Annotated in this window: 41 protein-coding genes (1 of these 41 running past the window's edge); 14 read left to right on the top strand and 27 right to left on the bottom strand. The window is 50.1% G+C overall.

The features are described 5' to 3' along the window. Positions 1 to 223: the 3' portion of a response regulator gene (locus ACFMKP_RS20630; protein ID WP_382294655.1), read on the top strand. The gene continues 1,436 nt to the left of window position 1, outside the view; the window shows 223 of its 1,659 coding nt (coding positions 1,437-1,659); its start codon lies off the left edge, out of view; it ends in the stop codon at positions 221 to 223. A 280-nt stretch (positions 224 to 503) separates the two neighbouring features. On the opposite strand, the gene ACFMKP_RS20625 is transcribed toward ACFMKP_RS20630, so the two are convergent. Then, on the bottom strand, positions 504 to 1,901 hold the full coding sequence (locus ACFMKP_RS20625; protein WP_382294653.1) for an NCS2 family permease: 1,398 nt from the start codon (positions 1,899 to 1,901) through the stop codon (positions 504 to 506). Positions 1,902 to 2,685: 784 nt separating this feature from the next. Between ACFMKP_RS20625 and rlmN the strand changes: the two genes are divergently transcribed. The 9 genes from rlmN (at position 2,686) to ACFMKP_RS20580 (ending at position 13,568) form a co-directional block, all read left to right on the top strand. Then, positions 2,686 to 3,777, top strand: a complete 1,092-nt coding sequence (gene rlmN / locus ACFMKP_RS20620) for a 23S rRNA (adenine(2503)-C(2))-methyltransferase RlmN (protein WP_382294651.1) — start codon at positions 2,686 to 2,688, stop codon at positions 3,775 to 3,777. Between the two features lie 145 nt (positions 3,778 to 3,922). Continuing rightward, positions 3,923 to 4,987 carry an SAM-dependent methyltransferase gene (locus tag ACFMKP_RS20615; RefSeq protein WP_382294649.1) on the top strand — a complete coding sequence of 355 codons (1,065 nt, stop codon included), beginning with the start codon at positions 3,923 to 3,925 and terminating at the stop codon, positions 4,985 to 4,987. Between the two features lie 279 nt (positions 4,988 to 5,266). Then, positions 5,267 to 6,256, top strand: a complete 990-nt coding sequence (locus ACFMKP_RS20610) for a hypothetical protein (protein WP_382294647.1) — start codon at positions 5,267 to 5,269, stop codon at positions 6,254 to 6,256. Between the two features lie 500 nt (positions 6,257 to 6,756). Continuing rightward, on the top strand, positions 6,757 to 8,373 hold the full coding sequence (locus ACFMKP_RS20605; protein ID WP_382294645.1) for an FAD-dependent thymidylate synthase: 1,617 nt from the start codon (positions 6,757 to 6,759) through the stop codon (positions 8,371 to 8,373). A 9-nt stretch (positions 8,374 to 8,382) separates the two neighbouring features. After that, positions 8,383 to 9,207 carry a TIGR02587 family membrane protein gene (locus ACFMKP_RS20600; RefSeq protein ID WP_382294643.1) on the top strand — a complete coding sequence of 275 codons (825 nt, stop codon included), beginning with the start codon at positions 8,383 to 8,385 and terminating at the stop codon, positions 9,205 to 9,207. Beyond that, a complete protein-coding gene (locus tag ACFMKP_RS20595) occupies positions 9,204 to 9,569 on the top strand; it encodes a hypothetical protein (protein WP_382294641.1) in 366 nt (121 codons plus the stop codon). Before ACFMKP_RS20600 ends, ACFMKP_RS20595 begins: the two co-directional genes overlap by 4 nt. Before the next feature lie 306 nt (positions 9,570 to 9,875). Then, positions 9,876 to 11,864, top strand: a complete 1,989-nt coding sequence (locus tag ACFMKP_RS20590; RefSeq protein ID WP_382294639.1) for a cellulase family glycosylhydrolase — start codon at positions 9,876 to 9,878, stop codon at positions 11,862 to 11,864. 386 nt (positions 11,865 to 12,250) lie between these two features. After that, on the top strand, positions 12,251 to 12,658 hold the full coding sequence (locus ACFMKP_RS20585) for a GNAT family N-acetyltransferase (RefSeq protein WP_382294637.1): 408 nt from the start codon (positions 12,251 to 12,253) through the stop codon (positions 12,656 to 12,658). 10 nt (positions 12,659 to 12,668) lie between these two features. Next, a complete protein-coding gene (locus ACFMKP_RS20580; RefSeq protein WP_382294635.1) occupies positions 12,669 to 13,568 on the top strand; it encodes an ATP-grasp domain-containing protein in 900 nt (299 codons plus the stop codon). Between the two features lie 40 nt (positions 13,569 to 13,608). Here ACFMKP_RS20580 and ACFMKP_RS20575 read toward each other — a convergent pair whose 3' ends face one another. From ACFMKP_RS20575 to hpf, 4 genes are all read right to left on the bottom strand, one after another. Further along, on the bottom strand, positions 13,609 to 15,537 hold the full coding sequence (locus tag ACFMKP_RS20575) for an ELWxxDGT repeat protein (protein ID WP_382294634.1): 1,929 nt from the start codon (positions 15,535 to 15,537) through the stop codon (positions 13,609 to 13,611). 189 nt (positions 15,538 to 15,726) lie between these two features. Further along, positions 15,727 to 17,679 carry an ELWxxDGT repeat protein gene (locus tag ACFMKP_RS20570; RefSeq protein WP_382294632.1) on the bottom strand — a complete coding sequence of 651 codons (1,953 nt, stop codon included), beginning with the start codon at positions 17,677 to 17,679 and terminating at the stop codon, positions 15,727 to 15,729. Positions 17,680 to 17,804: 125 nt separating this feature from the next. After that, positions 17,805 to 18,311: a phosphohistidine phosphatase SixA gene (gene sixA / locus ACFMKP_RS20565; protein ID WP_382294630.1), complete on the bottom strand. Its 507-nt coding sequence runs from the start codon at positions 18,309 to 18,311 to the stop codon at positions 17,805 to 17,807. Between the two features lie 96 nt (positions 18,312 to 18,407). Beyond that, entirely contained in the window at positions 18,408 to 18,968 is a 561-nt protein-coding gene (gene hpf, locus ACFMKP_RS20560) for a ribosome hibernation-promoting factor, HPF/YfiA family (protein ID WP_054533315.1), read from the bottom strand. Positions 18,969 to 19,853: 885 nt separating this feature from the next. On the opposite strand from hpf, the gene ACFMKP_RS20555 reads away from it, so the two are divergent. From ACFMKP_RS20555 to ACFMKP_RS20540, 4 genes are all read left to right on the top strand, one after another. Continuing rightward, positions 19,854 to 20,576 (top strand): NUDIX domain-containing protein, encoded by a 723-nt coding sequence (locus ACFMKP_RS20555; protein WP_054533314.1) that lies wholly within the window; start codon positions 19,854 to 19,856, stop codon positions 20,574 to 20,576. A 90-nt stretch (positions 20,577 to 20,666) separates the two neighbouring features. After that, the gene (locus ACFMKP_RS20550) at positions 20,667 to 22,535 is read left to right on the top strand and encodes an NAD+ synthase (RefSeq protein ID WP_382294628.1); all 1,869 of its coding nucleotides are present in this window, start codon (positions 20,667 to 20,669) and stop codon (positions 22,533 to 22,535) included. Between the two features lie 87 nt (positions 22,536 to 22,622). Next, positions 22,623 to 23,324, top strand: coding sequence for a cysteine hydrolase family protein (locus ACFMKP_RS20545; RefSeq protein ID WP_382294626.1), 702 nt, complete (start codon positions 22,623 to 22,625; stop codon positions 23,322 to 23,324). A gap of 273 nt (positions 23,325 to 23,597) precedes the next feature. Next, complete coding sequence (locus ACFMKP_RS20540) at positions 23,598 to 24,644, top strand: Fic family protein (RefSeq protein ID WP_382294624.1); 1,047 nt, start codon at positions 23,598 to 23,600, stop codon at positions 24,642 to 24,644. Here ACFMKP_RS20540 and ACFMKP_RS20535 read toward each other — a convergent pair. From ACFMKP_RS20535 to ACFMKP_RS20430, 22 genes are all read right to left on the bottom strand, one after another. Next, on the bottom strand, positions 24,641 to 27,892 hold the full coding sequence (locus ACFMKP_RS20535; protein WP_382294622.1) for a type I restriction endonuclease subunit R: 3,252 nt from the start codon (positions 27,890 to 27,892) through the stop codon (positions 24,641 to 24,643). The two genes, ACFMKP_RS20540 and ACFMKP_RS20535, sit on opposite strands and share 4 nt — an antisense overlap. Positions 27,893 to 27,915: 23 nt before the next feature. Beyond that, the gene (locus tag ACFMKP_RS20530) at positions 27,916 to 29,094 is read right to left on the bottom strand and encodes a restriction endonuclease subunit S (RefSeq protein WP_382294620.1); all 1,179 of its coding nucleotides are present in this window, start codon (positions 29,092 to 29,094) and stop codon (positions 27,916 to 27,918) included. A gap of 3 nt (positions 29,095 to 29,097) precedes the next feature. Next, the gene (locus ACFMKP_RS20525; RefSeq protein ID WP_382294618.1) at positions 29,098 to 31,167 is read right to left on the bottom strand and encodes an N-6 DNA methylase; all 2,070 of its coding nucleotides are present in this window, start codon (positions 31,165 to 31,167) and stop codon (positions 29,098 to 29,100) included. Between the two features lie 212 nt (positions 31,168 to 31,379). Then, positions 31,380 to 32,054 carry an endonuclease III domain-containing protein gene (nth, locus tag ACFMKP_RS20520; RefSeq protein ID WP_382294616.1) on the bottom strand — a complete coding sequence of 225 codons (675 nt, stop codon included), beginning with the start codon at positions 32,052 to 32,054 and terminating at the stop codon, positions 31,380 to 31,382. Positions 32,055 to 32,166: 112 nt separating this feature from the next. Beyond that, positions 32,167 to 32,790 carry a hypothetical protein gene (locus ACFMKP_RS20515; protein WP_382294614.1) on the bottom strand — a complete coding sequence of 208 codons (624 nt, stop codon included), beginning with the start codon at positions 32,788 to 32,790 and terminating at the stop codon, positions 32,167 to 32,169. 113 nt (positions 32,791 to 32,903) lie between these two features. After that, positions 32,904 to 33,929, bottom strand: a complete 1,026-nt coding sequence (locus ACFMKP_RS20510; protein WP_110518797.1) for a heme A synthase — start codon at positions 33,927 to 33,929, stop codon at positions 32,904 to 32,906. Between the two features lie 91 nt (positions 33,930 to 34,020). Beyond that, positions 34,021 to 35,436, bottom strand: a complete 1,416-nt coding sequence (locus ACFMKP_RS20505) for a hypothetical protein (RefSeq protein ID WP_382294612.1) — start codon at positions 35,434 to 35,436, stop codon at positions 34,021 to 34,023. Between the two features lie 393 nt (positions 35,437 to 35,829). Continuing rightward, entirely contained in the window at positions 35,830 to 36,609 is a 780-nt protein-coding gene (locus ACFMKP_RS20500; protein WP_382294610.1) for a methyltransferase domain-containing protein, read from the bottom strand. A gap of 32 nt (positions 36,610 to 36,641) precedes the next feature. Further along, a complete protein-coding gene (locus ACFMKP_RS20495) occupies positions 36,642 to 37,844 on the bottom strand; it encodes a glycosyltransferase family 4 protein (protein ID WP_382294608.1) in 1,203 nt (400 codons plus the stop codon). Positions 37,845 to 38,074: 230 nt separating this feature from the next. Further along, positions 38,075 to 40,390 (bottom strand): hypothetical protein, encoded by a 2,316-nt coding sequence (locus ACFMKP_RS20490; protein WP_382294606.1) that lies wholly within the window; start codon positions 40,388 to 40,390, stop codon positions 38,075 to 38,077. A gap of 9 nt (positions 40,391 to 40,399) precedes the next feature. Further along, positions 40,400 to 41,155 carry a family 16 glycoside hydrolase gene (locus ACFMKP_RS20485; RefSeq protein WP_382294604.1) on the bottom strand — a complete coding sequence of 252 codons (756 nt, stop codon included), beginning with the start codon at positions 41,153 to 41,155 and terminating at the stop codon, positions 40,400 to 40,402. 141 nt (positions 41,156 to 41,296) lie between these two features. Next, entirely contained in the window at positions 41,297 to 42,538 is a 1,242-nt protein-coding gene (locus ACFMKP_RS20480; RefSeq protein ID WP_382294602.1) for a glycosyltransferase, read from the bottom strand. A gap of 5 nt (positions 42,539 to 42,543) precedes the next feature. Beyond that, complete coding sequence (locus tag ACFMKP_RS20475) at positions 42,544 to 43,482, bottom strand: SDR family oxidoreductase (protein WP_382294600.1); 939 nt, start codon at positions 43,480 to 43,482, stop codon at positions 42,544 to 42,546. 15 nt (positions 43,483 to 43,497) lie between these two features. Beyond that, complete coding sequence (locus ACFMKP_RS20470) at positions 43,498 to 45,159, bottom strand: glycosyltransferase family 39 protein (RefSeq protein WP_382294598.1); 1,662 nt, start codon at positions 45,157 to 45,159, stop codon at positions 43,498 to 43,500. Positions 45,160 to 45,161: 2 nt separating this feature from the next. Beyond that, positions 45,162 to 47,363 (bottom strand): hypothetical protein, encoded by a 2,202-nt coding sequence (locus ACFMKP_RS20465; protein WP_382294596.1) that lies wholly within the window; start codon positions 47,361 to 47,363, stop codon positions 45,162 to 45,164. Positions 47,364 to 47,365: 2 nt separating this feature from the next. Further along, positions 47,366 to 49,075, bottom strand: coding sequence for a lipopolysaccharide biosynthesis protein (locus tag ACFMKP_RS20460; RefSeq protein ID WP_382294594.1), 1,710 nt, complete (start codon positions 49,073 to 49,075; stop codon positions 47,366 to 47,368). After that, positions 49,076 to 49,744: a class I SAM-dependent methyltransferase gene (locus tag ACFMKP_RS20455; protein WP_382294592.1), complete on the bottom strand. Its 669-nt coding sequence runs from the start codon at positions 49,742 to 49,744 to the stop codon at positions 49,076 to 49,078. Continuing rightward, positions 49,734 to 50,957, bottom strand: coding sequence for a glycosyltransferase family 4 protein (locus ACFMKP_RS20450; RefSeq protein ID WP_382294590.1), 1,224 nt, complete (start codon positions 50,955 to 50,957; stop codon positions 49,734 to 49,736). The genes ACFMKP_RS20455 and ACFMKP_RS20450 overlap by 11 nt, the downstream gene beginning before the upstream one ends. 480 nt (positions 50,958 to 51,437) lie before the next feature. Beyond that, entirely contained in the window at positions 51,438 to 52,874 is a 1,437-nt protein-coding gene (locus ACFMKP_RS20445; RefSeq protein ID WP_382294588.1) for a DUF2079 domain-containing protein, read from the bottom strand. Between the two features lie 317 nt (positions 52,875 to 53,191). Further along, positions 53,192 to 54,295 carry a glycosyltransferase family 4 protein gene (locus ACFMKP_RS20440; protein ID WP_382294586.1) on the bottom strand — a complete coding sequence of 368 codons (1,104 nt, stop codon included), beginning with the start codon at positions 54,293 to 54,295 and terminating at the stop codon, positions 53,192 to 53,194. Further along, positions 54,295 to 55,134, bottom strand: coding sequence for a methyltransferase domain-containing protein (locus ACFMKP_RS20435; RefSeq protein ID WP_382294584.1), 840 nt, complete (start codon positions 55,132 to 55,134; stop codon positions 54,295 to 54,297). Before ACFMKP_RS20435 ends, ACFMKP_RS20440 begins: the two co-directional genes overlap by 1 nt. Next, positions 55,128 to 57,164, bottom strand: a complete 2,037-nt coding sequence (locus ACFMKP_RS20430) for a hypothetical protein (RefSeq protein WP_382294582.1) — start codon at positions 57,162 to 57,164, stop codon at positions 55,128 to 55,130. The genes ACFMKP_RS20435 and ACFMKP_RS20430 overlap by 7 nt, the downstream gene beginning before the upstream one ends. Positions 57,165 to 57,671 lie beyond the last annotated feature (507 nt).

The following is a 57,671-nucleotide window of genomic DNA, read 5'->3' as shown; positions in this document are numbered from 1 at the left end:
CCAACGCGGCTTTATTCGCCAAAACGATCGCGAGGGCAATCCCAAGCAATTTCCCTTTGTCAGCATCTCGATTGGCGTAGTTTCAAGCCTTAATCACCAGATTACCCACTTTGCCGAGTTTGGCGATTTGGCCGCCGATGTGAAAAAGCGAGCCAAAGCGCATAAAGGTAGCGTTTATTTGATTGAAACTGGCGATAAAGCGACTGTGAAAGTAGCGAGCTAGATTTGAAGTTCCCCTCACCCCAACCCCTCTCCCGTCCAACGGGCGAGGGGCTTTAACGCCGTGGTTCGTGCAAAAATCCTTGCAAAAACGGGTGCACCCCCTCGCCCGCGTTTTCCTGGGAGAGGGGGCTAGCTTTCAAGGGTAGGTTCTTAAGATCCCCTCACCCCAACCCCTCTCCCAGGAAAACGGGCGAGGGGCTTTAACGACGTGGTTCTTGCAAAAACGGGTGCTCCCCCTCGCCCGCGTTTTCGTGGGAGAGGGGGTTGGGGGTGAGGGAAACCTAAATCTTCGCTTCGATCAAGGGCAACAGGAAGTAGACCAAGAACGATATGGCAACAACCCACAACAAGGGATGGATTTGCTTGGCTTTGCCCAAGGCCAATTTCAGCACCACATAGCTGATAAAGCCAGCGCCGATGCCGTTGGTGATGCTATAGCTGAATGGCATAATCGTCATGGTCAGCAAGGCGGGAAAGCCCTCTTCAAGCTCGCCAAAATCAATCTCGCGAATGCCGCCGCACATCAAAAAGCCCACGATAATTAGGGCTGGCGCGGTTGCTTCGCTTGGCACAATGCCAGCAAATGGCGCAATCAGAATACTTAGCAGGAACAAAATCCCTGTAACCACGGCGGTTAGACCTGTGCGCCCGCCTTCGCCAACGCCTGCCGCGCTTTCGATGTAGGTGGTGACCGATGAAGTGCCGAATACGCCGCCAGCAACCGCTGCAACCGAATCGACCATCAACACCCGATTCGAGTTGGGTAAATCGCCATCAGCTTTGACAAAGCCTGCTTGCTCGCCAACACCAATGATTGTGCCCATCGTGTCGAAGAAATCCGAGAGCATCAGCGAGAAAATTACCAAGACCGCTGAGAGAACACTGACCAACTTGAACACATCGAAATTGATGCCTTGGCCAATCGTCTCGAAACTTGGGCTAGCCAACTCGCTTGGGAAAGCTCCTTGTACCCCAGCTTGGGCGCTAATATCTGCGCCAAAGGCATAATGGCTGACAACACCGATGATCGTTGTGGCCAAAATGCCAATCAGCAAGGCGGCTTTAACTTTGCGCGCCATCAAAATTAGGGTCAAAAACAAACCCAAGACGGTCAGCAAAATTGAAAAGGTGGTGAAATTGCCCAACGCCATGGGCGTGCCATTGCCACGTTGAACAATGCCAGCGTTATTTAACCCAATGAAGAGAATAAACAAGCCAATGCCAACGCTAATCGCTCGTTTTTGCGAAAGCGGAATCGCATGCATCACCGCTTGGCGAAAGCCGGTTAGCACCAATGCTGTAATTAACAAGCCTTCGAGCACAACCACGCCCATAGCTGCTTGCCATGGCAGGCCCATTGTCAGAATTAATTGAAACGCCACGACTGCATTCAAGCCAAGCCCGGGGGCGAGGGCAAAAGGATAATTGGTAAATAAGCCCATCGCAATACACATTAATGCCGAAACCAAACAGGTGGCGGTGAGAGTTGCGTTGAACGGCGGGCCTGCTTCTGCCAAGGGGCCGCTCGATAAAATCGATGGATTGACAAAAATAATGTAGGCCATCACGAAAAAGGTGGTTACGCCCGCTAGAATTTCGGTGCGAAGGTTGGTTCCACGTTCGGCAAAGCGAAAAAAGCCTGCCAAGCCAGCGTCAGGCCGCGAAGTGCTGCGTGCCACAGGTCAACTCCTTTGAATCAAGCCAACAATGCACGCCCGGCAAATGCTGGCCATGCCCAAGAAAGCTCCATCCAGCAGGCTGCCGTAGACTTCAAGATGGGGAAATAGAATTAAATTAGGCGTAGCGCTATTATACGATATGGCGGGGGAAAGGATGAAGGATGAATTATGAGGGATGAAAGAACATAGAGCAAAGAACATAGAGCATAGGGATTGGGGTCAGGGGATCAGGCTATGGGCGATAGGCTTTTGGCTATGGGAAATTAATAATCAAAATAATCTGTGCCAATCTGTGGCAAAAAAATAATCTTCATGCAATTCGTGGAGCAATTTAACACAGAGGCGCAGAGAACCGAAGGATGAAGGATGAGGGATGAGGGATGAAATGCCAAAGTCAAAACTCAAAACCACAAACATGCCGTTTTAACGCAGAGGAATTATGGGCGATATGTAATGGTTCATTGCGTTAACCTTCGATTGCCCCCTCACCCCCGCTCCCGCCTGCGAGGCGACGGGGAACCGCCGACTCCGTGCTCCCCTCGCCCGCATTCAGTGGGAGAGGGGTTGGGGGTGAGGGCATGCCACTGGTTCCAAAAGCCAAAAGCCAAGAGCCTATAGCCACATTCTGGAATTCGTGGCTAAAAAACTTAACTTCGCGATCTTCGCGCCCTTCGCGGTTTCTGTCCTTCGTGTCCTTCGTGGATCAAGCCGATCCCCGATCCTCAACAACCGATCCTCACGATAAAGAAAGATGGTATCATGGGGCGTAACAAACGAGGAACCCATGAATATTTACGATCTTGATTTGCAGGGCTTGACCGCGCAATTGACTGAATTAGGCCAACCAGCCTTTCGAGCGCGCCAAATTTATGCCCATTTATATAAAAAATTAGCCAACGATTTTGCCGCCATGACCGATTTATCGGCGGCGTTGCGCGAACAATTGGCGGCCAAATTTCAAATTGGCGGTCTTGAATTGGTGCGCGAGCAAACTACCGACGATGGTTTGACTCGCAAGGTGCTTTGGCGCTGCCCAGGTAATGCGGTAATCGAAACCGTGCTTATGATCTACCCGCCTGATCGGGCGACAATTTGTGTTTCGACCCAAGCAGGTTGTGCCATGGGCTGCGTTTTTTGCGCCACTGGCAAGCTGGGCTTGTTGCGTAATATTTCCAGCGGCGAGATTATGGAGCAGGTTCTGCATTTCGAGCGCTACTTGCGCACTGAAGGCGCTGCGATTGCCAAGCGCCATGGTGGGCCAGTGCCCGACCATATCACCAACTTGGTGTTTATGGGCATGGGCGAACCATTTGCCAATTACGACCGCTGGTGGGCGGCAGTTGAACGGCTCAACGATAAACAGGGCTTCAATCTTGGCGCGCGCAATATGACGGTTTCGACGGTGGGCTTGGTCAAAGGCATTCGCCAATTGGCCGATGAAGCCTTGCAAGTTAATTTGGCGGTTTCATTGCACGCGCCCAACGACCAATTGCGCAGCGAACTCATGCCGGTCAACGATCGCTTTGATATTAGCGATTTGATGGCTGCGATTCGCTATTACACCGAGAAAACGCATCGCCGAGTATCGTTTGAATATGTGCTGCTCGACGATAAAAACGATACACCTGAGCTTGCGGCCCAACTTGCTAGTTTGGTCAAGGGCATGCTGTGCCATGTCAATTTGATTCCGTGGAATCCGATACCTGGTACGCCCTTGACTCGTTCGCATCGCGAGCGGGTAACTGCCTTCCAGCGCATTGTGCAAGCGGCAGGCATCTCGTGTACGGTGCGGGTTGAACGTGGAGTTGAAATTGCCGCCGCCTGCGGCCAACTGGCAGCAATTCCCTCGCCAACCAGCCCGATAAACCTGTATTAATAAGGATGAAGGATGAATTATGAGGTATGAAGTTTTAAAATCATAAATCCTAGCTACAGATCGTTAAAATAGATTATTGATGCGGGATAGGCTGAAATTTCATCCTTCATCCCTTATCCTTCATCCTTTCGAAGGGGACTTTTTTGTGCTTGATACTTATCGTGTTTTGATTAGTGCTGCGCCGGAAATGCTTGAGGCAGCCATAGAAGAAATTCGTTTTGGCAAATTTGGAATTGCTGTTCAGCGGCTTGCGCCTGAGGTCGCCTTGGTTGAGCTAGAGCAGCCCTTAGCTGAATGGCAAGCAACCTTGGCTAAACGGCCAGCCGTTTTTATCCGCCATATTGCGCCAGTTCATCGTGAAGTTGTGCTCGAAGGCACGCCCGATGATTTGGAGCGCTTGACCCAAGTGGCGTTGAATCTCGCGCCCCATTTGCCAGCCCGCAAACCGTTTGCAGTGCAAACCCGCTTGCTTGATGAGCATGTGAAATTAACTCGTTTTGAAATCAACCAAGCCTTGGCCGAAGCAGTTTCGCAAGTAAGCGGCTTGCCCTTGGATGTGCGCAATCCGCAGGGTGTGCTTTCGGTTGCCCTGAGCATGGATCGGGCCTATCTCGGCGTTTCGAGCGTTGAATTCAATCGCTCGGCATGGGCTGGTGGTGCACATCGCTTTGCCCGCGAACAAGGCCAATTAAGCCGCGCTGAATTTAAGTTGCTCGAAGCCCAAGCCTTGTTCAATATCGATTGGCCTGATCATGGCCAAGCCTTGGATTTGGGCGCTGCACCAGGCGGTTGGACGCGGATTTTGCGTCGCGCTGGCTTGCCAGTTGTTGCGATTGACCCAGCTGATTTGCATTCCAGCTTGCGCTACGATCAAGGTGTGCGCCATTTGCAAACCTTGGCCCAACGCTTTTTGCCAACTCAAGAGCGCTTTACCGTGATTGTCAATGATATGCGGATTGATGCCCGCGATTCGGCGTGGCTGATGGTTGATGCTGCCAATGCTTTGACCAACGATGGCTTGGCGGTGGTTACGCTCAAATTGCCCCACGAGCATAGCGCCCAAATTGCCTATCACTCGCTGAGTATTTTGCGCACCGCTTATTGGGTGATTGGCGCACGCCAACTATTCCATAATCGCTCAGAAGTGACCGCTGTGCTGCGCAAAAAACACGAAAAACGCCCCAAAGTCGATCAGCCGCCACGCGATTGATCCACAAAGGGCACGAAGCTACACGAAGCCTGAAACCGCGAAGAACGCGAAGATCACGAAGTTAAGTTTTTTTGCCACGAATTGCACGAAGCATGGGAAACAGAACCATAATAACAATCCAGCAGACAAATATTTGGGGTGCAGGGGCTGAAAACCCCTGCGTCTCCCTCCAGCGGAGGGACGGAAGGGAGGAGAAAACGCCTTGATTCAAGCCAATAAACGCTGAACAGAGGTTTACGAATGCCCGATAATTCTCTATACAGCGCGAGCAACATTCAAATGCCAGCAGATCGGGGCAAAATTGTCTTTCGCCGTGAAAATGTGGGAATGTACTATGGCGGTAATGATGGCAAGGCAATTCAAGGTTTATTAATTGAATACGTCGATTTCCTCCTAACCAAGCAGCATGCGCAGCGGATTCATATAACTAGCTTGCCAGAAGCCTGCTTTATGGTGCAAGATTTTGGGTCGAGCATAGAATCGGTTGCTGGTTGTGGCTTGCCGCCAGCCGAGTTGCTGCATCTATTTGGCGCTGCTCAACAATGCAGCATCGATCTGCATGCTGCTGGGCAACATTATCAATTAAGCTACAACGGCGAGCCTACCATTCCTGCATTACAGCTGCTTGGTTCCAGCCAAGCCAACTATCGAAGCATCTTTTTTGTGCCCAACCACGCTATCTTCATACAGCGAACTAGCTCAATCCATCAACTGCTGGGTTCGTTGCGTGGCTTGGCAACGCTGTTTCCTGGTTGTCGAATTGAAGTGATTGATACGCTTCATGCCACCAGCAACCATCTGTTTTACCCCAATGGGCTGCGCGATTATCTCGATGAATTAATTTACAACAACTTAAATCCCCAGCCATATCTTGAGTTTGAGGCTGCCAATGAGCATGTTCAACTCAAAATTGGCCTGCAATTTAGCTATTTTAGCCAAATTGAGCAATGTTTGCTGCGCTATCGCCATGTGCCGTTTGAGCCAAGCTATCGCCAAGCCATCTTAAAAGGTTTGGCCGCAGGCTTAACTAGCTATGGCCATGCGCATAAAAAATTTACTGCTAATCAAGCAATCGAGCCTGCCCAAATTCGTAATTTTGGCTGTTTGATCGTTTTGGATCAGCTGGCAACATCATTGCAAGATGCAGGTCGTCGACCGAGCAATCCTTCGTTCATAGCTGCCGCCATTCAGCAACTTGTGCAGCAACAACTGCCTGAGCAACTGGCTCGCTTATCAACTGCCGAAATTGATCAGCTCGTTATGTGGTAGGTCTCTGATCCACGAAGAGCACGAAGTTACACGAAGCATGAAACCGCGAAGCTCGCGAAGAGCGTGAAGAAGAGAAGGCTCTAGGCTATAGGCGAGCGGAACAATTGGTGGGTTGTGCAACAGGGGTTGGGACTGTAGGCAACTGATGCCCTCACCCCAACCCCTCTCCCATCCGCTGGGCGAGGGGCTTTAACGCTGTGGTTCTGCCACAATTCGTTGGTAAAAAGGTGCTCCCCCTCGCCCGCGTTCAGTGGGAGAGGGGGCTGGGGGGTGAGGGGATCAAGCAGTGGTTAACCTCATGTACCAGTACATCTATGTTCTCTCGATTTCATCCTTCATCCCTCATCCTTCATACTTTCGTGGCTCTGCGCCTCTGCGTTAATAACTATCCTTTCAATGTTAGTTTATCCATAATCCCTAGTAATCTCACCAAAACACCACCTTGCAATATCAGGATAAAATAGCCAAGTTTGAAACAAATAATCTACTGGAGAACTCCAATGCATGACCCTTGGGGCGATACATTTACGCCTGAAGAACAGGCGATTCTAGCACCGTTTGTCACCAACCTCGATCAGCCAATTTTTGGCTTGCGCAACCTCCCAGAAGTTGTCAAAGGTGCCTTGTTCTCGCGCTATAGCCGCAGCGATAAGAGCCTACGCCGCATGCTGCTCGACGAATTTATTCAAGCGCCAGAGGCTGGTTTTCAGGCAATTGTTGGCCATGCCGCCAGCAATGGCAACGATCAATTGGTGGCAACCAAACAGGCCGAAGCGTTCTACGAACGGGTGTTACTCGGCTATGGCGACGATTCGGTTGCCGAATTGGGTGGGGCGCACGTGGCCTGCGAAGGCGTAAGCAACATCGTCGCCAAGGCGCTCGAAGATAGCCGCTTGGGCCTCGATCCGCTGGAGAAATCGACGCGCTATGTACCATTCGATCGCCAAGTAGCAGGGAAATATCGCTATCATCGTGTGGCCGAAATTATGCAATCGCCCCACGCCGCGCTGTATGAACAAACGCTTGATCGTTTATTCGACAGCTATCGCACTTTGATCGAACCAGTGCAAGCGTGGGTCCAAAGCGCCACCCCGCGCGATGCCAAAACCAGCGAACGGGCCTACGCCAGCGCGACGCGGGCCAAAGCGCTGGATTTATTGCGCGGGTTGCTGCCAATGGCGACGCTCACCAATGTTGGCTTGTTTGGCAACGGTCGCGCTTATGAATATTTGCTGACCAAATTAGCTAGCTCCGAACATAGCGAAGTTCGTGGCGTGGGGGTTAATCTGCAACATGAGCTTGATCAACTGATTCCTTCATTCGTTAAACGGGCCAAAACCGCGCGTGGTGCGGCCTATAGCCAATATCTCGCCACAATGCGCCAATCAGGCGCAGCGTTTAGCCCCGAAATTCCAGCTAGCCCCAATCAACAGAGCGTTAGTTTAGTTGAATTTGATCCTGATGCTGAGGCCAAAGTTGTGGCGGCGATTCTCTATCCACACAGCGATCAGCCTTTGGAAAACCTCCAAAGCTGGGCACGAAATTTGCCAACTGATCAGCGGATTGCGATTCTGCGGGCCTACGTTGGCGAACGTGGCTCGCGTTTCCATCGCCCAGGCCGAGCCTTCGAAGAAACCTACTATACCTTTGATTTTCTGGCTGATATTGGCGCGTATCGCGATTTGCAGCGCCACCGGATTCTGACCCAAGAGCGTCAGCGCTATAGCGTGGTTCATGGCTATGCAGTTGCGCCCGAGCTTGAGGCCGCTGGAGTTGCTGAGGCCTATTGCACGGCGCTCGATCAAGCGGCAGCAGCGGTGCAAACGATCGAGGCCGATTTGCCTGAAGCAGCGCAATATCTGGTGCCGTTTGCCTATCGCATTCGTTGGCGGTTTCGTTTGAATTTGCGCGAAGCCTATCATTTGATTGAGCTACGCGCCGCGCCGCAAGGCCACCCAAGCTATCGCGCGATTGCCCAACAGATGTACTTGGCCTTGCAAAAAGTCCATCCAAGCCTGATCGAAGGCATGCAATTTGTCGATTTGGGTGAGCATGCCTTGGAGCGTTTGGCAGCCGAACAACGCCTCGACCAAAAATTGGCCGAGCAGCAACGATAGGAATCAAGTATGTGGCGGCGTGAGTTTGATGATTTGCTCAATGGAATAGCTGGCGCGTTTTTGTTTGGCATTCCGTTGCTCTACACGATGGAAGTGTGGGATATTGGCAGCGATCTCACGCCGTTGCATATGGTGTTGTACCTTGGCCTAACCTATATCGCTTTGGTTGCGCTCAATCGGGCAACTGGCTTTCGGCGCAATTGCGATGAAACGTGGAGCCGCTCGCTCGCGGATAGCATCGAAGCTTTGGCGCTCGGTGCGTTAGTGGCATGTTTTAGCCTCGTCGTGTTACGGCGCGTCAGTTTTGATCTGGCGTATGATGTGATTTTGGGCAAAGTTGTTTTGGAAACCATGCCATGTGCAATTGGCGTTGGCATGGCCAATGGCTTGTTGCGCCGCGAAGCTAACGACGAAGAACCGAAGCAGCAAAGTTTTTGGCATGCGACCTTGGTTGATGCAGGCGGGACGATGCTTGGGGCAACTGTGGTTGGGCTTTCGATTGCCCCAACTGATGAAGTTGGCGTGATTGCTGCTTCGTTGCCGCCATGGTGGCTGTGGCTAATTATGGCGGCATCGTTGATCATTTCGTATGTGATTGTGTTTCAAGCTGAGTTTGGTGACCATAAGCAGCGTAAAAGCGATCGTGGCTTGTTTCAATCGCCACTCAGCGAAACGATTGCTTCATACATTATCTCGTTGGTGTTTGCTTTGGTCACGCTGCGGGTATTCAACCAAATTGATGAAAGTACATCATTGGCGCAAATTATCGATTACACGATTGTTTTGGGCTTGCCTGCCACGGTTGGCGGCGCGGCAGGGAGATTAGCGGTATGAAAAAACGCGAAGCACGTACAACCGCCGAATGGGTTTCGCTCGGTATTGCAGTCTTGCTGCTCAGTTGTTTGGTTGGCTTGATTGGCTGGCTGTGGGCCACCGAAGGCGACGAACCAGCCCAATTTAGCCTTGCAATGGGCGAGGTTCGCCAAGTTGGCCAACAATTTTACCTCGAAGTAACCGTGCGCAATGATGGCGATCAAGCAGCGGCTGCGGTCGAGGTTGTTGGCAAGGTGGATGATCAAGAGAGCAATGTGACGCTTGATCTCTTGCCCGGCCACGCTGAGCAAAGCGCAACCCTGATTTTTAGCAGCGACCCCAAGCAAGCAGAGCTGGCGGTTGTGGGCTATAGCGAGCCGTAATTTTTGATCCACGAAGGACAAGAAGAGCACGAAGAACGGAAACCGCGAAGAACGCAAAGATCGCGAAGGTTAAGTTTTTTAGCCACCGATTGTACAGATTGTTTTGATTATTAATTTCCCATAGCCAAAAGCCAAAAGCCCATAGCCTGATCCCCAATCCCCAACCCCCAACCCCTACTATGTTCTATGTTCTTTGCTCTCTGCTCTTTGGTAACTTTTCAGCTTTTTATCAGCAGCAAACCAAGGCAAGCATGGTACACTACGCAACGTTGAGAAGAATTCTGATTGTACAAGGGATAAACTGCAATGCACAAACGCTTGCTCCCTCTGGTGCTGGCGCTGGTGCTCGTCGTCACACCGTTTTTGCTGGCCAACCCCGCTACTCCCGCCGCTGCTGCCGAGATTCCATGGGGTGATAAAACAACGCCATTTGGCATGGTGGTCTCATTGGGCAACCGCGTGCGCGCCGATGAAATGCCCACCATGATTCGGTTGATGCGCGAAGCTGGTGTTCAGTGGAACCGCGAAGAAATTTGGTGGGATCAGGTTCAGTTTGAGCCAGATGGCCCCTTCCGCTGGGATGGCGATAGCTCAAAATTCTACAATTATGATCGGGCAATTCAGTTGCAGGCCGAAGCTGGCATCAACGTTTTGGGCTTGCTCGATTATAATCCTGCTTGGTTCAAAGGCCGCAATCCGCACCCAGAAGAATGGTTGAGCGATTGGGGCGATTATGTGTATGCAACGGTCGCCCGCTATGGCCGTGAGCGTGGCCAAATCAAATATTGGGAAGTCTGGAACGAGCCAAATTTGGTGCCATCGGGCTATGAAAGCGGCCTCTACAACGTCGATGATTTTGTGCGCGTATTACAAACTGCCAGCGCTGCGATTCGGGCAGCCGACCCTGAGGCTAAAATTGTCTTGGGTGGTGTCGCCGATATTTGGAGCGAAATTCCCGAATTTGCCTACGATACGCCCGATTATCTGCAACGCTTGTATAATCTTGGTGCTTGGCCGATGTTTGATATTTTAGGCCTGCACCCCTATCGCCCAGATGCGCCCGAAGTGCCAGTTTTGCGCCGCGATCGCACCCAGACTTATCGCGAACAGGCCGCCGAAATCGATGCCCTGCTGGCCCAATTTGGCAGCAAGCCGATTTGGTATACCGAGGTTGGCTGGTCGACAGAAAGCGATGGAATTGTTGATGAAGCTGAACAAGCGGCATGGCTGCAACGCTTCTATCTGCTGGCGATGACCCACCCAGGGGTTGAGAAAATCTTTTGGTACGATTTCCGCAACGATACTGGCGACAATGTGAATTACACTCGCCCAATCAATGACCCAACGGAAAATCAATTTCACTTTGGCATGTTGCGCCGGACCTATCCACTCAATTTTGATGATCAACGGATTCGCAAGCCAAGCTATAGCGCCTATTATCATCTGACCCATAACTTGGGTGGCTTGAGTTGGCAAGCAAATTATGCATTGCCCTACGATGCTGGGCTTGGTTGGCAACATTGGAGCAACGGCGATCGTTCGGTTGATATTTTGTGGTGGGTCCACGAAGCTCAATCGCCACCATACCTCGAAATTAATTGTGATTGCAAGCATGTGCAGGTGCGGGCCTACGATGGAACGCTGTTGCGCGTTGTCAACACCGACACTGGCACCGTCAAAATTCAGCCCGATCAACGTGGCATGCCAATTTGGGTTGAATATGGCGGCTACAGCGGCGAAGGTCGTAGTTTCGCCGAAACCCCGCATACGATTCTTGGTGGCTTTTTGAGCTATTGGGAGCAAAATGGCGGTTTGGCGCGCTTTGGCTTGCCATTAACCGACGAATTGACCGAGCCAGGCCCAGGCCGCATGCCAACAATTGTGCAATATTTTGAGCGCAACCGCTTTGAATTACATCCCAACAACCAACCTGAATTTCGGGTGCAACTCAGTTTGCTTGGGGTGCGTTCGCTCGAACGCGGTGGTGTTGATTGGCGTAGCCTGCCGCCAGCCCAAAATCCGCCTGCTGAATGTAGCTATTTCGTCGAAACTGGCCATAGCTTGTGCTATCCCTTCAAGGAATATTGGGAGCAAAATGGCGGCATTGCCTTATATGGTTTTCCGGTCAGCGAAGCATATTGGGAATACGACGAAGCCCAAGGCAAAGGCTTTTTGGTGCAATATTTCGAGCGCAACCGCTTCGAGCATCATCCTGAGCTGGCTGGCAGTGCCTACGAAATTCAGCTAGGCTTGCTTGGTCGCCAACTCTACCAAGGCTGGGCGCAGTATCCGTAAAGAACAAAGAACATAGAACATAGTAAGGATTGGGGGGCGGGGATCGGGGATCAGGCTATTGGTTATGGACAATTAGAGGCATGCCCTCACCCCCAGCCCCTCTCCCACTGAACGCGGGCGAGGGGAGCACTGATTCAGCGGTTCCCCCTCTCCTCGCTGGCTTGAAAATTTCGCTTTTTATATGTTTTCTGTTCATAGAGCACTGATTCAGCGGTTCCCCCTCTCCTCGCTGGCGGGAGAGGGGGCTAGGGGGTGAGGGGATTAGACTCAATGGAACCGATTGCCTTTCTTGCCCTACAAATTCCAATCCCCGTTCCCGAGATCGATCTCTGAACTTCACTTCTCCTCTATGCTCTATGCTCTATGTTCTTCAGCGAGGGAGTGCAATGTCAATTCACTACAAGCGCGATTTAGAAGCCATCGATTGGGCTAGATTAAAAGCTGAGCTTGCAGCCGATAAGTTTGATAATGGGCGCACGCCAGAGCAATATCAACGATCGTTTGCCGCCAGCTATAGCGTCTGTTTTGCGCTCGATGGCGAACGGATTATTGGCAAGGCGCGTGCATTATCCGATGGCGTATGCAACGCCTATATCGTCGATGTCTGGACGCAGAGCGATTACCGCCGCCAAGGGATTGCGAGCAGTTTGGTGAAGCAGATTTTGGCCGATTTGCAAGGCCAACACGTTTGTTTATTTACCGACGATCAGCAAACGTTCTATCGCCAATTGGGCTTTGAGGAAGAAACGACCGGTATGTCGCAGGTAATTGGCCAATGGCTTCAGAAGGCGTAAAGGAGTTGCGATGCTAGTTGTACTGAGTGAAGCAACTCTCAATCAACAGCAAACAACCAATGAGCGTGAACTTAACCTGATTACAGAAACCGCCCGCATGCTTGGCTTGCGGGTTTATGCGTTGCCACCCGAACCTGAGCAATGGGCAGATTTTGAGGCTGTGCTTGCTTATGTGCCAGTGTTTGAGCAGCCACAAACCGGAATTTGGGTTGGTTATATTCCTAAGCCTGAGCATTACGCTGCGCTCTATCACGCGGCAGCAACCCGCAATATTTGGCTTATCAACACCCCAGAACAATATCAAACTGCTATGGAATTCGATCGTTTCTATCCCTTGCTTGGCGAGCTAACGCCATTAAGTTGTGTCATTACTGAGCTTGGCCAATTAGCCGCAGCAGAAGATCGCTTGGGCTGGCCGATCTTCGTCAAAGGCGCAATCAAATCGAATAAGGAGCAGGGTTGGCAAGCGTGTGTGGCAACGACTAGCGCCGAACTCGAGCATCTAAGCGTTCAACTCTTGAACCAACCAGCCCAAGCGCGCGGTCGAGTTATTTTGCGCCGCTTCGTTCAGTTGCGCACGCTTGAGAGCCACTATCAGGCCTTTCCCTTAGGCCGCGAATATCGGGTCTTTGTCTATCAAAATCAAGTTTTGGCCTATGGCTTCTATTGGGATGCACCAAGTGAGGAATTTGCACTGAATGTTGCCGAGCTTGCTAGCGTCAAAAATCTCGCCCGCGAAGCTGCTCGGCGGGTTGGTACACCGTTTATTGCTGTCGATATTGGCCAACTCATCAATGGCGAATGGATTGTGATTGAAGTTGGCGATGGACAGTTTTCAGGCTTGAGTCAAGTGCAAGCCCTTGAACTATGGAGCCAGCTTAAAGCCAAACTTGAGGTAGTGGCCGAATAAGCACGGTGGCGCAACCTTTCCAGTTGCGCCACCGCCTTGATTAGCGCCGAATGTCTTTGACCAAGCGCAAACCTTGGGCATCGCTCAGCCAAAGCTCGCCACCATGTTGGCTATCCAGCAAGGTAAAGAAGCTGCGTTTGGCATTGCTAGCTCGTTTTGTTGCGTCGAATGTATTGCCACTCATGCTCATCAATGAGCCTTGGTAGCTCATAGCTTGATAATCGGCAGCACTGCGATAGACCCGCGTTCCATGGTTGAACAAGTGCCAGCCAATCAATCCATTGCCTGTATCCTCTAAAATTAGGTCGAGCGGCGTGAATTGGGTTAAGTCGTTAGCCGAGTTGAAACGCCACCAACCAGTTTGTTCTGTCTCGTTATACAAGTGCAGAAACAGTTGGTTATTGGCGCTCAGCAAGCGATAGGGAGTCATGCCATTAAGCGTTTGTTGGCTGGTTTGTTGTGGTTGGCCATTGGTGTGCCACAGGCTCGTGCCAATCCCTTGAGTATAGACTTGATAATACACCTCGTTATTCACTTGGGTTAGTTGTGAAGCAGGCAATGGGTTGCGAATGCTGCCCGTAATCCATGGGTGGGTTGCCAAAACATGCTGCTCGCCAGTGCTGATATTGACATTCCACATGCCAAATGTGCCTTCATTACTTGCAGCGACAATCACATGGTTTGCATCTAATGGCTCTAATTCAAAGACACTATGCACATCGCCAGTAAAATTGCTGATTTGGCGCGTGCCAGCCTCGCTGCCATCAGTCCACCATACTTGCACTCCAGCCTGTTCGTTGCGGGCTAAGAAGGCCATGCCATCAGCAATCGGCGTATATTCTGTCCAGAAAAAACCATAACTCGTTTCAACATTGGCGTGGGCTGGGCCTGGGTTGATGTCGCGCAACAGGTAGGTGCCAGCAGCGGTGCCATCGCTAAACCATGGCTCAACTCCGCTTATGCCATCGTTGGCAAAAAAGAGGATTCCATCGCCCAAGGCTATTAGGTTGGTCATATAGGTATTGCTACCTGCAAGCTGTTTTACCAAACGGGTTCCTGCCTCGCTGCCATCGCTAAACCACAATTCATTAGCTTGTGGGGTCAAACGAATGAAAAATAGGCCATGTTTTGCTTTGGCCAATTGATACGGCCAGCCATCGCCTGCGCCAGGCTCAATATCTTTAACCAAGCGCGTGCCGTTTTCGCTGCCATCACTTGCCCATAACTCGCGGCCATGAATCCCATCGTCAGCAGTAAAGAAGAGCGTGTCATTGACCAGCATTAATTCATAGGGCCACGAACTTTCACCACCACGTGATTGTTGTGATTCTTTGCCAACCAAACCCAGTAAGACTTTAAATTGATCGGGCTGATTAGGATGCCACTCGAAGCGCGCGCGCTCGAAATGTTGGGTCTGCACCGTATCGCCATTGGCATTGGTTTCCAGCTGCACATCAGTCAGCGGATAGCCAAACAATTGCAACGAACGACCAAACGCATCAAGCTGTGGGTCGTTCAAGCCATGATTTTGCCAATAGGCCATAAAGCCCACGCCATTGGCTTGATTACACACATTGTGGCCAGTTGTTTCAAACCACAAACAGCCTTGTTGCGGCCCAGTTTCACGCGGCAACATCGCACTATCAATGTTGCGATAGCGCAGCAAATCATCGCCCAGCCGCCCCAGCAACACATCATAAGGTGCGGCAAACTCAGGGTGCAATTCAAAGCGTGCCCGTTCAAAGTATTGCGTTCGGAAAGACTCCCTACTATCTTGATTGTATTCATCTTCGGCTTTGCTGAGTGGATAGCCAAAGACTGGCAATCCGCCATTTTGCTGCCAATATTCCAAAAAACGGCCTTCGATACAAAAGCCGGTTTGCTCAAAACATTGCTGCTCAGCCGCTTGACTGGCGTGAGGCATTGTCAAACTGGCAACGATCAAGCCCAAAAGAATCCAATATTTCATCGCTATTCCTCCAATACATCAATATGCTGAGTATAGCAATCGGGCTTGTTTTGGGCGATGAACGGCGTGTGGTATGCGACTGCGAATCAACTTACAAACTAATGGCAAGCTGAAATTTGGCTGAATTGGCAAGCAAAAACTCCACCTGTTGCTCCAAGTGGAGTTGCTTGCTAAGCGCAGATCAGATTGTTATGGGCGAATATCTTTGACCATGCGCAGCGTGTTGCCATCGCTATACCACAGCTCTACGCCATGAGCCAAGCTTGGCAACGCCAAGAAGATGCCTTGATTGGTGCTAAAGCGGCTTACTTGGGCAAACGCTGGGCTATTTGCCAACCGATGAAAGCCTGAGCCAAGGTAGGCCAGCGTTTGGTTGCTGGAGGTGTTGGCATACACGCGGTAGGGTGATGTTTCGCCGCTAATCCCGAATATGCGCTGACCATTAATCCGCAGTTGTTGAACATTAAGCCCACTGCGTTGTTGCAGTTTCGCGCCATCCCACGCCCACAAGCCAGCCTCGCTGCGATCTGCATTCAGCAATTGGAGATGCAATTGGCTTTGGCCCTGGTCGTTGCTGATGTTTTTAAGCTGATAGCCAGCTAAATTGATTTGGCTTGCGCCTGTTTGGCTATCAACTTGCCAGAGGGTTGAATTAAGCTCATCAACCACGTGGTAATAAACTTTGTTGCCAATATTGACCAGATTATGCGCCGAAACGATTAAGCGCGTGCCAAGGTAAAAGCGGGCATGGCTGGTGAGTTGGCTTTGCTTGCCGGTTGTAATGTCGATCTGGACAATTTGGATAGCCTCAGGTTTCTGAACTGCGGCAATGATCTGCTGATCATTCAAGCGTTCGAGTTCGGCCACAAATTCATTATTTGCTGCAAAGTTGCTAATTTGGCGTGTGTTTTGGATGCTGCCATCGCTGAGCCACAGTTGGTTGCCAGCGCTGCCAGTGTTAGCTATAAACACCAGCCCATTGGACATGGAGGTAAATTCTGCAGCGAAATAATAATTACAACATGTTTGAACTCGAATTTCCGAGCCAGCTGGGCCTGGGTTAATATCGCGAATCAGATATGTGCCAACGCTGCTACCATTGCTGAACCATGGCTCAATGCCAGTTTCAAGGCTATTGCCCAAAACAATGACCCCGCCAGCAACTGCTGCAATATCAACGATTGCTGGTTGTTCGACGGCTGGGCGCATAAACGAATAGACCAGTTTGGTGCCAATTTCAGTGCCATCGCTCACCCATAATTGGTCGTTAGCATCAGTTGTAATCACAAAAAACACTTGGCCAAGCGCGGCGGTTAATCGATAGGGGTTGCTTGAGCCAGTTGGCCGAATATCTTTGACCAGGCGCGTGCCCGCATCGCTGCCATCGCTGACCCACAACTCTTGGCCATGCACGCCATCATCGGCAGTGAAAAACACTCGGCTATCGATCATCGTGAGGTTGCTGGGGTTTGAGCCTTCGCCATAGCGCAATTGCTGCGATTCTTTGCCCACCAAGCCAAGCAACACTTTGAATTGATCAGGCTGATTGGGATGCCATTCGAAGCGGGCACGCTCGAAATGTTGGGTCAGCACCGTATCGCCATTGGCGTTGGTTTCCATTTGCACATCAGTTAATGGGTAGCCAAACAATTGCAATGAACGGCCAAAGCTATCAAGTTTGGGGTCGTTGAGGCCATTGCTTTGCCAGTAGCGCATAAAGCCCAAGCCATTGGCCTGATTACAAACATTGTGCCCAGTGGTTTCAAACCACAAACAATCGGCTTTGGAACCGGTCTCACGCGGTAACATTGCGCTATCGAGATTGCGATAACGCAGCAAATCATCGCCCAAGCGTCCGAGCAACACATCGTAAGGAGCGGCAAACTCAGGGTGCAACTCAAAGCGGGCTCGTTCGAACTGTTGGGTCAAAAAAGTTTGCTGACTATCCTGATTGTAGCGATCTTCTGCTTTGCTTAATGGATAGCCAAAGACTGGCAAGCCGCCATTTTGCTGCCAATATTGTAGAAAGCGACCTTCGATACAAAAGCCAGTTTGCTCAAAACATTGCTGTTCGGCGGCATAACTCGCCTGGGGTAACGCTAAACCAACAAGAACAACGAACAAGAGAATCCAACGTTTCATCAGTAATTCCTCCTACATAACTATAGGCGTGAGTATACGCAACTTGGTTGCTGATAACGATGAAACGTTGCTCTCAACAGGCTTGTAGTTGGCTTACAAGCTGTAATTTTGCTGAAAATGAGCTGTTAATGCTTCTGTTTTATGGGCTTGGCTTGGCGGGCATCGGCCAGCGCAATCAGCACTTTTGGCGCTAGCAGCCAACTAATTTGGCCATGCTCGCCCTGCATCTCAACTCGGCAAACCGTGCCTTTTTTGAAAATCAGGTTGGTACCATAGCCTGCAAGCTGCGACACATACTCGCTAAGATTTGGCTGATGGCCAACGATCATGAGGCTTGAACAATCGGCGTTAAGGCATTCGGCAATAAAATCGCTCTTGGCTGCATCGGGTTGCAATTGCGCTTTATGCACTGGTGGGTCAGTGCTAAGCGCTTCGGCAATAATGCTAGCGGTTTCGGCGGCTCGCGGCAAGGGGCTACTCAAAATCAGATCTGGTTTGATTTCCAGTAAGCGTAGCGCTTGGGCACATTGGCGAATCCGCTTACGCCCACGCTCGGTTAAACGCCGATCCTGATCAAGGCCACTTTCGGCCCAATCTTCGGCAATTCCATGGCGCACAAAATAGAGAATCATTGGCACACTCCACAAAAATCAAGGCTCTTGCATTATGCCTGATTAAAGCAAAACAGGGATCACACATGCATGTGATCCCTGCTGCAAGAAGGCGATTTAGCGGGGCATAATCAAGCCATAATTGCCATCGTTACGGCGATAGACAACTTGGATTTTTTCGGTTTCAGCATCGCGGAACACGAAGAACGAGTGGCCCAGCAACTCCATTTGTTCAATGGCTTCATCGCTAAACATTGGACGCAAGGTTACATCCTTGGCTCGAATAATTTGGCGTTCTTCTGCTTGTTCTGCATCGTCGGGCAATTCTGGCAGCGGAGCAGCAATCATTTCGCCAGCTGAGCGGCGCAATTTGCCACGGCGATAATGTTTTTCCTTGAAGCGGCGAATTTGGCGCTGCAAATTATCGTGCACAGCTTCGACTGCTGGATACAGCTCGCGATCATTTTCTTCGGCCCGTAAGATAATTCCGTGGTCGGCCAACAACGTTACTTGGACGGTATATGTTTCGCCGCTACCTCGCAGTGTTTCAAAACGGCATTCCACTTTCCAATCGTTAATTCCGTCAAGGTAGCGTTCTAATTTGCCTAATTTTTCTTGAATAAATGCTTTTTGCGCATCGTGTAGCTTAATATTACGGCTCTTAATGTTCCATTCCACGGTACGCCTCCTTAAAAAAACCTAAAGTGCACCAGCTTCTTACCCAAGCAAGGTAAGAAGCTGGCAAAGGGCTGCTCCTAGTGGAACGTTCTTCAATTGGATGCTGCTGTTACGCATAATCCTCAACCCGCATCAAAGCCCCATTGCAAACCAAAGGGCGAGGAGATTTAACCAGTTCTCAATGCTGAATTGCATTGAACGTTCACGATCCAAGTGTTGCGAATGTGCGGTGCTTGTAACCAGCACCCAATCTGTTCACCAACTTCATTCTCGGCAACCATGCCCAAGCCTATGTGTTTGAGCAATTGATTGTTGAATGCAGCTCACTTGGAGCAGTTGCCAGTATTGTACTATGGCCATGAAGTGAACGCAATAGAACCAACATCCGATTGTAAAAGCCGGGGATTGGTAGTTGGGGGCTGGGGATCAGGGGGCAGGGATCGGTAAAAAGAGCATAGAGCATAGAACATAGAACATAAGGTTATGCTTCAGGCTATTGGCTATCGAAATGTTACAGCGCTCAGAGTAAATATTTGCTTGCTTTACCTGATTCATTGTTAACCATAAAAATTTATATGCTCTATGCTCTATGGGCACTAGTACATGAGGTTAACAATGGCATAGTCCCCTCACCCCAACCCCGCTCCCGTGGCGCGGGCGAGGGGCTGTAAACGCGTGGTTCTCCCGTAATTGCTTGGCGAAAAATGGTCGGCTCCCCCTCTCCCGCGTTCAGTGGGAGAGGGGGTTGGGGGGTGAGGGGACATGATTGCCAATCCAATGAATCATTACATCTATGCTTTATGTTCTATGTTCTCATACTCCCTATTGACAACTGCTCCATTCATGTTTATACTTTGTGTCATAATAACACTATTAGGAGCAGCTATGACCGAAACTGCTGAAAACTACGATGCGACAAAATACGAGCGGCCTTCTGTAACGGTCGACGTGGTGATATTTGGCTTACGCAGTGGGCGCTTGCATGTGCTGATGGTGCAGCGCAAACATTGGCCCTACGCCGACCATTGGGCGATTCCAGGTGGCTTTGTCAACATGGATGAATCGTTGGAAATGGCTGCTCGGCGCGAGTTGGAAGAAGAAACTGGGGTGCACGATGTGTATATGGAGCAGCTGTATACCTTCGGCGAGCCTGGGCGCGATCCGCGCACCCGCGTGATTAGCGTGGCCTATTTTGCCTTAATTCGCACCGAAGAACAAGCGCTGCAAGTTTCCGACGAATCGAATGCAGTGCGCTGGTTTCCAGTCGATGAATTGCCCAAGGATTTAGCGTTCGACCACGAAAAGATTTTGCGCTTTGCAATCGATCGTTTGCGCTCGAAGCTTGAATATACCACCTTGGCCTTTCAATTGCTACCCAAGGAATTTAGCTTGCCCAAGCTCAAACGAATTTATGAAGAGATTTTGGGCGAGAAGCTCGATAAAGCCAATTTCTATCGCAAGCTGCGTGATTCGGATTTGCTCGAAGACACGGGCAAATTGCTCAATAGTCGCGGGCGGCCAGCTCGGCTCTATCGTTTCCGCGATTCACGCATCGAAGGCGATTTTGTTTTTCGTTATCGCGAAGCCAAAAAGAAGGACGAACAATAGGTCAAAGGGCAAAAGTCAAAAGTCAAAATGCTCTAAGCCTGCATTATTTTGCCTTCTGATTTTTGCCCTCTGACTTGACTAGGGGTGTTTATGTATACTTTAGCTTTAGCTCAATTTCGCCCACGCAAGGGGCATTATGCTGCGAATTTGGCGCGGCTTGGCGAATTATTTGCCCAATTTGGCAGCAACGAGCGCCGACCAGATGTGCTGATGTTGCCGGAAACTGCCTTAACTGGCTATTTCCTTGAAGGCGGCGTGCGCGAACAAGCTCTTACCGCAGGCCAGCTCTTTCACGATTTGCAACAAACGTATTTGGCTGCTTGTGGCGCTGATGCTCCCGCGCTGGATATTGTGGTTGGCTTTTATGAACGCTGGCGTGAGCGCTTCTACAATAGCGCTTTATACGCCACGCTTGGCAGCGATAGCAATTTGGCGGGCATTGGCCATGTGCATCGCAAGATGTTTTTGCCAACCTATGGCGTGTTTGATGAAGCACGATTTGTTGAGGCTGGCCGCGAAATTGCCGCTTTCGATACCCGCTTCGGGCGGGTCGCAATCTTGATTTGCGAGGATGCATGGCACTCGCTGAGCGGCACGGTAGCCGCGCTCGATGGAGCACAAATGCTGTATGTCGTCAGTGCATCGCCTGCCCGTGGCTCCAACGAAGATCGCCCAAGCAACCTCGCTCGCTGGGATGATCGGATTCGTGAGATTGCTGGTGAGCATGGCGTGTATCTCGCAGTTTGCCAAATTGTCGGCTTCGAAGGCGGCAAAGGCTTTGCTGGCGGCTCGGTCGTGGTTGGGCCGCGCTCCGATGAACGCGCGCGCGCTCCCTTATGGTCGGAAGCGGTGCTGTTGGTTGATATTGATCTGAGTGATTTGACCTTGGCCCGCGCTGATTTGCCGTTGTTGGCTGATTTAGAAGAACGCTTGCCCTTTATTTTGCGCGATGTCAACGCTGCCAGCGAAGGCAAAAAACGCCAAAGCACCTGGGATACTGCGCTTTCCAGCGATTCGCAAGGGCTGAGCGATGCCAGCTCGCACAAACATACCATCGATAGCGAAGGCGAAAAGCGCGCCAAAGCAACGGTGGGCAAGCAAAGCTTTCCAATTATTGCTGCGCCACGCTTCGACCCAAATAGCGACGAGCCATTGTGCATCAATCCCGAACTCACGCTTAATTGGCTGATTGAGTTTCTGCGCGATGAAGTTGGCTTTCGACGTGGCTTTAAACAAGTTGTCATTGGGCTTTCAGGCGGTGTGGATTCGGCCTTGACTACCTATCTGTGTGCCAAGGCGTTTGGCCCAGAGAATGTGCTGGCCGTACGCATGCCCTATCGCACCTCATCGTCGGATAGCTTAGATCACGCTCAGTTGGTGATTGATGATTTGGGCATTCAGCAGCGCACAATCGAAATTACCAACGCTGTTGATGGCTATTTGGCCTTTGAGCCAGATGCAGATGGTCGGCGACGCGGCAATGTGATGGCTCGCACGCGTATGATCGTGCTGTTTGATCAATCGCAGAAACTTGGTTGTATTCCGATTGGCACTGGCAACAAAACCGAGCGTTTGTTTGGCTATTACACCTGGCATGCAGACGATGCGCCGCCGGTCAATCCGCTTGGTGATTTATTCAAAACCCAAGTTTGGGAATTGGCTTCGGCCATCGGTGTGCCCGATGTGATTGTCCACAAGCCAGCCTCAGCTGATTTGGTGGTTGGCCAAACCGACGAAGATGATTTTGGCATCTCATATCGTAAGGCTGATCGGGTGTTGGCCTATTTGCTAAGCGGCTATCGGCCTGAGCAATTGGTTGCGCGTGGTTTTAATGCCGATGAAGTGGCAATTGTGCAACGGCGGGTCAATACAACTCACTGGAAACGCCATTTGCCCAGCACCGCCATGCTCTCCAGCACCGCCATCGGCGAGTATTATTTGCGGCCAGTCGATTATTAGAAATTACGAAAGATGAATTATGAAGGATGAAGCTTTAATTATTTCATCCTTCATCCCTCATACTTCATCCTTTCAAAGGGAGTTTCCATGCTTGCGAACAACAGCCAAGGATTTTTGGAATATTTGGATAACTGGTACGCCAACTTGCCCGAATTGCCACTCGACGATTTACTGGTCGCTGGCGCTGATCGGGTGGCGGTGACCTGTGTTGATATTATTGTGGGTTTTTGCACTGATGGCGCGTTATCCAGCCCACGGGTGCAAAGCATCGTTGCGCCGATTGCTGAGCTGTTCAAAACCGCTCATGCTGGCGGCGTGCGCCACTTCATCCTGCCCCAAGATGCGCATCCAGCAGATGCGGTAGAATTCGGCGCGTTTCCCGTGCACTGTTTGCGCGGCACGAACGAAGCCGACACAGCACCCGAATTGCGGGCCTTGCCATTTGCCGATAGCTTTACAATTTTCGAAAAGAACTCGTTGAGCGCTGCTTTGAGCACTGGCTTCCCAGCGTGGGTCGCTGAGCATCCCGAAGTTGATACCTACATCGTGACTGGCGATTGCTCGGATTTATGTGTCTATCAATTGGCGATGTTCCTGCGCTTGGATGCCAATGCGCGTAACGTCCAGCGGCGGGTGGTCTTGCCTGCCGAATGTGTTGATACCTACGACACGCCGCTGGAAGTGGCCAGCGAGCTTGGCTTATATGCTCATCCTGGCGATTTTCATCATGTGTTCTCGTTGCACCACATGGCCGCCAATGGCGTGGAAGTCGTCAAAGCCCTGAAATAAGGCTTTACATTTTCTCAGCCCCTCGCTTGCTTGGCAGGAGAGGGGCTCTTTTGTAGGAATTATAGAGGTAAAGTAGCTTATATATAGGTAATAGATTGCTACTTTTACCTATATAAAGGTTTCGATTTATCTCACCAAGCGCAACCAAAGGCCAAATTATAAAGGTAAAGTAGCTTATATATAGGTAAAAGTATGATAATTATACATATATAATCTCAATTATAGTACCTATTTATGCTACAATAAGCTCCAATTGATCGATTTGGAGTAATGATGAAATCGTTTGAGGATCAATTTCTAGCTGGTTTCAATGTTTCTCATGGGCTTATTCGGAGTATTGGGCGGATTCGTGAATATAAAGGTATGGAAGGACTTTATCGTCAGCAACAACCGCAAGTGTTACATAACTTATGGCAAAACGCCCTAATTCAAAGTACCGAATCATCGAATCGGATCGAAGGTATTACCGTGCCTTTGGATCGGATTAAGGCTTTGGTTGAGCAAAAAACCATGCCCAACAATCGCTCTGAACAGGAGATTTTGGGCTATCGCGATGTGCTGAATACGATCCATATCAATCATGCTGATATTGATTTGACTGCGAATATTATTCTACAACTGCACCGTGATATGTTTCGTTATCTGCCTAGTAGTGGTGGCTATTGGAAGCGAGTTGATAATACAATTTCTGAAACTCGTACTGATGGTCAACAATTTGTGCGTTTTCAACCTGTAGCAGCCTATGCGACCGACCACGCGATGCAGCATTTGGTTAGTTTATTCAAGCAAGAATGCCAGCGTGAAGAAATTGAGCCATTGTTATTGATTCCAGCATTTATTTTAGATTTCCTCTGTATCCATCCATTTCAAGATGGCAATGGACGCATGGCTCGCTTGCTAACATTATTGCTCTTGTATCAGGCTGGCTATGAAGTTGGCCATTATATTAGTCTTGAAAAGCTCATCGAAGATACCAAAGAATCATATTATGATACTTTATATCGTTCTTCGCAGGGTTGGCACGATGCTCAACATGATCTCTTGCCGTGGACTGAATATTTTCTAGGGATTTTAACCGCCGCTTATCGTGAGTTTGAGCTTCGTACCGATAATCAACTAAATGCCCATGGCGCTAAAACAAACTTGGTATTGCACACAATTGCTACCTTTCAGCGTGATTTTTCGATCAAAGAGCTTGAGGAAGCCTGCCCACATGTGAGCCGCGATTTAATTCGCAAAATCTTGCAAGCAGAAAAAGCCGCTGGGCGGGTAGAGCCGCTTGGGCGTGGGCCAAGTGCCCGTTGGCGCAAGCTTGCCTAAGCAGCCCATTGCTGGCCTTGGACTGCTCGGTCAATCAGCAGTTGATAAATCTCTTTGCTCTTGGCGCGAAAAAGCTCAGGGTTGTAACTATCTGGCAACGTTTTATCAAGGAGCGCCTCCAGTGTATTCTCAACAACCATTCTGCTTTGCTGGTGTTTATGCCAATCGGTAATGAGAACTTTTGGCTGTTGATTGCGCAAGCGTTCCAGTAAATCTTTAGCTGCTAACTTAACCTTCTGCTCATCAACGTTGCTCATTGTTGGTTGTTTCAAAATATCGAAAATTTCTAGCTCGCTTTCGGTTAATCCTTCACGCACGTGGCGCTCGGTTTCTGCTTTAAGGTCTTTGGTAAATTCAACTAACTGCTTGAAATAGCTATCGGTTGTGCTACCGCCTGCATTGTAATTATCGATAATTGCTTGCAAGCGTTGTACAAAATCGACCCGACTATGATTGGTTTTGAGCATGCTGGCTAATTTTTGCTCAATAAAGGCGCGTAGGTCGCTAATTTGCAGATGTTTAAACGGCGCTTGCTTAAATGAATCACTAAGCTGCTCGAAATCAAGTTTACTGAGATCCCAAGCTTCGCTCGTAGCAATCATTTGGTAGCTTGCCTGCTGTTCACGCACATTTTCACGCTGATCGTCAACCGCAATACTTTCATCAAGCAAACTCCCAATCCGTTGGTTGATCGCTGAATTATCAGGTTTATATAAACGAGCATCGACCATATCACGAAGATAATTAAACACTTGCAACATTGTGCGCCTTGATTGGTGCATAATTTCGGGCTTGCAGGCCTCATACAAAGCGGCGGCGGTATTATGATAGACAGCAAAGGCTTTGCGTCGTTGATCATTTGCTAAAAGCCTATCCGCTGCTGCATTCAACAGGGCCAATTGTTCAAATGTGTCTAATTGGGTTTCGCGATCGGCAATTTGCGCTTGCAGCTCGGTAATTGCAATGCCATTGTTTTGGCAAAAAAGCGTAGCTTCTGCTATCGCATGATCATACAGGCGAAAAAGTTCGCTTTTTTCGCGCACTGGCATTGCGCTTAGCCCAGCCGAGCCTTGGGCATAGGCTTGCAGGGCTTGTTGCATATTGCGAAACACGTTGTAGTAATCGATGATTTCGCCATTGAGCTTGCTAACATTATTAATCGTATAGGCTGAAACCCGGTTGGCGCGTGCAATCGTTTGCATTAAACTATGATCTTTGAGTGGCTTATCGAGATACAGGGTTGAAACAGTTGGTGCATCGAAGCCTGTGAGCCACATCGAACAGACGAATACTACTTGCAAGGGGTGTCGAGGATCTTTGAAGTTGTGTTCAAGATCATGGCCATGGGCATCAAGTTTTTGCATGCGCTGGCGATGCGGCACAATATTCAGGCCTGCTTGCTGAAATTTGTCGTTCTCGCCCGCTTCTTCGCTAATCACCACCGCCATTTCAAGCTGGTGCATGTAGTCAAGTTGTTGCTTAAGTTCAGCTTTAAGCGCTGCATCTTTGCTTGCTGCAATCGTGCCTCGCAACGAATGAATGGCTTTTTTCCAATGGTATTGAACTTTATCGTACATGGTTACTGCGGTAAATTTATCGACGCTAATCACCATTGCTTTGCCCAAATATCCTCGGCGTGGGAGATGGTAGACAATATCTTGGGCAATTGTTTCCAGCCGATCATTGCGTTTGATAATTTGGAGTTCGCTGGCAAATTGGCGTTCTAAACGGGCTTGTTGGGCTTCGTTAAGTTGTTCGTCTTCGAGGATGGCATAAAATTCTTCGTTGAGGGCATCGTTTTGAATCAGCACTTCGGGAACGCGCTTTTCGTAGAATAATGGGACAGTTGCTCCATCATCCATCGATTGTTGAAAATTGTATTCGGAAACGTAATTGCCAAACCAGGTATTGGTTTTGCGATCTTTGCCTAACAATGGCGTGCCAGTGAAGGCAAGAAATTGGGCATTTGGCAAGCCTTGGCGCATGTTATCACCCAAGGCTTGATATTGGCTGCGATGGGCTTCATCAACAATCACTACAATATCATCACGCAGGGTTAGCACGGGATAGGCTTGGGTTTTATCGTAGCCAAATTTCTGAATCAGGCTAAAAACCATGCGTTTCTGTTGGCTTAAAAATGTGCGTAGCTCGGCACTGTTGGCAGGTTGGGCGGCTTCGTTGGCGCTAACGGTCTCGGTATTGAGAAAGGTGCGATAAATTTGGCGATCCAAATCGTCGCGGTCGGTGATAACCAAAAAGGTGAAGTTGCCGCCGATTTTGCGCAGAATTTTGCGCACATAAAAAACCATCGAAAAGCTCTTGCCTGAGCCTTGGGTATGCCAAAACACGCCCAATTTGCCCTCAAGCGCGGCCCGATTGTTAAACGACTCGATAGCGCGATTGACCCCAATAAATTGATGGTTTTGGGCAATAATTTTTTGTTGTTTGTTGTGATAGATGATGAAATTTTCGAGATAATCGAGCAGTTTGGCTTTTTCACACAAGCCTTCGATAACGAGCTGCAGGCTGATGGCTTGCGCTTGGATGGCGTGACGATCGATTTTGTCGCGTTCATCTGCTACTCGCAACCAGTTGAAAAAATGGCTCCATTCGGCATTGAAGCTGCCAATTTTGGTTTCGATTGCGTTCGATAGAATACACAGGGCGTTGGTCAGAAAGAGTTGCGGTATATCCTGCTTATAATTGGTTAGGTTTTCGCTATAGGCCGTGTGCAAGGCGACATTGGAGTTTTTCAGCTCGATAAAAACCAGCGGCAAGCCATTGATATACAGCACAATATCTGGGCGGCGATAATAGAGCGAGCCTTGAATCCACAGTTGCGAGACTGCCAAAAATTGGTTGGCCGCGATATTATTAAAATCAATCAGAATCAATCGATCGCGGACAGGTTGCTGGTTGGCATCTTCGTAGCTGATGCTAATTCCATCGCGGATAAGTTGGTAGATTTCGTAGTTGGCGCTCAGCAGGTCTTGGGCTTGGCGCAGATCGTTGATTAGTGGCGCAAGCGCTTGATTAATCGTCGCGTCTGGCACATGCGGGTTGAGCTGGCGCACCATCGCATGCAAGCGTTCTGGCAAGATGACTTGGCGTTTGCTCGTTCGCCCCGAACCATCGTTGAGATCTTCGCGATTATGGGTAAAGCAATTGAGCAGTTCGTAACCAAAGGTGTTTTCCAACAGGGCTAGGGTTTGATCTTCGATCTGGGCTTCGGTGATTAAGCTGGGCATGGCGCTCTCCTCTCAACAACTGGCTAGCTCATACTTGGCGGATAGTGAATATCCAAATCGCTCAGGTCAAGCGTGCCTGCCATTAGCTTGGGTAGCAGTTGATCTCGTGCGGTTTGGAGTTTTTGGTTTTGTTTTTGGCAGTTTTCGATAGAGTCGATTAATGGCCGTGTTTTTCGCTCAAATATTTCCATAATTTCTATGGGAGGTGTTAGTATATTTATATTTTTAAATACACCTTTTGTTAACTCTAAAAATGTTGCCCCCCCACATAAACTCTCAAAATACGTTTTATTTGTTTTTAACCAATGATATAAAAATGATAATGGATATGTTTTATTAGGAATACAGGTAATAAATCCTTGATTCGTACAAGCTTCTGTTGTATTAATACCTATTGCGCCAATTGTCGCCCTGCTTGTCATCATAATTGAATATGCAGGAAATATTTTAGATGAGCTAGAATCTAACCCTTCTTCAGTACATTTATCATTTGATTCAAAAAGGAATATTCCCTGTGATGCTGTGATATCTGAGGGAGTATACCAATTGATTGTACCATTTTTCCAAAAACGCTCGATATTTTTAGAAGGCGTACCTCCTGCTGTATAATCAAATGCCTGTTCAACTTTCACAATTTCCCAGCCCTGTGGAATGCCATGCTCAATTGGCGTATGCTCGTAGCCAGGAAAGCGCATGCGCACAAACCACTCGCGATACAATTCTTCGGCTGCTTGCTCCAACAAGCTGATGCGCTGGCGATTGACTTCAATCAACTCATCGTAAGCTGCGAGCATTGCCGCAATTTTGCGTTGGATTTCGATAGATTTAGGGAAATAAACTCTAATTTTATGGATATGATTACGATTCAAGGTTGGATTTGAAGATCCTGTGTCAAAATTTTCTAGGTGCAACGTCTTAAGAAAGTAATATATAAACTTTGGGAAATTCCCTTTAAAATCCTTAACCCATAATGTTGTGTCATGAGGCCAGTAATTGTCGTTAGTGTAGTGAACTGTTCCAAGCGTCCCTTTTCTTCCTATGATAATACCAGGTGCAGTAACTTTTGACTCGTTATGAAAACTGGTTATTCCAGAGGATGAAATTATAGGTATTGCTCCTGGTACTTGTTCTGCTTTTGTTATATCAAAGCCTCTTTGAAAAGTAACTATATCGCCTAAATCCATCTGTTCAAATAGAGTCATACTTCATCCAAATAATTGTTGCAAATTATGCTCAATAACTGATTCGAGGGTTCTGGCTTGGCTATTGAGTTGCGCTAGCTCTTGGTGAATGCTGCGCATGCTGGCCAAAAACTCGGCTGGCGTTTTGCCATCGTCCTCGATCACAACCCCAACATAGCGCCCAGCATTCAGCGAGTAATCCTGTTCGGCTACTTCAGCAGGGCTAGCCAACTTGCACAAGCCGACCACATCGCAATATTCAGCCTCGGGGAAACGCTCGTGCAGCCATTTGACATGCTTAACCAAGCTTTCGGCAGCCTGAATAGTGGTTGCAATGGTATCAAGCTCCTGCTTGAGCAGCTTAAACTGTCGGTCTTGGCTGCGCTTGCCTGCGGCTTTGGCGGCCTCGTTGAATTGCTGTTCGCTGCTGCGCAAGCTTTGTTCAACTGCTTGGTGGGCTGTTTGCAAGCGCTCAAAAAAGTGCTCAAATTCTTGGCGCAAGCCATGTTGGGCCTGATTCTGGCTCGCAATATCGGCTAACTGACGCTGGCTATAGGCCTTCAACGAATCGGCCAAGCCTGCAACAGCATACCACTGATCGGTATAGAAATTGATCGGTTGCTGATCGCTTGGGTTAGTCAATAATTGCACCAATTGCATCGTGAGCGCTGGCAACGCTGCCTGTTGCTGTTGTAATAGCTCGGTGCTTTGTTGCAAGTAAGTTGCAACTAAATTGATCAACGCTTGGCGTTGGCCGCGCTCCAATTTAACGATCATGGCAATATTTTGCAACTGCTGCTCGCTAAATTCGCGCTGCGCCCGCGAAATTTGGGTAAAAATATTGCGGGCATCGATAAACAATATCTGATCGCTCGTTTTCGCCTTATCAAAAAACCACAGAGTTGCTGGCAAGGTTACGGTATAGAACATATTCGAAGGCAGCGTAACCATAGCATAAATCAAATTTTCTTCAATCAACCGTTGGCGAATATCAGCCTCGGAGTTACGAGCGTCGGAAGCAGAATTGGCCATAACTAAGCCAGCGCGACCTTTGGCGTTTAGCGCTGTGGCAAACAAATTAATCCACAAATAATTGGCGTTTGGCACTTTCTCGTTGCCTTCATCAGCTTTGGTTTGCTTGCTTTTATTGCGAGGAATACCATAAGTGGTAAAGCGCGGATCGTGCTTAATCTTCTCGTAACTGACTTCATCGACGTTAAATGGTGGATTCGCCAGCACATAATCATACTGGCCAACGCTGGTAAAAGGATCTTGATAATAACTGATAGCTTGGCGAATATCACCGCGCACCCGATTGACTGCCAAGTTCATGGTTGCCAATTTGACAGTTTCAAGATTCTTTTCTTGGCCGTGAAACACAATATTGTGGCTTGCCAGATTTGGCTCAATCCCTTGAGCGCGCAAATGCTCAGCGATATAATGCGCCGATTGCACAAACATACCACCAGAACCGCAGGCGGGATCGAGCACTTTGCCCTCGGTTGGCTCAATAATTTCGACCATTAAGCGCACAACTGAGCGGGGCGTGAAAAACTCACCGCCGCCTTGGCCCTCGGCTAAGGCAAATTCTGCCAAGAAATATTCATAAATTTGGCCAAACAAATCGCCGGTGCTCTCGGTTGGAATATTGGCGAAAATTTGTAAGAGCTGTTTCAAAACCTGAGGATTGCTCTCAGCAATGCGGGCATATTCTGCTTGAGGCAACATACCTGTCAAATTCTGAGTATATTTTTCGATTGCCTGCATTGCCGCAATGATCGCTTTTGCCAGATACTCTGCTTCGGGCAAACTCAACAAATAGTGATAGCGCGCATGCTCAGGCAAATAAAAGCCACAAATCGCGACTGCAATTTGATCGATTGACTTTTGCTCGCGGCGTGAGCCTTGCAATTCGCGATGGGTTTGCTCAATTTGAGCTTGATAGCGTTGATAAATATTATCGACGAACTTAAGAAAAATTAGCCCCAAAACCGGAGTTGCATACTCGCTAGCCTTAAGATCCGAATTGGAACGTAAGGCATCGGCTGCTTGCCATAATTGCGTTTCTAGTCGTTTTAGTTGTTCACGGTTCATGATTGCCAATTCTTAATAAGTGAATCACCGGATCGTGATCACACCACGCAATGGTGGATTTTTCGCAGACATTGCTTTTGGGAATTATTAAATGAGGGTAGCCCAATAGTTGGGCCTCCATTATAGGCGAGTTTGGCAGATTTTAGTGAGCGCTAATGCTCCTAGTTTGTTGCGGAATGCGAGTGATGTTTAGGATTAATTCTGGCGCAACATTACTCGGCCCGATGAACCGCATACCACAAACACTGCTCGGTGAGCGGGCATTGGCTGCAGCGCGGGTTTTTGAATAAACAGATGCGTTGGCCATGGCGCAGCAAAGCCACGTGATAATTAAAGAGCCATTCTGCATCGTGGGGCAGCATTTCCCAGAGTATTTGGTGGGCTTCGGTTGGCGTTTTGGCATTGACCAAGCCCAAGCGCTGGCTCACCCGATGCACATGGGTATCGACGGGCAAAATCGGTTTGCTAAAACAAAATAACAGCACCAATGAGGCAGTTTTGGGGCCAACGCCGCGCAACGAGGTGAGCCAAGCCATGCCTTCTTCAGTCGAACGCTCAGCCAGAAAATCGATTGATATTTCGCCGCGCTCGGCCAGAATTGTGGCTAAGGCTGCTTGGATATTTTTGGCTTTGGCGGGAGCATAATTGGCAGGCTTAATCGCCTCGGCTACTGCCTCGACTGGTGCTGCAATCACCGCTTCCCAGGTTGGGAAGGTTGCGCGCAGATTTTGGTAGCCGCGCTCTTCGTTGGCCTCGGTGGTTTGGTGCGAAAGCATCGTCGAAATCAGTTCATGCATTGGTTCGCGGCGCGGCACAAGTTGCTGAAAGCCATGCAACGCCACTAACTCGCGATAGACCAGCTCGGCTTTGGCGCGTAAATCCTGCATAAACATCCTCCATCATGCCCAATAAACCCGCCGAAGCGTCCTAGTGCTGCAATTAACGTGGGCAAATGCTTAATTATATGTGACCCTACAGGCAAGCGATATGCCAACAGGCTCAATTGATCGCTGTGCCACTGCCATAGATCGTTTTCAAATCAGCGTAATCGATGCTATTGGTTGCGCCTTCAAGGGTATTGGTATCATCAACTTTAAAGATCGCTTGGGGATAATATGCTGATATTTGCGCCCAAGGGCCTGCGTTTTCAGGCGCGACACTCAAAAACACGATAATCTTCTGGCCTTTGGCTAACTGCATATCCCATTCTGTGTTTACGCTATAGTGATCGTCTGATCCTCCAGGCAGCGTGAAGCGTATGCTTGGTGTAGCAAGCGTGCCTTTATACAGCTTGTCAATCGCAAGCCTAATTGGTGTGCGCAGTTGAATCGTGGAATCTGTTTGCAATTGCTGCATATCGAGCGGGCGTAATCCATCGGGGGTTGTCCAACGACTGGCTTCAATCTCAATAATTTCGCCTTCGACGACATAGGTTGAATCGCGATCGAGCAATTTAAGATCATAGCTTGCGCGGTAGACATTGCTGATATTTAGCGCAATAAGGCGTTGCTGCGCCGCAACTTGGCTGAATAATGCGCCGACTGTGATAGCAAGCAAAATTCCAAATATGAGCAGATAGCGTAGCATCCGAGGGTTGCTTTTTGCGAATGCGATTCGTTGCATGAATTGCTCCAATCGTCATCTCTTGAGGAAGCATCAATTCCGTGGATCTGATTATAAAGCAGGATACACAAAAGACACGCCGAAGCGTGCCTTTGAATCAACAATCTTTGAGTTTAATGGCTGGCTTCAGCCACTTGCACAAAGGCTTCGTTGCTGGTGTTTGCGTTTACCGGCAAGCGATAGGCCAGCAAGACCAAGGTCATCAAGCAGCCAATTAGCAACGATCCAACAATCAGGTGAATTGCTTGCAACGGTGGTGGCAAGGCTCCATAGGCCAAGCCGATGCCCGCTGCAACTTGGGTCAACACCAAACCGCTGGCAATCCAAGCGGTGCGATGAATCCATGGGTGCAAGTTGCGATTATGCACAATTGCATAGGTTGCGGCCAAAATTGCAATCGTAAAAATCAGCGCTCCAGTGCGATGTAATGGGTCGGTGATGCCAACCTGCGAGACCCAATCGCTGCGCGGAATGTTCATTTTTGAGCTAACGTCGTCGATGTGGCCGCGTACCAATGCGCCCAAGGTCAATTGCACCAAGCCAAAGCCAACCAAGGCTTGGCCCCAACGCGCAACGGTGCGGCGATCGGCGGGAACATTGGCGATTGGCCGCCCATTGGGGAAGAAAGCACAAACTGTTGCATACAGCAACAAGCCGACAATCACCAAGGCTAAAACCATGTGCAAGGTCACGATCCAGCCTTCAAGTTCGAGGTGCACGACTTTGCCGCCAAGCCAGCCTTGGAACAAGGTCAAGGCCAATGCGCCAAGAATCGACCAAAACACCCGCTTGGATTTGCGATAGTGGCGCAACATCAGGTAGGTGGTGATCAACAAGAAGAAGCCAATTAACATGCCAATCAAACGGTTAATATATTCGATCCACATCAAGGTTGGGTTGAATTGGCTCGCATCGAAACCATGCTGAGCAATCATGTCAGCACTAGCTGGTGGAATCCAATAGCCAAAGCATTTTGGCCAATCGGGGCATCCCAAGCCTGCACCTGAGGCCCGCACAATCCCACCAACAAAAATCAAGAAATAGGTGGCAATGGTTGTAATCATCGCCCATTTTTGAAAGCGATCTAAACGCCGCCAAGAAAATTGCACTTGGTCGGTCGGAACACGATATTGTTCCATTGGTATGGCTCCCACTTGCGAATAAATATCTGGTATTGGGATAGTATCATATGCCAAGCGTGGCGTGACTGCATCCCATCACGACCTGATGTTAGCAGTTTTTAACGACTTCGCAGCGATTGAACAGCAGTTGGTCGGCTTTTTGCCAAACCAATTGTGGCACTTTGAGCTGATCGGCCAGCATTGTGCTCCACCGCAAGCCCGGCCCACGAATCTCGCGATCGGTTGCTGCTTGGAAGATTAAGCCACCATTCCAGAAAATAAATATCAGCGCGAGCGTGGCGATTGCTGCTTTGGGCCAGCGAATGTGTTCAATCAACAAGGCCAAACCAAGAATGAAGATTGGTGTGCATTCGATCAAGCGCCGAAAGCCAAATGAGCCTTGCAAGTGCCATGTCGAGCCAAACGCACCATTTAAATAGATTTGGGCAAACAAGCCTAATCCAAGCAAGCCAGCAATCAGCCGATCCTTGCGCCAAAGCCAAATCAAGCCTGCCAAGCCAACCAGCAGCAAGGGATGCCAGATAAACGCCCCGCGCCGTGGGTCGAATAAGGTATGGAAAAATTTATAGCTGATGATGTTTAATTTGCCCGAAACCGTGCCCGATGGCTTGGGCTGGCCATACAAAATGTTGTAGCTGATCAGCTGAGGCATTAATGTTAGGGCAAATATCACCACAAAAAAGACATGCTTGGCCAAGAGTTGACGTACTTGTGGCCATTGGCCTTGACGAATCAGGCTGGCATAGGCAATCAGCCCCTCAACCGCAGGCAAGAGCAAAAATAGGCCAAGCTGCTCGCGAGTAAGCGTCATCAAGCCGCCAACAATCGCCAAACTCAGCCAGCGCAGCCATGAACGCTGCGATTGTTGGCTGTGCAAGGGCTGATCGGCGGGGCCAAGCCAGATGGTGATAAACAAGGCCACCATCGCAAAGCCAGCGCCATGCGACCACGGCACCTGAATATAGGTGTACCAGATCAGCGGCGAGGCCAGCCAGATGCTCAATGTGGCAATTGTGGCCGACCACATGCCAACCCAACGTCGCGCCAAACGATACGAGAGCAGCAAGCCGAAAAGCGTATAGCAAGCTGAGGCCAAACAGACCGCAATGATATAGGGCTGGCTAAACCCATCGCGCGGCACGTCGCCAAACACGCCGAGGCCACCCAAGCCATCGGTTACGACATACCACGGCGACCACAATATGGCCGAGCCAACAGGCGCAACATTGCGATATAAACCGGTTTTGGGGTTGAGCGGTGGATCACTTGAGCGATCTTTGAGCAAAGCATTGTAGACCGCAGGATCGCCTTTTTGCATGCCCAGCTCGGCAAAATAGCCGTATTCGTTGGCAAAATCCAAATCGCCATCGAAATAGACCGAGCGCAAATAGGCAAAGTATTGCACTTCGTCGGTGGCATACAGCCGAAATAAACTAATTGGCAGCAAGGCCAGCCAGAGTGCCACAATCACCACTGGCCCAGCTTGGGATAAAAGACGCTTCATAGGTGGGCCTTGGTCCTCACTGTGTAAATGGTCGTTATGATGCCCTCACCCCAACCCCTTGCTCGCATTGGGTGGGCTGGCTTAGAAGGATAGTTGTGAAAATCCCCCTCACCCCAACCCCTCTCCCGTCCAACGGGAGAGGGGCTTTAACAGCGTGGTTTTCTCCCAATTCCTTGGTGAACCACGCATGCTCGCCCCCTCGCCCGCGTGTAGTGGGAGAGGGGGTTGGCTTACAAGGGTAGGTTGTTAAGATCCCCTCACCCCAACCCCTCTCCCGTGGCGCGGGCGAGGGGCTTTAACGCGCTGGTTCTCCCCCAATTCCTTGGTGAACAATGGTCGGCTCCCCCTCGCCCGCGTGTAGTGGGAGAGGGGGTTGGGGGGTGAGGGAATAGCCTAGCTGGTGGGCTTTGTGCCAACGATCAGCAGCATCGAACGCCATTCAGGCCGTAGGCTTGTTAGGAGCCACAACCCGGCTTTGGTCGCAACCCGCAATGGGTGGCGCAAGATGCGGCCTTTTTCGATGCCGACCCGTTCCCATGCATCGCCAAAAAATTCCTTGACCACGTTGAAACCAGCCTTTTCAAGCATCCAACGTAATTCGGCCATGGTGTAGAGGCGGCTATGATTGTAGTAGCGCTGCGGCCCATCGAGCTGCATCGAACGCGTAAATTCCTTGAACGATTCAAATGGGCGAGCTAACAGCACATCGCCAACGGTTTTCATGCGGCTTTTGAAATAAAACTGATTGGGCGTGGAGATGATCACACGGCCACCAGGCTTGAGCACGCGCAGCATTTCGGCCAGTGGCTTGAGCGGCGAGCCAGCAAGGTGCTCAATCACCTCGGAAAACACAACCGCATCAAATTCGCCATCGGCATAGGGAATTGGCTGCTCGTCGAGGTTGCAAAACTTAACTTCAACATTCAGTTTTTGCCAAAGCTCAGCCCGATCTTGGGGAAACAGATCGATGCCTGCAACCTGGTAGCCTGCTTGGCGCAAAATGCCGGTAAACGTCCCAGGTGTTGTGCCAATTTCGAGGATGCGGGCTGGGGCTGCTGGCAAAGCGCGCAGCAAAGCCCGAAAACGGTAACGATGCAAGCGAAAATAGGCTGGCTTGGCTTCGGCGGGCATCGTCTGCCCATACTCTTCAACAAGTTGATCTAAGGGATGCATACAATCCTTATCATTCGTGAGTAGCAATAATGCTAGTTAATAGTTTGGCTAATCTGCTGACATAACGCTTTGATTCGGCCAGCCCGTGCCGTGTAGGTATGGTCTTGCACACATTGGCGGCCTGCTTGCTCGCGCTCTGGGCGCTGCTCGTCGGTCAAGGCGGTGGTCAAGGCTTGTTCTAGGGCCTGGGTATTGCCGCGCTCAAAATAATACCCTATTTGCTCAGGCAAAATTTCGCGCAACGCTGGGATGTTGGGCAAGACAACAGCGCGTTCGACCGCCAAATATTCAAATAATTTAAGCGGCGAGGCCGTTACATCAGTCACCGTATCGGGAATAACCAAAACATCGGCGGCGTGTAAATAGGCTGGAGTTGCGTTTTGTGGCAGCGCGCCAAGGAAGCGCACGCTTGCGCCAAGCCCCAATTCGTTGGCCTGCTGACTGAATTGGGCAATTTCTGCTGGCCGCCCACCAATGAACAACAATTGAGCATTTGGCATTATTTGTTGCACCTGCGCAAAAGCTGCAATCAAACGATCAAGCCCACGGTAGGAGAAGGTCATGCCTGCATAGACAATTAATGGTGCTGTTGCGTCCAGCCCAAGCTGTGTTCGGGCTTGTTGGCGATCTTCTGGCTGATACAGCGAATCGTCGAAGGCATCGGGAATGACGGCCACATCGCTTGGTTTGCGCCAGCCCAAACGCGCCAACAATTGGCGAAAATCATCGGTTAATGAAGCCACAGCGGCGCTACGCCCAAGCGTCAAGCGATCGAGCAAATTGAGCACCGGCTGAACCCACGTTTCTTTGGCGCGCGAAGGATTCCAGCTTTCGAGATCATGGGCCTCGTAGATGACTGGGATTTTGAGCAATGGCCCCCAGAATGTGGCCCACCATCCAGCGGCAATCACCTCGCGCACATACACCACGTCGATCGCTTCGCCGCGCCAGCGTTGAGCGGCAACCACGGCAGCAGTCATGGCGGCAAATACACTGCGCTCAGCGTAATACCACAAGGTCGATTTTTTAAAGCGTGAAAGCTTGCCGATTGCTGGGCGTTGCAAGTGGGTTGCCCCGACCTCTTTGAAGCGGCTTGGCTCACGCAACCAGCGCGGGATAATAATCAACGTGTTGGGCGCTTGGCGGCGCAATTCGCGTAAGGTTGTCCAGGTTTGAATCGCATTGGCTGAGGCCAGCATCAAACTGGTTGGATAAGCAATATAAGCAATTCGCATATGTTAATTTACACAGCTATGCATGTGATAGCTCAATAGCAAAAAAATGTCATGATCAAAGCGCTCCGCCAGCAATCAAGCTTGCGTGAAGCAGGCTAATAGTACCACTATTGATCAAATGTGGCGCACTTTGCGCAACCAAGTTGCGGTTTGGCGATTTGGATAAGCCCTGAGGTGGTTGGGTAGTTAAACGAACAGGGACAGCCAATGGCTGCCCCTGTTGGTGTGATTTACTGGGCTTTGGTAACCCATGGGAGATAGTTTGGCAAGCCAGTGTAGTTTGCTTGCAAGGTAATTGGCTCAGAAGTCAAACCGCTGCTGGTGTAGTTACCTGCTCCATCGAGGAAGCGCAGGTGAACATAGCGTGTGCCTGCTTGCGTGCCAGTTAAGGCATTGACCAAGCGCACATAGTCGACGCTGGTTGCGCCATCTTCCAAGCCAATCACATCGCCATATTGCAAGAAGTCTTGCGGGCTTGGCAAGGTGGTGCTGGTGGTTGCGACGGCCCATACGCCCCAATAGCGTTTATCTGCTGGCGCGCTATTCATGTAGCCATCGTCGGTTACTGATGCAGTGAAATTCAACGGAATAACTGAGACGTTGGTAGTTGCGCCGTTTGGCAAGCTGATGCTACCGCCAGCACTCAAGACTGGAGCATCATCATCATAGGTAAATTGCTTGCTGACGACACTTTGAATGCCAAGCGTATCGGTCAGAATTACGGTTGCATTAACCGTTTGTTCTTCGAAGCCAGTGCCGTTGCTATCATTGCCAGTCACAAAGCTATCGAAGGCCGAGAAGCCACTATATGGATAGCTTGAATTGTTGACTGCAAACGGGCCTGCTTTATGCCGCGCAATACCTGAACAACCGCCTGTTTCTTGGGCAATTGTATAGGCAAAAGTCATATTGCGGGTATATTTTTCCGAAACCCGATCAGGCGCAAATGGTTGCACTTGGGCTTCAGTCAAATTGGCTGGGCGGGCACTGGGGGCCGTTTCCATGGTGTAGATTTGCGGTACGCTTTGAATCCCAGTGTCGATGACCGCGCTGACCGATTGCACATTCGAAACTTGGCCATTGCTGCTATTGCGCAACTGCACATAAACAGCTGTCAAACAAGAATTGACTCCAGCGCCAGTGTTGACAACTTTGCTGGTATTAAGCCCTTCCCAATTTGGGCCTGCCGATTGAGCAGTAAAGGCCGTAGTGCTGACCCGCATTTGGTCGGGGTTGCCAATCATGTTTGAAATCGCCAAAGTGACGTTCGGATTGGTGCTTGGGCTAGCACTGCTGCGCGCCAAGGTAAAGCCAACTGGTGGCTGAGTTGGCGTTGGTGTAATCGATGGCGTAGGGGTTATTTGGTCATCACCGCCAGTATTGCCTTCAATGCGATAGACATTGAATGGTTGGCTTGAGACGGTGCGATGGTGCCAAACAATAGTAACTCGTGAGCCACGAGTTTCGATTTGGGGCCATGCCCGACCAACCAGCGCTGAATCAATTTTTTGCACTGGCGCAAAGCTAATGCCTGGGTTGATTTCTTGGGCAACCAAGGCTTGGGCGGTGTCGCCAGGCCCGCTCAACCAGGTTGTATAAACGCGGTCAGTTTGCTCGTTGTAGGTAACCGCTGGGAATTCATCGTAGCTTGCGCCACTACTTAATTGCACCCGATTGCTCCAGTTGCCATTGTTACCTTGTTTGTAGTAGACAATGTGGGTTGATGGAGCCAAGGTATAGACTGCAATAACCGTATTGCCTTTTGAAGTTAAGGCTGCAATTTTGGTTTTGCCAGTATCAAGGTTGCCTGCCGAAATCCAAGTTGTACCGTTGAAAATTTGGTATGGGAACTTGTTTTCGCCAAGGAAGGTCATGTGAATCTGACCATCGGCAGTTGCGGTGGCGCGAGGATACTTTTGGTTTGAACCATCGTTGCGCACAACCCGACCGGTGTTTGATTCCCATGAGCCATTGGCCCAAATGCGGTGCACAATTTGCGCCGTAGCACCTGCGCGGCGGTCTCCCCAGAAGGCGTGAATCCGACCAGTTTTGTCAGTAATAATCTCAGGGGTTGAGCTTTTGGTTGAGCTTAAGTTGGTTGCCACGCTTGGCACAACACTGCTGCCTGAGAAAGTGAGATAGCGGTGAACCGCAATCCCACTAAATGAAATAAAGATGATGTGCGCGCGATTCCCTTCAACTGCCATTGAGACAAAAGGATCAGCGCCGTGACCAGCACTGTTGCTTACAACATAGGGCGTTAGCCAAGTGCCATTCACATTATTGGTATACATCACTTCCGAAGCATCAGAGGTGCTAGCGGCAAGTCGAATCCAAGTAATGTGGGTTTTGCCATTGCTATCGATCGCAACATCGCTGTGCAAGTTTTTGAGTGCACCTGCGGCGACAACTTGGGCCGTGCCCCAACCAACTGCGTTTGGCGCAGCCTGAACTGGCGGGGTTTTGGCAGTTAACATCGAAGCAAAGAGGCTTACGACTAAAATGCCGAGTAACCCTATGGATTTTTTCGAGGTCATTGGTTTCATTGTGAATCCTTATTGTTGAACAATGACATTATCAAACGTAAGCATTCCTTCGGCAAATCCATAAACCCCGGTTTGCCCACTGCTGAACTGATCATCTTGGGCTTCGAGTACAGGAACTCCGTCAAGGGTAGCTGTAATGGTGTTGCCCTTAAAGCTCAATCCAAGGGTTGTCCATTGTTTCAAGTTCCAACCTTTGTCATTGGTTTCCGCAAGTTGGGTAAAGATTTCGGTTTTGCTATCGTAGCGCTGCAAGGTGATGGTTTTGCCACCTTCGGCCCCAGCTGGGCGCACTGCAACAACATAAAAGCCATTTTCATTCACCCGACCAACCAAGCCCATGACGCTGTTGCCCCATGAGTAGCCTTGGGCGGTAATGCTATAGTCGCTCCAGGTTTTATCGCCAGTAACCAAGGCGGTTGGCGCAACTGCTGGCCAGCCTTCTGGCCCGGTTACTTGCTCAACCCGGCCTTCTTTAACTTCCCATTTGGATTTTTCGCTTGCGTTCATCCAAACGTCGACCACTTGCCACTGGCTGAGGTCAGTGTCAAAGCTGCTGCTAAACAGTTCAGGAGCCTTATTTGGATTTTCAATGGCGGGCGCTGCTGGAACGACCTCTGCTGGCAATGGCGCATAGGTTGGCGCTGGCGGAGCGGTTGGTAGCTCGCCTAGTGACCCTTGTTGAGCACTGGTATATGCGCCACAAGCACTCAACGTGGTTGTGAGCAACACTAGCCCACACAAGGAACCCATAATATTTCGTCGCATTGAACTCCTCCTAAGTTCTGGTGAGAGTTTGGAATGAATACACCATTGATTGGTGTATTGCAGTTCATGAGCGTAGCACGATGCTGTTGATTCTGTCAACGTAGATTCAACGCTCTTAGTAGGTTAAAAGATGAAGATTAGCTAAAAGTTCCCTGATATTGGCAATTTCGCTAAAATTGCTGCATACAAGGTTGCTAAACGTTGGGCTACCTGTGGCGAATAGAATTGTTGGGCCTCTTGTTGACAGCGTTGGCTCCGTGCTTGAGCTTGTTCTCTGCGTTCAGCTAAAATTGTTGTTAAGCCAGCCCAGAGTTGGTCGGGCCGATGTGGATCGATGTTAATTCCGGCTGCGGCACTAAAAAACTCTGGGGTGCCAGCACTGCGCGTTGCCACAAATGGCACTCCCAGTGTGGCGGCCTCTAAAACTGTGCGGTTGCCACCTTCAATAATTGATGGCACTGCCAGCACATCGGCTCCGGCAAAATACTGGGGCATTTGCTCACGCGGAATGCCACCAGTTAAAATTATACGATCAGCAACGCCATAATCTTGGGCCAATTGCGTTAAATATTCGCCATAATCGCCGAGTTTTTCATCAACCCGATTTGGCCCGCAAATTATTGCTACAGCCTGTGGTAGGCCAACCATAGCCCGAATCAAATCGTCAAAGCCTTTGACTGGCAACAAACGGCCTGCGGCCACAATCACTTTGCGGCCTGCGATTGCTGGGTAGGTTTGGCGTAACCACGCTCGGCTTTCTGCCCGAAACGCTGCTTGATCGCGCTCGAAATATTCGTCACGAATGTTGCGCCCAATCGTGATAATTTTTTGCTCAGGGCAGCCAAATTGTTTGGCCATAGCGCTGGCGCTCGGCGAAACTGAACGAATTGCTGCCGCGCGCGCAAAGGTCAATTTCAACAAAGCTTGCACCCGTTTGTAGCGCGCAAAGCCATAGCTAATCGAATCATCAGCAATTAAGTCGCCACCGCGAATTGTTGGCACAAATGGCCGCCCATCAACCAGCGAAGCCAATGCCGCAATCGCCCCCAATGGATAGACCGATTCAACGTGAATCAGCTCGATTTCTGGGTGTTGACGCAAAAAATGCAGATAATCGCGCAGCAAACTGAAAAAGTAGCTATATTCGGTTAAGCGCCGCCCAAGATTATTCAGCACCCGATCGCTGCGCAGCATGCTCACCGCTGGCCGATAGACCTTAATCGCGCCATCTTCAACCAACCAACGGCTTTGGCGCTCGCGGTTGGGGTCGGGCACCAAAATACAGGCCTCGTGCCCAAGTTCTTGCCAGCGTAACAAAAATTCTTCATGCACCCGATCGAGCAAGGCTGCGTTGTAGGCAGTGGTGAAGTAGAGCATGCGCATTGAATTTAGGCTCCCTGAGTGCGATACCAATCCAGCGTGCGCGCAATGCCGGTTTCAATATCGATGCTTGGCTCAAAGCCTAGTACCTCACGGGCAGCGCTAATATCGGCCAACGAATGCTCAACATCGCCAGTGCGGGCTGGGCCATAGATGACTGGCAACTCTTTGCCAACTAATTTATTGAGCAGTGCCACAATCTCGTTGAGGCTGACGCGCACGCCACAGGCAATGTTAAACACGTTGCCAGCAGCAGCAGGCACGCTCGCTGCAAGCAGATTGGCCTGCACTACATTGGCAACATAGGTAAAGTCGCGCGATTGATTACCCGTGCCGTTCATCGTGTAGGGTTCGCCTTGCAACGCCAACGTCATAAAGCGGGCAAGCACGCCCGAATATTGCGAAGTTGGGTCTTGGCGCGGCCCAAACACATTGAAATAGCGCAAGCCAACCGTTTCTAAGCCATAAACATGATGAAAGACCTTCAAATAGCTTTCGGCGGCCATTTTGCTCACTGCATAGGGCGATTTGGGACTCATGGCCATGCTTTCGACTTTGGGCAATGTCGGCGTATCGCCATAGACCGATGATGAAGCAGCAAAAACGACACGTCGCGCACCATGCTCGCGCGCTGCCTGCAAAATATGCAACGAGCCGCCAGTATTGACCGCATCGGTTGTGAGCGGGTCACTGACCGAGCGTGGTACTGAGGGCAAGGCACCTTCATGAAAAATTACATCACAGCCAGCCACCGCTTGACTAACCGCCGCTGCATCGCGCAAATCGCCCCGCACCAACTCAATTTCGTTGATGCAATGAGCCAGATTATGCTCATAGCCAGTTGAAAAATTATCGAAAACCCGCACGCTATCGCCGCGTTGCAACAGGGCATCGACCAAATGCGAGCCAATAAAGCCTGCTCCACCAGTTACCAAATAACGTGCCATATATGCAAATCCTTTTTAATTAAGTTCAAAGATGGCAATTGGATTATTGCTATCATTTGGGCGTTGGAAGCGCTGAATCACGGTCGTAATGCTGCTAAATGGCTGATTTGGCACAAAGCCATCGCGCCGATCGAGCACTGGTTTATCGGCCACGCCCAAACTGCTGAGCAGCAATTGGCCATAGATTTTAAATTGAGTCAAGGTTGTTGGCACGCGATGCTCAGGCCGTTCGCCAAATTGATAACTATAAAACTGAACATGATCGGCCATGGTTCCCTCTTGATCGATCAAGTGGGTCACGCCTTTTTCGCGCAAATAATCGAGCATCCGCCGTTGATCGTAGACTGCGAGAATATCGTTATTCAACTTGCCATCGATATTGAGCACATGATGGCCTGAATAATATTGATAAATGCCCGAGTTTTTGGCTCCAATCAAGGCATCGCTGGGCAAATTATCGCGCATCCACAAGGCTGCTTGATACATCGTTGGCTGCGATTGGCTGGGCGCGGTTTCTTTTTCGCGCCAAAACTGCGAGCTATCCAGCGTTTGGACAATTAACACTCCAGCGATAATTGCTGGCACCGCCAAATAGCTAATTGATGGCAGACGTTGCAGCATAGCCGCCAAAGCCCAGGCCAGCAAAATAATCACCGCCAGCGACCAAGGCACAAAGTGGCGTGGATTGTCTTGCTGCATCATATAGCCATAGTACACCAAGGGAATTGGCAGGTAGAGCAAGAGCGGCAGGCCAAGCCAAAGCTGGCGGCCAACCCACAAGCCCACAAAAATGCCAAAAATCGCCAGCCACATTGCTGCGCCCACAACCGAACGCCCCAAAATTTCCATCGAAATTGCGCTATTTACATACCAGCCATCGATGCCATTTGAGATCGCATAGGAGTTGACGTAGCTGTGCAAGTAGGTCAAGGCTTTGCCGCTGCTTGGCGAAAACGAGCCAAAGACCGTCAAATTGCGCCAAAAATAGGGCACGAGCAAGCCAAATGTCACCCCAACATAGGTGGTAAGCATTGGCAATTCGCTGCGTAAACGCTTGGCTCGCAAAGCCCAAATCAGGCGCGCTGCGGCAATTGAGGCAAACAACAATGCGCCATCCAAGCGAGTCAGAATCATGGCGGCGGTCAATGCAGCCAAACCTAAATTATGGCTCAGCTTCTCGGGCTTGATTTTAACCGCAACCAACAAGGTCGTGACCCACATCAACAAGGCCATTGAAGTTTCCATGCCGTTGACGGTAAGCCGCACGAGGGTTGGGTTCAAGGCATACAACACCAAGCCAAATAACCCAGCTTGCCAGTTCATCCAATGTTTGAGCAAATGCCACAATGGCCACATTACGGCGCTTGCCAACAGGGCGCAAATCACCAAATTGGCCGTAAAGCCAAAGGCCAAATTATTTGGTACTACGACATATGGGAGCGCGCCCAAGGTCAATGGATAGAGCGGATGAAAGCCATTGGTTGGGGTGATGCCATCAGCAGTAATGCCTTGGCCTAGCGCCCAGTTGCGGGCAATGGCCGTGACCATCCAAGCATCATCTTCGAGCACCAGCAAATGGGTTTGCAGGGGCAACAAGGCGAAAATGAGCCGCAAGAGCAGGCCAAAAACGCTGACTGTAATGATCAAACCACGGATTGCTTTAACAGAAATATTCATAGTTATTGCTCAAATAGGCCACTATCGCGGCGAACAAACATGCGAATGCCCCGACCTTCGGAGCCACTTGCTTCAACCAGTCGATAGTTTGGCTCAAACAATGGATGGCTGGTGAACATCGGCGCTGCAACCCATGGAATCAGGCTTGGCTTGCGCTCACGCAGCACATAATCGGGGTCTTGCTTTTCGTGGCCGGGCTTGCCAGCCTTACTCGGGTCAATCGGAATATGCGCAATATGTAGGTCGGTCAAGCCATGGGCATCGATTGTTGTCCGTTCTGCATAATAGGGAATTGCGCCGGCTGCGGTAACGGTCAGTGTCGTGTCTGCTGGCGTACTATCTTTAATCCACAAGCCAACTTCACGATAGCGATTGACCACATCGGTTTCGTACCACGCCGCCGAGCCAATCGTCAAGGGGCGATCTTGGCGCAACGGTTGCAGCAACAATAGCAGCAAGCCAGTGGTTGCCACAATTGCCCCCGCCCCAAGCCAGCGCCGATACTGCCAAAGCTCGCTAATGCCCCAACTGGCCAACAGCGCAAACCAAGGCACAGTTGCAACCATAAACCGATAGCCAGGCATCCAATCGCCGCCAACGCTAATTGTATAGCTGGTATATAACCCAACCAGCGCCCAAGTCAGAATGGCCAAAAGCGGCAATTGTTTGCTGCGATACCAACGCAGCCCACTTGCCACCAAGCCAAGCCCTAAACCAAGCCAGCCCAAATAGTAGCTGCTATTGAAATCGATAAAATAGTTGATGCCACGTTCTGCTTGTTTGGCCGTGCCGCCAACTTTGGCATAAAACGTATTGGGCAATGGATAGCCATAATACCACCAGCGCGCCAGCCAATAGGGTATAAAGCTGAGGCTCAACATGCCAGCATAGCGCAACAATGGCTGCCATTGCTTAGCCCGCCAGCTTTGCCAAATCGCCAATAAGCCAATAATGCCTGCCAACAGGATGCCATCGGGGCGGGTCATAATTGTCAGGGTCGTGGTGATCGCTGCATAAACCCAAGCCTGATTAATTGCCAACAAGACTGTGGCCAGAATGCCAGCGCAAAACAACGCGGTTTCCATGCCACTGCCCAAGCTGGTATACAAGAGCAAGGGCAAATTCAGCAACATCAAAGGCGCTGCCAAGGCCATCCAAGCACTTTGATGCAAGCGATGCGCCAGGTGTAGGCTCAACAGCACAATGACCATGCCCAAAAGCAAATTGGTTGCATGAGTCACCAAAATTGGGTCGGCTCCAAGTTTAATCGTCAGGCTACTAAGCAACGTCCAGAGAAAGTTAGTAAAGCCCTCGACCCGCTCATCAAAATTAAAAACCAAGCCATGACCATTGGCCAAATTGGCTGCATACCGAAAGGAAATAAACGCATCGTCCAAAATCCACGAGCCAAGGATTTGCGGGCTGCTGATCAGCCAAAAGCTGCTGATTGGCAACGCTACCCAACGCCACAGCTGCGGCAACTTGCGCAAGCTCTGCCAACCAAGCACATTGGCCAAGACCAAACTTATTAGCAAAAAGCCCTTGGGCAAGAATTGCGGCTGATAGCCATAAAAGCCCAGTAGCCATTGGCCAAACACCACACAAGCAAAGCCAAATGGAATCTCCCATAGCACCATCAGCCCTAGCCCAAGCGCCAAGCCAAGCCAAACCCATAACGATTGGGCTGGTTTTGCCGCCAAGGCCTCGATTTGGATACTTTGCACGACGATGCCCAATGTGCGTTGATCGGGGCTTTGCCATTCCTCAGAGGTCAGATCAAGCAAAATATCGTGGTCGGGGTGGGTTAGGTTGGCGGGCAATTGCACCTGATACCATTGCCATTGGTTGCTCAGCGTAAGGTTAAGCAGCCGTTGCTGATTGACCGTCACGGTCAGGGGCATGGTTTGGCCATCGGTGCGGCAACCGCAAATCAACATGCGAATTTGCAACGGAGCCTCGACGTTTTCCCAATATGGAAAGGCAATGCTGCCGCGGCCACCTGTCCAGCGAAAGGTGCCTTGCTCAGTGCGCTCAACTTCTTTAAAGCCATAGAAATTGCGAAAGCTTTGGGTTTGGCCTTCAACCAAAAACTCGCCTTCGCTGCCCATCGCTACATTAATGCTTGGGCGGGCGGCTGGAAGCAAAAAAATAATGGCGCTAATGGCGATCAGCACCAGTGGTAAATATCGTTTAAATCGCTGCATAGCTATAATACGCGCCGAAGCACGCCCTTGAAAGGAAGTTTCATGGCCAATAAACGCTCGCGCTCAGCTGGATCAAGTCCGCCGAGCAAGCGCAAGGTTAGCAAATATAAGCCTGCGCCAAGCGCTGCAAACAGCATGAGCGGCAAGAGATTGGTGATTTTGGCTTGCCAACCAGCAGCAGCTTCAGGCATCGGCCAAAGTTGCATCAAGCCAAACAATGCGACTGCAAAACTGGCGCTGGCAGCACAAACCCGCAGCCAAAAACGCCATGGCAATTGCAGTCCTAAATTGCGCCACCCATAATAGAGCGTGATCACGCGGGTGGCAACTCGCACCGCCCCAACCGCAATCGCCACTCCCAACATGCCATAGCGTGGCAAGAGCAAAAACACCAACGGCACGCTGATAAAGGCAAACAAGCGCGAAATAATCACCGCCCGATATTGCTCGTAGACCATCAGTACGTTATGCGGCACGCTCAGCAACGATTCGCCAAACGTAAAGGCGATAAACACAATAATCAGGCTGCTGGCATCGGTGTAGAGCGGATACAGCACCGCCACCATGCGCGGCGTTAAGAGCGCTAAGCCCACACCTGCTGGCACAATCAATAGCCAAATCATGCGCGCCAAGCCGCCATGAGCATCTTGCAACGATTGCGGATCGCGGCGCAATTTGATCCGCGAAAGCAGCGGAGTCATCACGCCGTTGAGCGGCATCCAAATATAGCCCAGGTAATCTTTGGCAAATTTGTAGGCAAACGCCAAAATTGCCACATCGCGTGGGCTAAGCTGCGTCACCGTAAACAAGGTCACAAACTGAATATCATAAACCCATGTGGTGATTTGCATTAAATAGGAGACGGCGGCAAATTTGGCAAAACGCTTGGGCAAGGCTGGATCGACAGCTTCGCCATCGCCAGTATTCGAAAGCTCGCGGCTGGCACGGATTGCTTGCCAAGCTGCCATCAACACGCTAACCAAGGGCGTAAGCACTAAGCCAATCAATACCCCGGTAATGCCCCAGCCCAATAAAATGAAAATCGTTACCAAAATTGGCTGGAGCAAGGTTGTTACGAGGGTGATGAGGTTCCAAGCCCGTTGTTTGAAGTAGGCAGTCAAAAACTGCATAAATACATCAAACAGTGCGCCCAAAATCAACAAGGCGCTAACCACCAGCATATACCAGTGGCTTTGGCTCTCAATTTGATCGATTACGCTGAGCGTGCCAGTGCGTTGATTTTGCAGTTTGCTGAGTTTGCTGGTTTGGTCGGGCGTGGCTGGTTGCTGTTGCAGCGTGCTAATTTGGGTTTCGATTTCAACAATCTCTTGCCGTTGCTGCTCGATGAGATAATTGCCCATGGGTTGGGCCAGCAGATTCAGCCCGAGCACCAGCACCGCCATAATTGCCAGCTTAAGCCCAATCATGCGCCATAGAAAGCGCAAAACGCCTTGGCGACCTTGGCGTTTTTCCACTTCGGGGATGAAACGGGGCAAACTACGTTCGATGCCAAGGTCGGCGTATGTGCCAATCGAGGCAGCCAAACTTGTCAAGAGAAAAATCAAAGCGACCTGCTCAGGTGCAAGCCGCCCGTAGTAAATGACACTCGTGATGATGCCAACTAAAAAGCGGGCTGGAAACAGCAGCGTATTCCAAAGCGTTGCGCTCCAAACCTCACTGGTGAGGCTTCGCTGCGGTTTGTTCGATTGCACTTAACGTACTCCAGTGGCTACCATCCCATTTCCGATCAATGGCGGGTAGGGAATAGCAAGCGGGTTGCGATGTGGTGGCAACCAGCGAATTGGTTTAAAGCCAGTTTTGATCCGTGGTTGCTGGAAGCCTGCGGTTTTGAGATCTTGCCGCAAGCGCCAAGGGGTATACAAATTAATATGGGTTGGGTCGGTATCGCCCGACCACACTTTGCCCACCAAGGGTGCTAAAACCCGCCGAATATCCCAAAGATTGGGCGTAGTCAAAAAGACCATGCCGCTAGGTTTGAGCACTCGCGCGCATTCCAGCAAAAATTCAACCCCATCGGGCACATGCTCAATCACTTCGTTGGCGAGCACCATGCCAAAGGTTTGGTCGGCAAACGGAAATCGTGGCGCAGCATCCATCTGCACCAGATCGACTTGAATCAGTTTTGCTGCTTCGCGCAAGGCATAAATGCTGGGGTCGGCTCCGATTGCGGTGGCCCCACGGCTGCGAATATAGCGCAAACCTGGGCCAGCGCCACAGCCAACATCAAGCACCGGCCCTGCTGGTAAACGCTTGGCCAAGCCGCCAAAGGTAAACATGCGGCGATATTGCACGGCAATTTTGCGGTCGGATTTGCTGACCTGCGGCGCAAAATAGCTAGTTTCGTCGATCTTAGTGCTCATTGATTACTCGCGTATAGACCTGCTCTAAAGCGGTCGTCCATCGGGCCGGATTATACCATACCTCGCATGTTTGCTGGCCATTTTGGCGTAGCGCGGCGGCCAAACGCGGCTGGCTAAGAATCAAATTGGCAGCTGCTGCCAAGGCTTCGGGGTTGTTATAGCCCGCCAATAAGCCGTTTTGGCCATGGCGCACAATTTCATTAACCACCGGAATATCGCTAGCAACCAAGGGCGCGCCCGCCGCCATGGCTTCGAGCAAGGTCAAGCCAAAGCCTTCGTAGCGCGTCGGCGTGAGATAGACATCGCAATGGCGAAAGAGATTGACCAAGGTTGAATCATCAACCCGGCCCAAAAAGTGAATCTGTTGCTGAATTTGCAGCTCTTGGGCGATGCGCTCAACTTCTGCGCGTTCAGCATGGTTGATGCCCGAAACCATCAACAGATTGGCATTTGGGTATTGCTGCAAAATTGCTGGCATCGCCCGCAGCGCCAAATCGTAGCCTTTGCGCGGAGTCAATTGGCCAACAAACAAAATCCAAGGCCGGCTTGCGCTCAAGTCGGGTACGCTATCGGGCGTGGTGCTAATCGCCGAATCATCAATCCAAAGCGGAATCACGCTTGCCTCTTGCTGTAAGCCCATGCGTTTCAGCTCATCGGCCTCAAATTGCGAGCAAGGAATCAGGTGATCAGCTTCCCACAGCGGGCGGTGCAAACGCCAATTGCGTATATGATCACGCATGGTTCGCCACGAGCGGGCTGCTTTGATGTGTTGCCAAAATTGCTGCTTGGTCCAAATTGGCCGTTGATAGTGGATGGTGGTTTCAAATGGCCGCTCTCGATCATCGACCAAATAGGCATCGTGATACGGCCCGAGCCATGTATAGACTGTCGGAATCTTGTGGCCTTTGGCCCAAGCACTGGTTTGGGCGGCTAGCACATTGCGCGGATGCATAAAATGAATCAGATCTGGCTTGGGGCCTTGCTCCAAGGCCTGTTGCAACTCGCGGTTTGGCGCATAGCCCGAACGCACCCGCTGAACGGTCACGCCCTCAATAATTTCGTGACGCGCAGCCAAGGCAGGCCGTTTGGGATCATGGGTGCCAATTGCGCGGACATTATGTCCACGTTGGGCCAAACCCAAGGCCACAATTCGCTCTGGCCAGTTGCGAAAGGTTGCGGTTACTCCACCCAAGCCAACGATCAAAATCTTCATCTATCTATCCTTAATTTTTAACGCAGAGGCGCAGAGGATATATGGCTAATGGCTATATGTAGTGGTTTATCAGGTTAACCATTGCCTGATCCCCCCACCCCCAACCCCTCTCCCACGTGGCGGGCGAGGGGCTTTCATCTCGTGGTTCTTGCGTAATACGTCGGTAAAATCAGCGCTCCCCTCGCCCGCGTTCAGTGGGAGAGGGGCTGGGGTGAGGACATGCACATGGTTGCCAATCCAATGAACCAGTACAATTATAGGCTATTGCGACATTCCAATCCTTAATTTTTAACGCAGAGGCGCAGAGGATATATGGCTATAGGTTATAGGCTATTGGCTATTGGATTGGCAGATCGTCGAAATACCCACAATTGTTCCGATAGCCTAGAGCCTTCAGCCTGAAGCCTTTCATTCTTTCTCTGCACTTCTGCGTTAAAAACGTTTCCCTCTTCGTGCCCTTCGTGTTCTTCGTGGTTTCGGTTATTGCTGTTTCAGGAGCGCAAAATCGCCAGCCTCGGCCACAATGACCCACGCCGGATCATTCAAATATTTATCCAGAGCAGCGCGGGTAACCGAGCTATTGCCCGGTGGCCGCCGATCAACGACCAAATACTCGGCGCGCTCGATATATTCGGCGGGATACGATTTATTGCCTGGGAAGAAGTAAATTTCTTGGCGTTGGGCAAGGTGCGGTGCCAGGAATGTGCTGGCTGCCACGGCGGCATTATCAGGCACTTGGGCCAAAATTGCTCGTGCATCAGCCGCTCGGGTAGGATTTTCGCGATTGCCCAAAGCAGTTTTTACCACGTTGTTAAGCGTCAAATTGCCAATAATCCCAATCAATAACAATCCCAGAACCGCGCCATGGATTACTCGCTCGCGCCATAGTTGGTTGCGAATCGTCCAGCGGGTGAGATTGAGCAGGCCTTCAACTGATGCCACAATTAAAAATGGATACACCAGCGAGCCATATTGATAATTGAGGCTAAATTGCACCGCGTTGGGTGAGATCAAGTTGAGCGCCAAGACTGGCAAGGCTAGCAGCAAGGTTGGGCTAAGCAAGGCCAAAAATCCACCAAGCCCAAACAATTGCCACAAATATTTGAGTTTTGGTGGCTCGGTCATGACGCTGAAAGCAAGGGCTGGATTGGTCAGCATCGTCGTGATCACATCGCCAACAGTTTTGCCAAGCCTGCCATAACTATAAATATCAGCAATAAAATCGCCCTCGCTGAAGGCTGGCACGATAATGCCCAAGGCAACCGCAACCCAGGCTGGCCCCAGCACCAAAGGAAATGCAATAAACTTCCAAGGTTTGCGTTGCCAAGCTGCATACAAACCAAAGGCAATTAATGTAAAACCAGCCTCAGTTTTGGTGCACATCATCAAAAAGAGAAATAAACAATACCAACCCAAGCGTTCGCGGCGCAAATAGAGCAATGCTGCTAACGCAAACGGAATCATGAATGAGCGCAATTGAAACTCATACATATTGATATGCTGTGTGGTTGGATGCAATAAATAGATCGCGGCAACTACTAAAGCATGCCATGGTTTAGGCAATAGATCACGAATAATTAAATACAATGGCCACGCTGCAATGCCCAAAGCAATCGATTGTAAAACCAATAAAGTATATGGCGATTGATAAATGCCATACAATAATGCTAAAGGCAATTGCAATAACACTGGGCCATCATCAAAATCGTAGCGCATCATGGCAAATACCGAGATTTGGAATGGTCGGCCATGCAAGGTATTCCAAATCGTTTGCTCGTTGCCAGCCATATCGAAGCCTTGGCGAAACCATGCTAGTTTCAGGCACGATAAGGTCGCAAAAACCGCTACATAGCCCACTATCATTGTCGCGAGCAGCGCTTTGGCATATTTATCAATCGTTGCAAAAAATCGTTGCATTGTTATTCCATGGTGAGGCTATAGGCTGATGGCTATTGGCTACAGTCGTACCAAGTTCGATCCATCAATCAAGGTTAAGTTTTTGATCCACGAAGAGCACAAAGAGCACGAAGATGTGGCTATAGGGTCTAGGCTACAGGCTATTGGATTGGCAGATAGTCGAAATACCCACAATTGTTCCGCTAGCCCAGAGCCTTCAGCCTGAAGCCCTTTATTCTCTGCGCCTCTGCGTTAAATCTAGCTTCATAGACTCGAAAGCCAATAGCCTATAGCCTATAGCCATATGTTCTTCATCCCTCATCCCTCATAATTCATCCTTATATAATGCTCTGATATACCGCTTCAACCCGCTCGGCCACTGCCGACCATGGAAACAACTGCTGCACTCGTTGGCGACCAGCCTGCGCTAGTAGCTCGCGATAGCCAGCATCAGCACAAAGCTGGGCAATGACCCGCGCTAAATCGGCAGGATCTTGGGCAATAAACCGCTCACCAGTGCTGCCAGCTTGCACCACATCATCATAGCCACGCCACGACGAAGCCACCACCGCCTTACCACAGGCTTGGGCTTCGGCCAACGCCATGCCAAAGGTTTCCGAGGTGTAACTTGTGCCCAGCACCAAATCGGCGCAGGCCAAGTAGCGTGGCAATTCGCTGTGGGCAATTGTGCCAAGCAAGTGTATACGATCAGCAATGCCCAACTGCTGAGCATAATCAGCTAGTGCTTGGCGCGTTTCGCCATCGCCCAAAAATGCCAAATGATAATTTTTGTCGAGCAAACTCAAGGCAGTAATTGCATCATGCTGGCCCTTCCACGGCATCATCCGCCCAGGGTGGACTAGCAACCATTTTGCGTCGCCAGCGATGGCTTGGCGTAAGTTTGGATCTGGTGCTAATGGCCGAAAATGCTCAAGATCGACCCCATTGTAAACCACTGTTGCTGCGCGGCCATAATGCCCTTGCAAGGTTTCTGCATTGTAGCTTGAGCACGAAAGCAACGCGGCTGCTAAATTCATCAGCTGTACATCGCCGCGAAAAAAATCTTCGCCATGGCCATGATAAATGGTTGGAATGCCATGGCGCTTGAGCAACGGCGCAACGACCAAATCATAGGGCTTGTGAATATGCACCAAATTGGCAGTTTTCAAAATTGGCCAAGCGCGCGGCAACAGCGACAAGCGTTCGGCCAATTTGCGCCAGGCATAGGCTCGGCGTAACGGCCCCCACGCCAAGCGTTCGCGAGCAATAAACGGAAATTTTAGGACCCGCAAACCAGGCATTGGCCGTTCAATTGAGCCATTGCCACCAACAAGCGTCACCCGATGGCCAAGCCGAATTTGCTGCTGCGCCAACTCCCAGACAAAGCTTTCAACCCCGCCAACTTTGCTGGTCGTGGTCAGATTGTAGTGAATAATATGCATTACCACAGCACCAATTCGTAGGTTCCTTTGACCAAATCGCGGTACAGGTAATAGGCAGGGAGGCCCAATTTAAGCCGATAGGCCAGATCGCGCAGCTTGCCTTTGAGGCCTTTGGCGCGGCGTTTGCTGCCATGCTGAATCTCCAGCGCTTCCATATCGGCAACTTTAAAGCCGTGTCGTTGGGCCAAATCGCGAAATTGGTTCATCGTGTAGTAGTGCATTTCGCTCAGCCGTTGGCGATCTTGCAATCCCATTGCTTGTTTGGTTTTAAGCCGATTGACGACCAAGCGATCAGCCATACTGCGTGGCAGCCAATTGATGCCGCGAATATGATAGTGTGGGTCGCGCCATGCCCAGCGATTAATAATTGTCAGCAAGACCCGCCCACCAGGCCGAATCACCCTCCGCAATTCAGCCAACATCGCTGCTGGGTCTTGCACATGCTCAACAATATCCCAGCAAATTGCCAAATCAAAGCTATTATCAGCAAACGGCACAGCCTCGCCAACTGCATTCAAAATTGGCAAATTGAGAGCGTAACGCGCTGCACGGAGTTTGCTGATCTGGCAATAATCACGATTGAATTCAGTTGCAACAGGGTGCGCACCAGCTTGGGCCAACGCCACCAATGTGCCGCCCATGCCACAGCTAATTTCCAGAATACGGCTGTTGGTAAGCTCGCCACCAAAACGCTCGATTAATGCTAAGCGTTCAGCTTGATAGCGTTCTTGCCAGATGCGTTTTTCGCGCCAGGAGGCATAATCTGGCCGCCAGTTCATTGGCTCGACCCAATGGTCAATTTGCTCGATCAAACGAGCTTCATTCGTATCGACTACCATATTTGTTTCACCGATGCAATCCGCCGTGTCCATAATTCAATCGACATAGCAAACAAACCAAGATAGGCCAAGCCAAAGATAATGCTGCTCCAGCGCCAACGTTTTAGCGCCAAATCCATCAACATCGCCATCAAAATCGCCCACACTGGAATCAAGAAAATAATGTGTTTATCAACCATCGGCACGGTGCGGTCGATTACGGTAAACAGCAACGAAACCGTGATCATCGCACACATCCAAATCGAACCCATCCACAAACGCGTTTCTGGCTGACGCGTGCGCAAGCGGGCAATGACCCACAAGGCAAATGGCAGCAACAAGAATGGCACTGTTAAGCCGTGGTTCCATAAACGGGTGCGATAAGCGAGGAAGTTATCGTAGGCAGTTGGCTGATATTGAATCGCGCCGACCGCTGCTTGGCCTTCAGTAAAGGTCGTGGTGAAATAGGGAATCGTTTTTTCGATGATGCCTGGAATATACAACCCATAATAAACAATGGTTGAGCCGAGCACCCCGACCAGCATGGCCGTAATAACCGAGCGTGCTTGGCGACGTTCGCTGCGTTTGGTGATGGCGATATAGCTCATCCAAATACACAGCAACAAGCCCAAGAATACTGCCATCACCGTGTACATCAAAAATGCGACGGTCAAGAGTGCGGCGAAGCTCCACCAAACCTTACGCTGATCAAGCTTGCCCCACGCGCCAATCACAAAGGCAATGCTCATAAATGTCCACCACATGCCAAAGGTGGTTGGTACATTGCCCCACGAATGCAGCAAATACGTTAATGGCACAACATTATAGAATGCCGCTGCCAACAACCCGACCCGCCGTGGAAAATCAAACGAACGCGCAAAGAAATAGATCAAGAAGATATAGCTCGAATCGATAATTGAGCTAAATATCTTGGCGGTTGTTTCCATCTGGAAGGGCAGCAAGGCAAACGTGGTGGCAAAAATATGGAAAAACGGCGAGTATGGAATAATTGGCCGCTCTTTGCCAAATTCCTTTTCAGGCATCACCGACTCATTGAATGCGCCAGGCTTATACATTTCGGCCAAGCGTCCATCCAAAATCCAGCGTACCCGTTCCATATGCCAGTGAATATCGATCGCGATCATATAAGGATACACTTGGCCAGCTGCCTTGATCCAAAAGCCAAATAAAAATAAGCCAAGCAATATCGTTAATGTACGTGGCTCTAGTTCGATGCCACCTTTACGCATGAGCCAAGGCACGATTTTGCGCAGAATTGCAATTAAGCCAACGCTCAAGCCCGCCAGAACTGCCAAATTTGGCAGCCAAAAGGTATGTGGCACGCGCGCTAGCATGACTGGTAAGGCCAAGCCAACCCCAATTGCTGCGCTGAGGCCAACCGCCCAAGGCCAATTGATGCCCGTCAGCAGAATGCTCGCGGCGATGCCAAGCAAAATAAGGCTCAGCAAAACTACTGCTACCAATGGTGGCAAGAATGGGCGACTTTGCGTTGAAGCAAGATCAACATTAAATACTGCAACCCCGAGGGTCCGAGCGCTTGCAGTTTGTTCCTGATATAAATTTGAGCGCAAGCCAAGCGCCACATTACCGCTGGTCGTTGCGCTTGCTGGAATCAAGGCATGAATAATTCGTGTCTCATTGGTATCGGGTAGCGCGATCGCTGCATTTGAGCCAAAATCAAGCACCGCATTAACTGGGCTTGCATCAGGATGTTGAGTCAACACATCGATTTTGGTAGTCCAACTGCCACGGCCAGCTAATGGCACGCCAATAGTTGCCTCGCCGGTTGTCCAGCGAAACGAACGATTATTGCCTTGACTAACTTCGCCAGGCGAGAAATTACCTTGGAGAAACGGCGGATCATAATAATCGCCAAGCGTAATTGTTGTGCGAGCCTGCCACTGATAGCTAATTGTTAATATCAATAAAGCCCAGAGCACAAGCCCGCCGATAGCAGTCAGCCAAGTGCGCCATGGATAATCAAATAGTGATGAGCGATTTTGAAAAAACCTTGAACCATCCAATTGCATATATCGTTACTCTATTGCTAAAAAGATACGTAATGTCAGATTTTGCCTGAGCAATTATAGGCGATCACCCTACCTTTGCAACCAATTTGACAAGCAAGCCACTTTGCGGTAGACTTCGCGAGCTGTCAACGAATGACTTGAAACGAGTCACGACGCGACAAACCGAACGAAATCAACCACAAGCAAGGGTTTGACAAGAACGATTAAATGTGGTAGACTTCACGGGCTGTCAACGAATGACTTGAAACGAGTCACTACACGATAAACCGAACGAAATCAACCACAAGCAAGGGTTTGACAAGAACGATTGAATGTGGTAGACTTCACGGGCTATCGATTGATAGCAACGATGTGAGATAAACATCAAACAACTGGCAACAAACTTCCGTTTGGTTCGTAAAATAAACCTGCGGATTTTTTATCGCCAAACTGCACCTTTCCAACTGATGGGTGCTGCGTCCGCAGCACATTCCATGCATCAATATTTTTCTTTTTGTCACCGTCAAT

This window comes from Herpetosiphon sp. NSE202, from assembly GCF_042688385.1.
Taxonomy (GTDB): domain Bacteria; phylum Chloroflexota; class Chloroflexia; order Chloroflexales; family Herpetosiphonaceae; genus Herpetosiphon.
The sequence above is the reverse complement of the archived record's forward strand: the minus strand, read 5'-3'. Positions and strand labels throughout refer to the sequence as shown.

Bases quoted from the DNA above. Each gene is read 5' to 3' on its own strand.
- ACFMKP_RS20505 (WP_382294612.1), bottom strand. From the start codon at position 35,436: ATGAAGCGTCTTTTATCCCAAGCTGGGCCAGTGGTGATTGTGGCACTC.
- ACFMKP_RS20530 (WP_382294620.1), bottom strand. From the start codon at position 29,094: ATGACTCTATTTGAACAGATGGATTTAGGCGATATAGTTACTTTTCAA.
- ACFMKP_RS20610 (WP_382294647.1), top strand. From the start codon at position 5,267: ATGCCAGCAGATCGGGGCAAAATTGTCTTTCGCCGTGAAAATGTGGGA.
- ACFMKP_RS20490 (WP_382294606.1), bottom strand. From the start codon at position 40,390: ATGAAACCAATGACCTCGAAAAAATCCATAGGGTTACTCGGCATTTTA.
- ACFMKP_RS20430 (WP_382294582.1), bottom strand. From the start codon at position 57,164: ATGCAATTGGATGGTTCAAGGTTTTTTCAAAATCGCTCATCACTATTT.
- ACFMKP_RS20485 (WP_382294604.1), bottom strand. From the start codon at position 41,155: ATGCGACGAAATATTATGGGTTCCTTGTGTGGGCTAGTGTTGCTCACA.
- ACFMKP_RS20580 (WP_382294635.1), top strand. From the start codon at position 12,669: ATGCTAGTTGTACTGAGTGAAGCAACTCTCAATCAACAGCAAACAACC.
- ACFMKP_RS20495 (WP_382294608.1), bottom strand. From the start codon at position 37,844: ATGCGAATTGCTTATATTGCTTATCCAACCAGTTTGATGCTGGCCTCA.
- rlmN (WP_382294651.1), top strand. From the start codon at position 2,686: ATGAATATTTACGATCTTGATTTGCAGGGCTTGACCGCGCAATTGACT.
- ACFMKP_RS20575 (WP_382294634.1), bottom strand. From the start codon at position 15,537: ATGAAATATTGGATTCTTTTGGGCTTGATCGTTGCCAGTTTGACAATG.
- ACFMKP_RS20545 (WP_382294626.1), top strand. From the start codon at position 22,623: ATGCTTGCGAACAACAGCCAAGGATTTTTGGAATATTTGGATAACTGG.
- ACFMKP_RS20585 (WP_382294637.1), top strand. From the start codon at position 12,251: ATGTCAATTCACTACAAGCGCGATTTAGAAGCCATCGATTGGGCTAGA.
- nth (WP_382294616.1), bottom strand. From the start codon at position 32,054: ATGCAGGATTTACGCGCCAAAGCCGAGCTGGTCTATCGCGAGTTAGTG.
- ACFMKP_RS20535 (WP_382294622.1), bottom strand. From the start codon at position 27,892: ATGCCCAGCTTAATCACCGAAGCCCAGATCGAAGATCAAACCCTAGCC.
- ACFMKP_RS20515 (WP_382294614.1), bottom strand. From the start codon at position 32,790: ATGCAACGAATCGCATTCGCAAAAAGCAACCCTCGGATGCTACGCTAT.
- ACFMKP_RS20590 (WP_382294639.1), top strand. From the start codon at position 9,876: ATGCACAAACGCTTGCTCCCTCTGGTGCTGGCGCTGGTGCTCGTCGTC.
- ACFMKP_RS20450 (WP_382294590.1), bottom strand. From the start codon at position 50,957: ATGAAGATTTTGATCGTTGGCTTGGGTGGAGTAACCGCAACCTTTCGC.
- ACFMKP_RS20550 (WP_382294628.1), top strand. From the start codon at position 20,667: ATGTATACTTTAGCTTTAGCTCAATTTCGCCCACGCAAGGGGCATTAT.
- ACFMKP_RS20555 (WP_054533314.1), top strand. From the start codon at position 19,854: ATGACCGAAACTGCTGAAAACTACGATGCGACAAAATACGAGCGGCCT.
- ACFMKP_RS20435 (WP_382294584.1), bottom strand. From the start codon at position 55,134: ATGGTAGTCGATACGAATGAAGCTCGTTTGATCGAGCAAATTGACCAT.
- ACFMKP_RS20455 (WP_382294592.1), bottom strand. From the start codon at position 49,744: ATGAGCACTAAGATCGACGAAACTAGCTATTTTGCGCCGCAGGTCAGC.
- sixA (WP_382294630.1), bottom strand. From the start codon at position 18,311: ATGATTCTCTATTTTGTGCGCCATGGAATTGCCGAAGATTGGGCCGAA.
- ACFMKP_RS20595 (WP_382294641.1), top strand. From the start codon at position 9,204: ATGAAAAAACGCGAAGCACGTACAACCGCCGAATGGGTTTCGCTCGGT.
- ACFMKP_RS20510 (WP_110518797.1), bottom strand. From the start codon at position 33,929: ATGGAACAATATCGTGTTCCGACCGACCAAGTGCAATTTTCTTGGCGG.
- ACFMKP_RS20500 (WP_382294610.1), bottom strand. From the start codon at position 36,609: ATGCATCCCTTAGATCAACTTGTTGAAGAGTATGGGCAGACGATGCCC.
- ACFMKP_RS20440 (WP_382294586.1), bottom strand. From the start codon at position 54,295: ATGCATATTATTCACTACAATCTGACCACGACCAGCAAAGTTGGCGGG.
- ACFMKP_RS20525 (WP_382294618.1), bottom strand. From the start codon at position 31,167: ATGAACCGTGAACAACTAAAACGACTAGAAACGCAATTATGGCAAGCA.
- ACFMKP_RS20470 (WP_382294598.1), bottom strand. From the start codon at position 45,159: ATGAATATTTCTGTTAAAGCAATCCGTGGTTTGATCATTACAGTCAGC.
- ACFMKP_RS20540 (WP_382294624.1), top strand. From the start codon at position 23,598: ATGAAATCGTTTGAGGATCAATTTCTAGCTGGTTTCAATGTTTCTCAT.
- ACFMKP_RS20475 (WP_382294600.1), bottom strand. From the start codon at position 43,482: ATGGCACGTTATTTGGTAACTGGTGGAGCAGGCTTTATTGGCTCGCAT.
- ACFMKP_RS20480 (WP_382294602.1), bottom strand. From the start codon at position 42,538: ATGCGCATGCTCTACTTCACCACTGCCTACAACGCAGCCTTGCTCGAT.
- ACFMKP_RS20605 (WP_382294645.1), top strand. From the start codon at position 6,757: ATGCATGACCCTTGGGGCGATACATTTACGCCTGAAGAACAGGCGATT.
- ACFMKP_RS20465 (WP_382294596.1), bottom strand. From the start codon at position 47,363: ATGCAGCGATTTAAACGATATTTACCACTGGTGCTGATCGCCATTAGC.
- ACFMKP_RS20570 (WP_382294632.1), bottom strand. From the start codon at position 17,679: ATGAAACGTTGGATTCTCTTGTTCGTTGTTCTTGTTGGTTTAGCGTTA.
- ACFMKP_RS20600 (WP_382294643.1), top strand. From the start codon at position 8,383: ATGTGGCGGCGTGAGTTTGATGATTTGCTCAATGGAATAGCTGGCGCG.
- ACFMKP_RS20445 (WP_382294588.1), bottom strand. From the start codon at position 52,874: ATGCAACGATTTTTTGCAACGATTGATAAATATGCCAAAGCGCTGCTC.